The organism is Plantibacter sp. ME-Dv--P-122b, from assembly GCF_030209375.1.
Classification (GTDB): domain Bacteria; phylum Actinomycetota; class Actinomycetes; order Actinomycetales; family Microbacteriaceae; genus Plantibacter.
This window is the reverse complement of the sequence record NZ_JARVSC010000007.1, coordinates 1-57,671: the sequence shown is the minus strand read 5'-3', so window position 1 is coordinate 57,671 and position 57,671 is coordinate 1. Positions and strand designations below refer to the sequence as shown.

46 protein-coding genes (1 of these 46 running past the window's edge) are annotated in these 57,671 nt (G+C 69.2%); 21 read left to right on the top strand and 25 right to left on the bottom strand.

Going from position 1 to position 57,671, the window contains the following annotated elements:
• The 4 genes from QRN19_RS14865 to QRN19_RS14850 form a co-directional block, all read left to right on the top strand.
• Window positions 1–983, top strand: the 3' portion of a protein-coding gene (locus tag QRN19_RS14865) for a DUF3375 domain-containing protein (RefSeq protein ID WP_285027866.1). The gene continues 565 nt to the left of window position 1, outside the view; only the last 983 of its 1,548 coding nucleotides appear in the window; the start codon falls outside the window, past its left edge; the stop codon is at window positions 981–983.
• Between the two features lies 1 nt (window position 984).
• Window positions 985–1,830 carry a DUF4194 domain-containing protein gene (locus QRN19_RS14860; protein ID WP_285027864.1) on the top strand — a complete coding sequence of 282 codons (846 nt, stop codon included), beginning with the start codon at window positions 985–987 and terminating at the stop codon, window positions 1,828–1,830.
• On the top strand, window positions 1,827–5,207 hold the full coding sequence (locus QRN19_RS14855; RefSeq protein WP_285027862.1) for an ATP-binding protein: 3,381 nt from the start codon (window positions 1,827–1,829) through the stop codon (window positions 5,205–5,207). Before QRN19_RS14860 ends, QRN19_RS14855 begins: the two co-directional genes overlap by 4 nt.
• A 72-nt stretch (window positions 5,208–5,279) precedes the next feature.
• A complete protein-coding gene (locus tag QRN19_RS14850; protein WP_285027859.1) occupies window positions 5,280–5,603 on the top strand; it encodes a hypothetical protein in 324 nt (107 codons plus the stop codon).
• A 19-nt stretch (window positions 5,604–5,622) separates the two neighbouring features.
• Here QRN19_RS14850 and QRN19_RS14845 read toward each other — a convergent pair whose 3' ends face one another.
• The 3 genes from QRN19_RS14845 to zapE form a co-directional block, all read right to left on the bottom strand.
• Window positions 5,623–6,168, bottom strand: coding sequence for a type II toxin-antitoxin system PemK/MazF family toxin (locus QRN19_RS14845; protein ID WP_285027857.1), 546 nt, complete (start codon window positions 6,166–6,168; stop codon window positions 5,623–5,625).
• Window positions 6,169–6,274: 106 nt separating this feature from the next.
• Window positions 6,275–7,504, bottom strand: coding sequence for an ammonium transporter (locus tag QRN19_RS14840; protein ID WP_285027855.1), 1,230 nt, complete (start codon window positions 7,502–7,504; stop codon window positions 6,275–6,277).
• A gap of 198 nt (window positions 7,505–7,702) precedes the next feature.
• Window positions 7,703–8,764, bottom strand: coding sequence for a cell division protein ZapE (gene zapE, locus QRN19_RS14835; RefSeq protein WP_285027853.1), 1,062 nt, complete (start codon window positions 8,762–8,764; stop codon window positions 7,703–7,705).
• Between the two features lie 136 nt (window positions 8,765–8,900).
• Here zapE and QRN19_RS14830 point away from each other — a divergent pair, with 136 nt between their 5' ends.
• Entirely contained in the window at window positions 8,901–9,803 is a 903-nt protein-coding gene (locus tag QRN19_RS14830) for a sulfurtransferase (RefSeq protein ID WP_285027851.1), read from the top strand.
• Between the two features lie 83 nt (window positions 9,804–9,886).
• Window positions 9,887–10,321: a SufE family protein gene (locus QRN19_RS14825; protein WP_071260092.1), complete on the top strand. Its 435-nt coding sequence runs from the start codon at window positions 9,887–9,889 to the stop codon at window positions 10,319–10,321.
• A gap of 16 nt (window positions 10,322–10,337) precedes the next feature.
• Here the strand turns inward: QRN19_RS14825 and QRN19_RS14820 are convergent, their stop codons facing one another.
• Window positions 10,338–11,594 carry an alpha/beta hydrolase family protein gene (locus tag QRN19_RS14820; protein ID WP_285027848.1) on the bottom strand — a complete coding sequence of 419 codons (1,257 nt, stop codon included), beginning with the start codon at window positions 11,592–11,594 and terminating at the stop codon, window positions 10,338–10,340.
• 25 nt (window positions 11,595–11,619) lie between these two features.
• Between QRN19_RS14820 and QRN19_RS14815 the strand changes: the two genes are divergently transcribed.
• The 4 genes from QRN19_RS14815 (at window position 11,620) to QRN19_RS14800 (ending at window position 16,878) form a co-directional block, all read left to right on the top strand.
• The gene (locus tag QRN19_RS14815) at window positions 11,620–12,216 is read left to right on the top strand and encodes a DUF3000 domain-containing protein (RefSeq protein ID WP_079002473.1); all 597 of its coding nucleotides are present in this window, start codon (window positions 11,620–11,622) and stop codon (window positions 12,214–12,216) included.
• The gene (locus tag QRN19_RS14810) at window positions 12,209–13,456 is read left to right on the top strand and encodes an HRDC domain-containing protein (protein WP_350224039.1); all 1,248 of its coding nucleotides are present in this window, start codon (window positions 12,209–12,211) and stop codon (window positions 13,454–13,456) included. The genes QRN19_RS14815 and QRN19_RS14810 overlap by 8 nt, the downstream gene beginning before the upstream one ends.
• Before the next feature lie 74 nt (window positions 13,457–13,530).
• Complete coding sequence (locus QRN19_RS14805) at window positions 13,531–14,736, top strand: thiolase family protein (protein WP_064293790.1); 1,206 nt, start codon at window positions 13,531–13,533, stop codon at window positions 14,734–14,736.
• Window positions 14,737–16,878, top strand: a complete 2,142-nt coding sequence (locus tag QRN19_RS14800; RefSeq protein WP_285027845.1) for a 3-hydroxyacyl-CoA dehydrogenase NAD-binding domain-containing protein — start codon at window positions 14,737–14,739, stop codon at window positions 16,876–16,878. It begins immediately after the preceding gene.
• A gap of 104 nt (window positions 16,879–16,982) precedes the next feature.
• Here QRN19_RS14800 and QRN19_RS14795 read toward each other — a convergent pair whose 3' ends face one another.
• The 7 genes from QRN19_RS14795 to dut form a co-directional block, all read right to left on the bottom strand.
• On the bottom strand, window positions 16,983–17,960 hold the full coding sequence (locus QRN19_RS14795) for an aldo/keto reductase (protein WP_285027843.1): 978 nt from the start codon (window positions 17,958–17,960) through the stop codon (window positions 16,983–16,985).
• On the bottom strand, window positions 17,957–18,340 hold the full coding sequence (locus QRN19_RS14790) for a MerR family transcriptional regulator (RefSeq protein ID WP_285027841.1): 384 nt from the start codon (window positions 18,338–18,340) through the stop codon (window positions 17,957–17,959). Before QRN19_RS14790 ends, QRN19_RS14795 begins: the two co-directional genes overlap by 4 nt.
• 55 nt (window positions 18,341–18,395) lie before the next feature.
• On the bottom strand, window positions 18,396–20,360 hold the full coding sequence (dxs, locus tag QRN19_RS14785) for a 1-deoxy-D-xylulose-5-phosphate synthase (RefSeq protein ID WP_285027839.1): 1,965 nt from the start codon (window positions 20,358–20,360) through the stop codon (window positions 18,396–18,398).
• Window positions 20,361–20,503: 143 nt separating this feature from the next.
• The gene (locus QRN19_RS14780) at window positions 20,504–23,323 is read right to left on the bottom strand and encodes an aconitate hydratase (protein WP_285027836.1); all 2,820 of its coding nucleotides are present in this window, start codon (window positions 23,321–23,323) and stop codon (window positions 20,504–20,506) included.
• 246 nt (window positions 23,324–23,569) lie between these two features.
• Window positions 23,570–24,247 carry a DUF3159 domain-containing protein gene (locus tag QRN19_RS14775; protein WP_285027833.1) on the bottom strand — a complete coding sequence of 226 codons (678 nt, stop codon included), beginning with the start codon at window positions 24,245–24,247 and terminating at the stop codon, window positions 23,570–23,572.
• A gap of 117 nt (window positions 24,248–24,364) precedes the next feature.
• On the bottom strand, window positions 24,365–24,985 hold the full coding sequence (locus QRN19_RS14770; RefSeq protein ID WP_285027832.1) for a DUF3710 domain-containing protein: 621 nt from the start codon (window positions 24,983–24,985) through the stop codon (window positions 24,365–24,367).
• The gene (dut, locus tag QRN19_RS14765) at window positions 24,982–25,491 is read right to left on the bottom strand and encodes a dUTP diphosphatase (protein ID WP_285027829.1); all 510 of its coding nucleotides are present in this window, start codon (window positions 25,489–25,491) and stop codon (window positions 24,982–24,984) included. The genes QRN19_RS14770 and dut overlap by 4 nt, the downstream gene beginning before the upstream one ends.
• A 38-nt stretch (window positions 25,492–25,529) precedes the next feature.
• Between dut and QRN19_RS14760 the strand changes: the two genes are divergently transcribed.
• On the top strand, window positions 25,530–25,976 hold the full coding sequence (locus QRN19_RS14760) for a DUF3093 domain-containing protein (RefSeq protein ID WP_079705884.1): 447 nt from the start codon (window positions 25,530–25,532) through the stop codon (window positions 25,974–25,976).
• An 87-nt stretch (window positions 25,977–26,063) separates the two neighbouring features.
• Here QRN19_RS14760 and QRN19_RS14755 read toward each other — a convergent pair whose 3' ends face one another.
• Entirely contained in the window at window positions 26,064–26,357 is a 294-nt protein-coding gene (locus QRN19_RS14755) for a DUF4193 domain-containing protein (protein ID WP_056005937.1), read from the bottom strand.
• Window positions 26,358–26,556: 199 nt separating this feature from the next.
• Between QRN19_RS14755 and sepH the strand changes: the two genes are divergently transcribed.
• Entirely contained in the window at window positions 26,557–27,675 is a 1,119-nt protein-coding gene (sepH, locus tag QRN19_RS14750; protein WP_285027822.1) for a septation protein SepH, read from the top strand.
• 12 nt (window positions 27,676–27,687) lie between these two features.
• Here the strand turns inward: sepH and QRN19_RS14745 are convergent, their stop codons facing one another.
• A complete protein-coding gene (locus tag QRN19_RS14745) occupies window positions 27,688–28,830 on the bottom strand; it encodes an alkaline phosphatase family protein (protein ID WP_285027820.1) in 1,143 nt (380 codons plus the stop codon).
• Between the two features lie 87 nt (window positions 28,831–28,917).
• Here QRN19_RS14745 and QRN19_RS14740 point away from each other — a divergent pair, with 87 nt between their 5' ends.
• On the top strand, window positions 28,918–31,425 hold the full coding sequence (locus QRN19_RS14740; RefSeq protein ID WP_285027818.1) for a DNA gyrase/topoisomerase IV subunit A: 2,508 nt from the start codon (window positions 28,918–28,920) through the stop codon (window positions 31,423–31,425).
• A 92-nt stretch (window positions 31,426–31,517) separates the two neighbouring features.
• On the opposite strand, the gene QRN19_RS14735 is transcribed toward QRN19_RS14740, so the two are convergent.
• Window positions 31,518–33,596, bottom strand: a complete 2,079-nt coding sequence (locus tag QRN19_RS14735; protein WP_285027817.1) for a DNA gyrase/topoisomerase IV subunit B — start codon at window positions 33,594–33,596, stop codon at window positions 31,518–31,520.
• Window positions 33,597–33,827: 231 nt separating this feature from the next.
• Between QRN19_RS14735 and QRN19_RS14730 the strand changes: the two genes are divergently transcribed.
• Window positions 33,828–34,058, top strand: a complete 231-nt coding sequence (locus QRN19_RS14730) for a DUF7455 domain-containing protein (protein WP_079705880.1) — start codon at window positions 33,828–33,830, stop codon at window positions 34,056–34,058.
• A gap of 105 nt (window positions 34,059–34,163) precedes the next feature.
• On the opposite strand, the gene QRN19_RS14725 is transcribed toward QRN19_RS14730, so the two are convergent.
• The 5 genes from QRN19_RS14725 to QRN19_RS14705 form a co-directional block, all read right to left on the bottom strand.
• Window positions 34,164–34,913: a hypothetical protein gene (locus tag QRN19_RS14725; RefSeq protein ID WP_285027815.1), complete on the bottom strand. Its 750-nt coding sequence runs from the start codon at window positions 34,911–34,913 to the stop codon at window positions 34,164–34,166.
• The gene (locus QRN19_RS14720; RefSeq protein ID WP_285027813.1) at window positions 34,910–36,172 is read right to left on the bottom strand and encodes a MurT ligase domain-containing protein; all 1,263 of its coding nucleotides are present in this window, start codon (window positions 36,170–36,172) and stop codon (window positions 34,910–34,912) included. Before QRN19_RS14720 ends, QRN19_RS14725 begins: the two co-directional genes overlap by 4 nt.
• A gap of 4 nt (window positions 36,173–36,176) precedes the next feature.
• Window positions 36,177–37,499, bottom strand: a complete 1,323-nt coding sequence (locus QRN19_RS14715; protein ID WP_285027812.1) for an RNA polymerase sigma factor — start codon at window positions 37,497–37,499, stop codon at window positions 36,177–36,179.
• A 185-nt stretch (window positions 37,500–37,684) separates the two neighbouring features.
• Window positions 37,685–38,992 carry an MFS transporter gene (locus tag QRN19_RS14710; RefSeq protein ID WP_285027811.1) on the bottom strand — a complete coding sequence of 436 codons (1,308 nt, stop codon included), beginning with the start codon at window positions 38,990–38,992 and terminating at the stop codon, window positions 37,685–37,687.
• 9 nt (window positions 38,993–39,001) lie between these two features.
• Window positions 39,002–39,925: a proteasome assembly chaperone family protein gene (locus QRN19_RS14705; protein ID WP_285027809.1), complete on the bottom strand. Its 924-nt coding sequence runs from the start codon at window positions 39,923–39,925 to the stop codon at window positions 39,002–39,004.
• A gap of 120 nt (window positions 39,926–40,045) precedes the next feature.
• Here QRN19_RS14705 and QRN19_RS14700 point away from each other — a divergent pair, with 120 nt between their 5' ends.
• The 3 genes from QRN19_RS14700 (at window position 40,046) to QRN19_RS14690 (ending at window position 44,500) form a co-directional block, all read left to right on the top strand.
• Window positions 40,046–41,548 (top strand): leucyl aminopeptidase, encoded by a 1,503-nt coding sequence (locus QRN19_RS14700; protein ID WP_285027808.1) that lies wholly within the window; start codon window positions 40,046–40,048, stop codon window positions 41,546–41,548.
• 95 nt (window positions 41,549–41,643) lie between these two features.
• Window positions 41,644–43,017, top strand: coding sequence for a dihydrolipoyl dehydrogenase (lpdA, locus tag QRN19_RS14695; RefSeq protein WP_064293772.1), 1,374 nt, complete (start codon window positions 41,644–41,646; stop codon window positions 43,015–43,017).
• A gap of 61 nt (window positions 43,018–43,078) precedes the next feature.
• A complete protein-coding gene (locus QRN19_RS14690; RefSeq protein ID WP_285027805.1) occupies window positions 43,079–44,500 on the top strand; it encodes a 2-oxo acid dehydrogenase subunit E2 in 1,422 nt (473 codons plus the stop codon).
• 30 nt (window positions 44,501–44,530) lie between these two features.
• Here QRN19_RS14690 and QRN19_RS14685 read toward each other — a convergent pair whose 3' ends face one another.
• Complete coding sequence (locus tag QRN19_RS14685) at window positions 44,531–46,057, bottom strand: protein kinase domain-containing protein (protein WP_285027804.1); 1,527 nt, start codon at window positions 46,055–46,057, stop codon at window positions 44,531–44,533.
• A 131-nt stretch (window positions 46,058–46,188) separates the two neighbouring features.
• On the opposite strand from QRN19_RS14685, the gene QRN19_RS14680 reads away from it, so the two are divergent.
• A complete protein-coding gene (locus QRN19_RS14680; RefSeq protein WP_071260054.1) occupies window positions 46,189–46,893 on the top strand; it encodes a DUF4191 domain-containing protein in 705 nt (234 codons plus the stop codon).
• 81 nt (window positions 46,894–46,974) lie between these two features.
• Here QRN19_RS14680 and QRN19_RS14675 read toward each other — a convergent pair whose 3' ends face one another.
• Window positions 46,975–47,406 carry an RDD family protein gene (locus tag QRN19_RS14675; RefSeq protein WP_285027802.1) on the bottom strand — a complete coding sequence of 144 codons (432 nt, stop codon included), beginning with the start codon at window positions 47,404–47,406 and terminating at the stop codon, window positions 46,975–46,977.
• Between the two features lie 139 nt (window positions 47,407–47,545).
• Between QRN19_RS14675 and glnA the strand changes: the two genes are divergently transcribed.
• Window positions 47,546–48,970: a type I glutamate--ammonia ligase gene (glnA, locus tag QRN19_RS14670; protein WP_056005986.1), complete on the top strand. Its 1,425-nt coding sequence runs from the start codon at window positions 47,546–47,548 to the stop codon at window positions 48,968–48,970.
• 126 nt (window positions 48,971–49,096) lie between these two features.
• On the opposite strand, the gene QRN19_RS14665 is transcribed toward glnA, so the two are convergent.
• From QRN19_RS14665 to QRN19_RS14650, 4 genes are all read right to left on the bottom strand, one after another.
• Window positions 49,097–52,090 (bottom strand): bifunctional [glutamine synthetase] adenylyltransferase/[glutamine synthetase]-adenylyl-L-tyrosine phosphorylase, encoded by a 2,994-nt coding sequence (locus tag QRN19_RS14665; RefSeq protein ID WP_285027799.1) that lies wholly within the window; start codon window positions 52,088–52,090, stop codon window positions 49,097–49,099.
• A gap of 21 nt (window positions 52,091–52,111) precedes the next feature.
• Window positions 52,112–53,467 (bottom strand): glutamine synthetase family protein, encoded by a 1,356-nt coding sequence (locus QRN19_RS14660; protein ID WP_079705870.1) that lies wholly within the window; start codon window positions 53,465–53,467, stop codon window positions 52,112–52,114.
• Window positions 53,468–53,564: 97 nt separating this feature from the next.
• A complete protein-coding gene (locus QRN19_RS14655; RefSeq protein WP_285027794.1) occupies window positions 53,565–55,532 on the bottom strand; it encodes a hypothetical protein in 1,968 nt (655 codons plus the stop codon).
• A gap of 103 nt (window positions 55,533–55,635) precedes the next feature.
• Window positions 55,636–55,821 (bottom strand): hypothetical protein, encoded by a 186-nt coding sequence (locus QRN19_RS14650; protein ID WP_064293764.1) that lies wholly within the window; start codon window positions 55,819–55,821, stop codon window positions 55,636–55,638.
• A gap of 34 nt (window positions 55,822–55,855) precedes the next feature.
• On the opposite strand from QRN19_RS14650, the gene map reads away from it, so the two are divergent.
• Window positions 55,856–56,758: a type I methionyl aminopeptidase gene (map, locus tag QRN19_RS14645; protein WP_285027793.1), complete on the top strand. Its 903-nt coding sequence runs from the start codon at window positions 55,856–55,858 to the stop codon at window positions 56,756–56,758.
• 9 nt (window positions 56,759–56,767) lie between these two features.
• Complete coding sequence (gene ppgK / locus QRN19_RS14640) at window positions 56,768–57,544, top strand: polyphosphate--glucose phosphotransferase (protein ID WP_085510829.1); 777 nt, start codon at window positions 56,768–56,770, stop codon at window positions 57,542–57,544.
• Window positions 57,545–57,671: the final 127 nt, after the last annotated feature.

The window sequence follows — 57,671 nt, the reverse complement described above, 5'->3', positions numbered from 1 at the left end:
ACGCGAACATCGCGGACCTCATCCGTCAGCTCCCGAGCGACTTCCGCCGGGTCGAGGAGTCGGTCATCGCGATGCACCGGCGGATCGTCGAGGACTTCCGGAACGACACCCGTCCGATCGGCGAAATCCTCGACGACTACCTCCGGCGCACCGACGAGCTCATGACGGCGACGGCCGAGGGCCGCGCCTTCGAGGGCGCCTTCGAGCTCCTCCGCAACGACGATCTGCTGCAGGACCTCAAACGCGACCTCTCCACGATCCTCGACCACCCCTTCTCGGCCAGGCTCGGGCCCGCGGAGCTGCGGGGCTTCCGGGGTGCCGTCGGGATCATCCGACAGGGGATCGACGACGTCCTCGCGCAGCGTCGGCGGCTCACCGCGACGCTCCGCGACCACATCGTGCATCACGACGTCGTGCAGGACCGCGAGCTCGACACGACCCTGCGGGCACTGAACCAGCGCCTCGGCATCTGGATGCGGACCGCTGGGCCTCGCGCCACCGTCGACCTTCCGCTCCTCCCCGAGACCATCGACATCGAGCACCTGCGCGAGCGGTTCTACGATCCGGACGTCGAGGTCGCACCGCCGCCGATCACGACGACCGTCGAACGGACCGACGGCGCGGCGATGTCGCTCGACATCCTCCGCTCGCAGGGCGGTCCGCTCCTCGACGAGCTCCGGGCCGGACTCCTCGACGCGGTGACCTCCGGTGCCGAGGACGCCCATGCGGCGTTCTCCGGGCTCGATCCGGAACTCCGACGACCGGTGGAGCTCTTCGGCCTCGTCCACCTCATGACCCAGCTGGGCACGTACGACGAGCAGGCACCTCGCCGTCGCTACGAGACGGTCCGTCCGGACGGGACGACCACCGCGTTCGAACTCCCGGCGTTCCCGCTCGGTGAGGCCGGTGTCGCAGCGCTGACGCGGGCCACGACGACCACGACCACTGCTCCGGCCGACCAGGCCGGGCGCGGAACGGAATGACATGACCTCCGAGACGGATCCCACCGTGACGGCGACGACCGACCCGACGTCGGATGATCTGACGACGGACGGACTCGACGCCTTCGCACCCGCCGAGACGCCGGTCACCGGCCCGGATGACGACTCCTTCGCGCTCTTCGAAGGGGACGAAGGACGCCTCGACGCGGCTCAGCGTCGTGCGCTGGTCGCCCTGCTGAAACACCGCTACGTCAGCCCCGCGCTCCAGCCGGCCGAGTGGCGGACGGTCCTCGAGTCCGAGTCGCTGCTGCGGTCCCGCCTCAACGAGCTGTTCCTGGAGCTCGAGGTGGACCGCTCGGCCGAGGTCGCCTTCAAGCGCCAGGCGGGCTCGGAGAGCGGGCGGCGTCCCTTCCCAACCCTGCTGCACGACACCAGCTACAGCCGCGAGGAGACGATCCTGCTCGTCTACCTGCGGACGCGTCTCCGGACCGAACTGGCCAACGGCGCACGAGCCGCGATCGTCGAACACGACGAACTCCTCGGCTTCGTCGCGAGCTTCCGGCCCGAGCACGCCACCGACCGTGCCCGTGACGACGGACGCGTCGAGCGCGCGATCGACAAGCTGCTGACCGCCCGGGTCCTGCTGCGCACCAAGGACGCCCGTCGCCACCGCATCGCCTCGGTGGTGGAGACGCTCCTCCCCCTCGAGCGCCTCCAGGAACTCCTGGAGTGGTTGGAGACGCAGACCGCAGCGGTCGACCCTGCCTCCGAACAGCCGCGACCCGATGCTGACGCGGACTCGGACGCCGAGCCCGACGACACCGCAGCCGAGTCGCAGGACTCCCCCGACGACCCGACCCAGACACGAGCAGCAGAGGACGACCGATGAGCCGCGCCACGGACACCGACACCCTGCTCGACCTCGTCGAGCAGTGGCGCATCGAACGGATGCAGGTTATCAACTGGGGCGGGTTCGACGGGTACCGATCGGTCGACTTCGCCTCCCGCGCGACGCTCATCTCCGGCGCTTCCGGCACCGGGAAGAGCTCGCTCATGGACGCGTACCTCGCGGTCATGATGCCGTCGGACGTGCCGTTCAACGGCGCCTCCAACGACGCAGCGGTCGGACGGGCGCGGAACCCCGACCAGCGCAACCTGCTCACGTATCTCCGCGGCAAGGTCGACTCGGCGCGCGACCCGCAGACCGGGGCGATGCGCGACATCAACCTGCGCGGCACGGACCAGCTCACCTGGGGTGCCGTGGCGGTGACGTTCCTCAACGACGACGACCGTCGCTTCACCGTCGTGCGCGCCTACCTCGTCCCCCGACGTGCGCTGCGCACCGGTGACCTGTCGATGACGATGGCGACCGTCGACGGGCCGTTCGAGCTCACGGACCTCGAGGCGTTCGTGCCGAAGCGGTTCGACGCCGGTGAGCTCCAGGGTCGCATCCCCGGATTCGTCGTCCGCGACACCTACGCGGAGCTGTCCTACACGCTGCACACCCGTCTCGGCATCGGTGCCGGTGGCGACGGTGGTCGGGCGATGCGTCTGCTGGCCCGGATCCAGGCGGGCCAGCACCTGCCGACGGTCGACGGCCTGTACAAGTCGATGGTGCTGGAGCGTCCGAGCACGTACGACGCGGCCGACCGGGCGCTGTCGCACTTCGAGGCGCTCGACGAGGCGTACCTCGCGATGGAGACCGAGAGCCGCAAGGCTCGGGTGCTCGAGCGGCTGGGTGAGCTGCGTCGCGACTACGAGGACGGGCACCGCGCGGCGGCCGACCTGGAGCGCCTCGGCTTCACCGAGGACGGCACGACACCGTTCACCGTCTGGCGCAGTCGCGCGCACGAGGCACTGCTCGATGAAGCGGTCTCCAGGAACCGGCGGGAGAAGCTCGAGGCCGGGGCCACGCTGGAGGCGGCGCGGGCACGGGCCGCTGCGGCGGGTGTCCGCGTCCGTGAACTCGAGCGTCAGGTGTCGGAGCAGGGCGGGAGCGCGCTGCGGCGTGCTGAGGAACGCCGTGAGGCCGCGGAGGCGACGCACGCCGAGGTGGAGCGAGCCCGGTCCCTGTTCGACGAGCGCACGGAAGTCCTGGACGATCCGATCGAGGATGAAGCCTCGTTCCTGCGTGCGCTCGGCCGCAGCGAGGACTTCCTCGCCGACGACGACGCCGCGCTCGACGCCATCGAGACCGATCGCGCCCAGCTGCATCGGGAAGCGTTCCCACTCGAGGAGCGCAACACCGAGCTCCGCCGTGAGCTGCAGTCGCTGCGGGGCCGTGACGGCGCGGTGCCCGATCGACTCCACCGGGCGCGGCTCGCCCTCGCCGAGGCGGCCGGACTCGATCCCGAACAGCTGCCGTTCGTGGCCGAGCTCGTCGACGTCGCTCCCGCATACGCCGCCTGGCGTCCCGCGATCGAGGTCACGCTGCACGGTCTCGCGAGGACCGTCCTCGTCGACGAGGAACACCTCGACGCGTTCGGCCGCGCGATCGACGCGGTCCGGATCCCGATCCGCCTGCAGTTCGAGGGCGTCCCGCTGCACGAGCCGTCCTCCCCAGACGCGGGTGACCCCGCGTTCATCTCCGGCCGCGTCACGTACCGCACTTCCCCGTTCAGCGCGTGGATCGAGCAGCGCGTGAGCTCGGACCGGATCGACGCGCGGTGCGTGGAGTCGGCGTCTGACCTCTCGGGTGGCGGTCGCCGCGTGACCGTGAACGGCCAGCTGCGTGACGGCCGCCGCGGCTCCCATGGCGACACGGGCGGCGCGCCGATCCTCGGCTTCACCAACGAGGCGCGGATCGCGTCGATCGAGGCTGAGACGGCCGAGATCCGCGGGCGCCTGGAGGTCATCGCCGGTCGACAGGCCGGCATTCAGCAGCGGCTCTCGCGCCGTGAGGCCGAGCGGGCCGCCCACCGGTACCGACTCGACACCGAGTGGGCCAGGATCGACGTCGCCGGTGCTGCTGCGCATCGTGACGCCGCCACGGCCGAGCTGGAGCGTCTGCTCGACGCCAGTGACGTCCTGCAGGAGCTCCAGGGCTCGGTCACGGCCGCCCAGCGTGAACTCGACGCCGCGAACGCCGAGCGGTTCCCGGCCGAAGACCGAGTCCGACGCCTGGACGAGGAGCACGGGGTTCTCGTCGATCAGCAGGACGCCGCGACGACGGTCATCGACCGCTTCGAGCGCTCCGATGTGGAGGAGGTCTCCCCCGCCGACGTCGAGCGCATCGAGGCCGCCCTCGCGGCGGTGGGCGGCGTGCCGTCACTCGGTGGCTTCGGCGATGCGATGAAGCGGCTCCGCGCCCGGCTCGGTGACGAGCTGTCGTCGGCCGTCCGCAAGGCGGAGCAGGCCGCGCTCGCACAGGTGCACGTGTTCGAGCAGTACCAGTCGATCTGGCACGACCCCAACCTCGGCACCACGCTCGAGTCCTACGACGACTACCGGGCGATCCTCGACGGCATCCTCGGCACCGGTCTCCCCGAACGCCGTCAGGAGTGGCGTCGCCGGTTGTCGCAGTGGAGCGGCGAGGACCTCGTGCCCCTCAGCAGTGCGTTCGACAGCGCCGTCGAGGAGATCGAGGACCGTCTGGTCCCGGTCAACGACATTCTGCGCGACCTGCCGTTCGGACCGGCGCACGATCGTCTGAAGATCGTCCTCCGCCGGGTGCATCGCGAGGAGGCCTCAGCCTTCCGGCGCGAGCTGCGGGCCCTGTCGAGCGAGGTCACCGCGAACCTCGGCGACGACGAGTTGGAGGCCCGGTTCCAGCGGCTCCGCCGCTTCATGGAGTCGATGCGCGACACGGGTGCCGGTGCCCAGTCGACCCGCGACCAGGTGCTCGACGTGCGCCGTCACGTCGAGATCACCGCCGTGCGGTACGACACGTCGGGGCAGGACGTCAGCGTCTACTCGTCGCTCGGCGACAAGAGCGGCGGCGAGACCCAGGAGCTCGTGGCGTTCATCGTCGGTGCTGCCCTCCGCTACCAGCTCGGTGACGAGGACCGCCCGCGTCCGAGGTTCGCGCCGGTGCTGCTCGACGAAGGCTTCATCAAGGCGGACTCGGAGTTCGCCGGCCGCGCGGTGGTCGCCTGGCTGCGGCTCGGCTTCCAGCTCGTGATCGGCGCCCCGCTCGACAAGGTGACGGCGCTCGAGCCCTACATGGACCGGCTCCTGTCGATCCGGAAGGATCCGGAGACCAGACACGCCTGGGTCGCCGAGATCGAGCGGTCGGCTCCGGTCGAGCCGCTCGAACGCGTCGGATAGCGTCTGCTCCATCGGACCTGCTCGTTCCAGACGTGACTTGACAGCAGGTTGATTCGAACATATGTTCGAATCATGTCCGACCGGTCCGCTACCCCGCCGATCCGCATCGGTGAGGCCGAGTGGATCGTGATGCGGGAGGTGCCCGACCGGCCGGCCGGTCTCGTGAAGTACTTCGCGCCGAGCGGCGCACCGGCCTACTTCCGTTGCGTCACCTGGGCTCCGCGGTCAGAGGACCGCCGGTTGATCGGTCGGTTCGCGACGCTCGCCGAGGCGGAGCGTGCCGTGCCGGGTGGGCGCCGGCCCGCCGCACCGGCCACTCCCACCGCCACGGACGCCTGGGAGCACGGGCAGGTGCCGTGGGACGCAGCGCCGCGACGGAGCGACCGGTACGCCTGAGCGGCCGATCATAGGTCGGTCAGCGCCATCCGTATCTCGAACGGAGGCCAGCGGCGACGCGGGCGAAGCGATCACGAGGGACCTGAGCTGCCTCCCGTCGCATCCCGGCGGGGTGCACGCGGAAGACGCGGTCGAGGTTCGCCCAGCTCGGACGGCCGGCACTGTCCCATCCGCCGGTACCGAGCGGCACGAACTCGCCGTCATGCGAATGATCCTTGCTCGTCAGCTGCACCGCCAGCACCCAGCCTCCGGTCGAGCGCGCCACGATGAGCACCGGACGGTCCTTGCCACGTCCGTCGCGCTCCTCGTACGGCACCCAGGTCCAGACGATCTCGCCGGGATCGGGATCGCCGTCGACGGCCGGGGCGTAGTCGATGGACACGGCACCGACCGCCCGCGGATCGACCTCGACCGTCGCCGTCCGGCCTGAGCGTCCGGGCGAATCGGCGGTGGTGGTCGGCGGCGTCGCGAGGCCGGCGGTGCGCACCGCACTGGAGGCGGCGCGGGTGGAGGGGCCCAGGAGCGCGTTCGCGACGCGGCGGATGATCGAGGTGAAGGTTGACACGCCGTCACCCTATCGTCCGCGGCTCCCAGGCTCCCACCGCAAGGAACGCCGAACGGGCGCCGTCCTGGTGGACGACGCCCGTTCGTCGAAGCAGAGGCGGTCGAGGTCAGTCGACGAGGGCGTACCCCTCTTCGCCGTGTACGGAGGTGTCGACGCCGGCGATCTCGTCCTCGTTCTTGACGCGGAAGCCGATCGTCTTCTCGATCGCGAAGCCGATGACGAAGGCCACGATGAAGGAGTAGATGAGGACGGCGAAGGCGGCGATGGCCTGGACCGCGAGCTGCTCGATGCCGCCGCCGACGAAGAGGCCGGTCTCGGTCGCGAAGAAGCCGAGGTACAGGGTGCCGATGAGGCCACCGACGAGGTGGATGCCCACGACGTCGAGGGAGTCGTCGAAGCCGAGCTTGAACTTCAGCTCGACGGCGATGGCGCAGACGGCGCCGGCCACGATGCCGAGGAGCAGTGCCCAACCCGGAGTCAGGTTCGCGCACGCCGGGGTGATGGCGACGAGACCAGCGACGGCACCGGAGGCGGCGCCCACCGAGGTCGCCTTGCCGTCCTTGAACTTCTCGACGACGATCCAGCCGATGATGGCGGCAGCGGTGGCCCCGACGGTGTTGACGACGATGAGTCCGACGTTCGCGAGCTCGTTCAGCCACTCGGCGCCGGCGTTGAAGCCGAACCAGCCGAACCACAGGATGGCGGCACCGAGGAGGGTGAGCGGCACGTTGTGCGGCTTCGTGATGCCCTTCTGGAAGCCGATGCGCTTGCCGAGCACCAGCGCGAGGGCGAGGGCTGCGGCTCCGGCGTTGATGTGCACCGCGGTTCCACCCGCGTAGTCGATGACGCCGATGCCGGCATCCTCACCGAACAGCGTGGTACCGAGGTTCATGATCCAGCCGCCGCCCCAGACCCATGCGGCGATCGGGAAGTACGCGATCGTCGCGAAGAGGCCGGCGAAGATCATCCAGGAGCCGAACTTCGCGCGGTCGGCGATGGCGCCGGAGATGAGCGCGATCGTGATGATGGCGAAGGTGGCGCCGTAGGTCGCTCCCACGAGGTCGGTGTTCGCGGTCTCGCCGCTCGCGAGTGCGGTCATCCCGAAGTCGGAGAACGGGTTGCCCGCGAACTCCAGCGGGCCGCCGACAGCCGACATGTTGAAGCCGTAGAGGATCCACAGCACGCTGATGAGCCCCAGTGCGCCGAAGCTCATCATCATCATGCTGACGACGCTCTTCGCCTTCACGAGGCCGCCGTAGAAGAATGCGACACCGGGGGTCATGAACAGCACCAGAGCGGTTGCCGTGACTCCCCAAGCGATACTGCCTGTATCCATTGGATCTTCCTCACACATCGTGGTCTTGCAACGGGTGACCGAGATGGTGAGGGCTGGTCGAGCTCGGCCTCGCCGTCCGACTCGGTACAGCGACCAGTCTGGGGAACGGACGTTTCCGCACGACTGTCAGCGTGTTTCCGATGTGTTACGCGAGCGCCGCCCAGGTAAACAGCGTGTTTCGTGACCCGGCGGGACCGGTCAGTCCATCGAGGTGAGGGCGATCATGCGCGACATCGCGCGCAGGTACTTCTTGCGGTATCCACCGTTGAGCATGTCGCCGCCGAACACCTCGTCGAGGGCCATGCCGGTCGTGACCACGGGGATCTGTGCGTCGTACACCCGGTCGATGAACGCGACGAGCCGGAGCGCCTGGCCCTGGTCGGTCAACTCGTGGACGTCGCGGAGCGCGATCAGGTCGACGCCGTCGAGTAGTCCGATGAATCGCGAGGGGTGGACGGCGGCGAGGTGGGTGATGAGACCGTCGAAGGTGTCGACCGTGACGTGACGGTCGGCGGACGCGGCCTCCGCCGTGCGTGCGTCGAACCGCTCCTCGGAGCTCACCACGGCGTGACCCTCGATGCTGCGGCGGCGGTAGTCGGTGCCGTCGATGCGGAGGGTCTCGAAGTTGGCGCTCATGGCCTGGATCTCGCGAAGGAAGTCGGCTGCGGCGAAGCGGCCCTCCCCCAGGGCGTTCGGCGGGGTGTTGGAGGTCGCCGCGATCCTCGTCCCGGTCGCGACGAGTTCGCCGAGCAGTCGGGTCATGACCATCGTGTCGCCCGGGTCGTCGAGCTCGAACTCGTCGATGCAGATGAGCGTCGCGCCCGTCAGCTGCGCGACCGCCGCCGCGTAGCCGAGCGCACCGACGAGGGCCGTGTACTCGATGAAGGTGCCGAAGTACTTCTTCCGACCGGGCGCATCGTGCCAGAGCGCGGCGAGGAGGTGGGTCTTGCCGACGCCGAAGCCCCCGTCCAGGTAGATCCCCGGCTTGGCGGCCGGCGCCTTGGACTTCCGCCGTCCGAAGAAGCCGCCACCGCCACCGGCCTGGGGCGCGAAGAAGCCGCGGAGCTTCTCGACCGCGGCCGCCTGGCCTGGGAAGTCGGGATCCGGACGGTACGAGTCGAAGCTCGCCTGCTCGAACTGCCGGGGTGGCGTCAGGCTCGCGACGATCTCGGCGCCACTGACCGTGGGGACACGATCGGTGAGGCTGCGGAATCCGGTCGGGACGGAAGGCGTGGTCACGGCAAACCTCTGGCTCTGCATGGGTGCGGGGTTACGGCGTCTGACGCATCGGTGCGGTTCGGTGGTGTGGACGGCGTACTGTCGAAGGGACAGGCTTCCAGCCTAGATGCACGACACCCGAGCCCCACCGCAGCCAGCTGCACGACCGGAGGTACCCATGACCGTCGACGCCGATTCGACCTCGACCAAGTTCACCGCCTACGCCCACCCCGAGCGCCTCGTCACGGCGGAGTGGCTCGAAGCGCACCTGGGTGAACCCGGTCTCGTCGTCGTCGAGTCCGATGAGGACGTCCTCCTCTACGAGACCGGCCACATCCCCGGCTCGGTGAAGGTCGACTGGCACACCGACCTCAACGACCCGGTCGAGCGCGACTACATCGACGGAGCCGCCTTCGCCGCACTGCTCGGATCCAAGGGGATCTCGCGAGACGACACCGTCGTCATCTACGGCGACAAGAACAACTGGTGGGCCGCCTACGCCCTGTGGGTCTTCAGCCTCTTCGGACACGAGGACGTCCGGCTGCTCGACGGTGGACGCGACAAGTGGATCGCGGACGGCCGGGCGATCACCCGCGAAGCCACGGAGCGCGAAGCCGTCGAGTACCCCGTGGTGGAGCGCGACGACTCGGTCCTCCGCGCCTACAAGGACGACGTGCTCGCCCACCTCGGCAAGCCGCTCATCGACGTCCGCTCTCCCGAGGAGTACAGCGGTGAACGCACCACGGCTCCCGCCTACCCCGAAGAGGGTGCGCTTCGCGCCGGTCACATCCCGAGCGCGCAGAGCGTGCCGTGGGGCAAGGCGGTCGCCGAGGACGGCACCTTCCGGCCGGCCGAGGAGCTGGACGCGATCTACCGCGACGGCGCGGGCCTCGCCGAGGGCGACGAGGTGATCGCCTACTGCCGCATCGGCGAGCGGTCGAGTCACACGTGGTTCGTCCTCCAGCACCTGCTCGGGTTCGACAACGTCCGCAACTACGACGGGTCCTGGACGGAATGGGGCAGCGCCGTGCGCGTGCCGATCGTGCAGGGTGCCGAGCCGGGCGACGCGCCGACGCGCTGAGCTCGTCCACCCACCGCCCTTCCGCACGGCTTCGCTGCGCGGGAGGGCGGTCTGCTGTTCCCGGCTGCGATACTGGAGTGACCATGACCGATTCCCTTCTCGCCCCGAACCTCGCCGAGATCCGAGATGAGTTCCTCGCCGTCGAGGAACGCTCGCGGCTGCAGCTGCTCCTCGAATTCAGCGACGAGCTGCCGGACCTCCCGGAGCGCTACCGCGACCACCCCGATCTCATGGAGCGGGTGCTCGAGTGCCAGGCGCCCGTGTTCTTCTTCGTCGAGGTCGACGAGGACGGCATCGTGCACCTGTTCGCGACGGCTCCCGAAGAAGCGCCGACCACCCGCGGGTTCGCGAGCATCCTCGTCCAGGGGCTCGCCGGACTCACCGTCGACGAGGTCCTCGCCGTCCCCGACGACTTCCCGCAGATGATCGGACTCTCCCGGGCGGTGTCGCCACTGCGCCTGCGCGGGATGTCGGCGCTGCTCGGCCGGACGAAACGCCGCCTCCGCGAACTCGCCTGAGTCGTCGGCCCGTCGGTCAGTGTCCGGGCGGCAGCGGCACGAGCTCGTCGAGCCAGTCCGAGACCGCGGCGGTCCAACGCTCCGGGTCGTAGTTCCAGAGCTTCGTGTGACGGGCGACAGTGAACGGGACGAACGTCACGATGTCGGGTCGCGCGAGGGCGAGAGCCCGCGACGGCCCGGCCGGCACGTAGCCGTCGTCGTCACTGTGCATGAGGAGGATCGGCAAGGCGAGGTCTGCCGCGTTGGCGACGTAGTCGAGCCGACCGAGATCGATGCTCGTCGCCTGCCCGGTCAAGAGGCGTCCCCACCGGCGGCTGATGGCGAGCAGGGCGACCCGACCGACCACGCTCGGGATCCGGTTCTCGCGGGCCTGGTGCTGCAGGACGTCCACCCAGTCGATGACCGGCGAATCGAGCGCCACGGCGCGGAGGAGTTCGGGGTGCGTCGTCCGTCGTGAAGCTTGGAGCACGATCGCTCCGCCCATGGACCAGCCCATGAGCACGACGTCGGCGGCACCCTGTTCGCGCACCCAACCGATGGCGGCGTCCACATCGCGCCACTCCTCGTCGCCGAGCGCGTAGCGGAAGTCCAACGCGGGCGGAGCGTCGCCGTCGTTGCGGTAGGAGACGAGCAGGCACGAGTATCCGGCGTTGCGGAAGCTCGGCACCGCTCGGAGCGCTTCGGATCGCGTGGTCCCCCGGCCGTGCACCAGGACGGCCCAGCGGGTGGACGGTCCGTCCTCCGGGTGGATCGCCCACGCCGGTGCCGGCCCGAGCGGCGTCGGGACGAGCACGTCCTCGTGGGCGAGGCCCAGCTCCTCCGGACGGCGGAAGAACCACCCGCTGAACTCGGCCTCCTGGCCGACGCGGAGTGCGTCGACGTCGCCGCCGAGGAGCGTCCGGACCACGGTGTGCTGCCGCACCTCGAGGATGTCGCCCAGCTGCACGTAGGCCGCCCGTCTCGTCACCCAGCTGCCGTACCGGCCGGGGACGACGGTGTCCGGCGTCGCGACGAGTTCGACCGTCCCGCCGGCGCGGTCCAACCCGACGATGCGAGCCTCACTCGGGCGATCCCGAGCCGGCACCACCACCTTGCGGGCGATGGTCGCGACGACGGCGAGTCCGAGGGCGCCGACGGCGGCAGCGGCTCCACCGGCGATGACGATCGCATCCGTCGCCGAACCCCGCCGTCGGATGCCGGTGCTCGCCGCTCCTCGACCGCCTGCCTGCGACCCGGGTCCGCGTCTCCGCCCGGCGTGCCTCTGCCCATTCATCGGGATGTAACTCTAGTCTTCACTCGTGGTAGAGAGTCCGACGACGGCAAAGGTTCCCGAAGAGTTCGCCCGAGCGGTGGACGCTGTTCGCGCTGCTGCCGTCCGGCCCGATCTGAGAGTCACGGAGATCCCCGCGCCGAGCAATCTCGCGCCGTTCGCCATCGCCCTCGCGGCCGACGTCTCACCGAGTCGCCACGATGCCGACTCCGACCTCGGTACGGGGCGGTTCGTCCTCCTCTACGATCCGGACGGCTCCGACGCCTGGGGTGGACGCTTCCGCGTCGTCTGCTTCGCCCAGGCCCCCCTGGAGACCGAGATCGGACTCGACCCGTTCCTGGCCGAGGTCGCCTGGTCCTGGCTCGTGGACGCCCTCGACACCCGCGGTGCCTCCTACCAGGCGGCGTCCGGTACCGCGACGAAGATCATCTCGAGTGGTTTCGGGGAGCTCGCCCGGCAGGGCGACGGCGCACAGATCGAGCTCCGAGCGTCGTGGACACCGCTGGAGAGCGACGTCGCGGCGCACGTGGAAGGATGGGGAGAGCTGCTGTGCATGCTCGCCGGCCTGCCTCCGACCACCGAAGGGGTCTCCCTGTTGTCCGTCAAACGAGCTCACCGTGAGTGACGCGGCGCCCGAATCCGCACCGCTCCTCCCCCCGCCCGCGCCCACCGCACCACGGGTCGTCACCGACACCCGCGAGGCCTACCTCGCCTCCCTCGAGGTGCTCGCCGCGGGTCACGGACCGTTCGCGCTCGACGCCGAACGTGCGTCGGGCTACCGCTACTCCCAGCGGGCCTACCTGATCCAGGTCTACCGTCGCGGTGCCGGGGTCTTCCTCTACGACCCGCCCGCCATCGGCTCCATGGCCGAACTCGGCGCCCTGATCCAGGGTGAGCGGTCGATCCTGCACGCGGCGAGCCAGGACCTCGCCTGTCTGCGCGAAGTGGGCATCGACCCGAGCGAGCTCTTCGACACCGAGCTGGGGGCCCGTCTGCTCGGGCTGCCGCGTGTCGGGCTGGGTGCCGTGGTCGAGGAACTGTTGGGCATCCATCTGGCGAAGGAGCACTCCGCCGCCGACTGGTCGACCCGCCCGCTCCCCGCGTCCTGGCTCGAGTACGCGGCGCTCGACGTCGAACTGCTCGTCGACGCCGCAGAGGAACTGGCAGCCCGCATCGAGGATGCCGGGAAGAGCGACATCGCGCGGCAGGAGTTCCAGGCGACGCTCGCCCGGGAGGCCAAGGCACCCCGCGCCGAGCCCTGGCGCCGCCTCTCCGGACTCCACGCCGTGCGCGGGCAACGCAACCTCGCCGTCGCCCGCGAGCTGTGGCTCGCCCGCGACGAACTCGCGCAGCGCCGCGACACCGCGCCCGGGCGGCTCATCCCCGACGCCTCGATCACCGCGGCCGCGAAGGCCAACCCCAGCTCGAAGCGCGACCTCGCAGCGCTCTCGGACTTCCGAGGGCGTGCGAGCCGCACCGAGCTCGACCTCTGGTGGAACGCGATCCACACCGGCCAGACCACCGAGGACCTCCCCGGTGCCCGACCGGCGAGCGACACGCTGCCACCCCCGCGCAGCTGGTCGGACAAGAATCCGGACGCGCACGCCAGGTACACCGCGGCACGGACGAGGATCCTCGCGACCGCGGAGTTCCTGACGATGCCGGTCGAGAACCTGCTCACGCCGGAGACGCTGCGCCGACTGGCCTGGACGCCGCCCGAACCACTCACGGTCGAGACGGTCGCCGCAGCACTCGCCGAGCACGAGGCACGCCCCTGGCAGATCGACGCGACCGCCCGGGCGATCACCGACGCCTTTGTCGAGTCGGCCCAATCCCCGGTGGAGCCTGACCCGGACGCTTCGTAGGAAGCGTTGCACCCGGGTGTCCACCCGTGTCTGCCGCCTAGGATCGGGGCGTACCCCGAGAATGAGGAGGCAACGTGGCCGAACAAGCCGACGTCGTATTCGTTGATGGAGTCCGGACACCGTTCGGACGAGCAGGCGAAAAGGGCATGTACTGGAACACCCGGGCTGACGACCTGATCGTCAAGGCGATCATCGGACTGCTCGAACGTCATCCCGGGCTGCCGCTCGACCGCATCGACGAGGTCGCCATCGCGGCGACGACCCAGCAGGGCGACCAGGGGCTCACGCTCGGCCGCACCGCCGCGCTGCTCGCCGGCCTCCCGAAGTCCGTCCCCGGCTTCGCGATCGACCGCATGTGCGCCGGAGCGATGACCTCGGTCACGACGCTCGGCAGTGGCATCGCGTTCGGTGCCTACGACCTCGTCCTCGCCGGAGGCGTCGAGCACATGGGACGTCACCCCATGGGGCTGGACGCCGACCCGAACCCACGCTTCCTCGCCGAGCGCCTCGTCAGTGAGGACGCGCTGAACATGGGCAAGACGGCCGAGCGCATCCACGACCGGTTCCCGCAGCTCACGAAGGAACGCTCCGACCGCTTCGGCATGCGCAGCCAACAGAAGGTCGCGGCCGCCTACGAAGCCGGACGGATCCAGCCCGACCTCGTCCCGGTCGCGCTCCGGAGCGACAGCGGATGGGGACTCGCCACCGGTGACGAAGGCCTGCGTCCCGAGACCACGATGGAGGGGCTCGCCGGACTGAAGACGCCGTTCCGCCCCCACGGCCGGGTCACCGCAGGCAACGCCTCGCCGCTGACCGACGGCGCCACGGTGAGCCTGCTCGCCAGCGCCTCGACGGCGAAGGAACTCGGCCTCACGCCGAAGATGCGCCTCGTCAGCTTCGCGTTCGCGGGCGTCGAGCCCGAGATCATGGGCATCGGTCCCGTGCCGTCCACGGAGAAGGCCCTTCGGAAGGCGGGCCTGTCGATCGAAGACATCGGTCTGTTCGAACTGAACGAGGCCTTCGCCGTGCAGGTGCTCTCCTTCCTCGACCACTTCGGCATCGACGACGAGGACCCGCGGGTGAACCCGTGGGGTGGCGCGATCGCCGTCGGGCACCCGCTCGCGGCATCCGGCGTCAGACTCATGATCCAGCTCGCGGCGCAGTTCGCCGAGCACCCCGAGGTGCGCTACGGCCTCACGGCGATGTGCGTCGGCCTCGGCCAGGGCGGCACCGTGATCTGGGAGAACCCGTACTTCACCGGCAAGAAGGGACGCAAGTAGATGACCGACTACACGACCATCGACTTCTCGGAGCTCGTCGCGATCAGCGGCGACGACGAGGTCGTGACGCGCTCCTTCGTCAAGGACGTCACCACGGCGAGCGGCCGCACGATCGCGCTCATCACCCTCGACAACGGACGCGACCACACGAGGCCGAACACCCTCGGCCCGGTCACGCTGCTCGAGCTCGACGGCGTCCTCGATGCGCAACGGACCCGTGCCATGTCCGGCGAGATCGACGGTGTCGCCATCACGGGCAAGCCGTTCATCCTGGCGGCCGGCGCCGACCTGAGCAAGGTCGGCGACATCCCGTCCCGCGAGGTCGCGACCAAGCTCGCGCAGCTCGGCCACCACGTCTTCGGCAAGCTCGAGGACCTCGGCGTACCCACCTTCGTCTTCATCAACGGACTCGCGCTCGGTGGCGGACTCGAGATCGGCCTCAACGCGAACTACCGGACCGTCGACGCTTCGGCGCCCGCGATCGCGCTCCCCGAGGTCTTCCTCGGACTCATCCCGGGCTGGGGCGGGGCCTACCTGCTCCCGAACCTGATCGGCATCGAGAACGCACTCAACGTCGTCATCTCGAACCCGCTCAAGAACAACCGGATGCTCAAGGCGCAGGACGCGCTCGCCTACGGCATCGCGGACGTCATGTTCCCGTCCGCCAACTTCCTCGAGGACTCGTTGCGCTGGGCCGACGGGGTGCTCAGTGGCACGGTGACCGTGCAGCGCAAGAACGTGCCGGGCAAGGTGGAGCGGACGATCAAGTGGCCGCTCGCCATCAGCACCGCCCGCAAGATGCTCGAGAGCAAGATCGGCACGGTCGCGAAGTCGCCCTACGCGGCCCTCGACTTGCTCGAGGCCGCCCGCAGCGGCACGAAGGCACAGGGGTTCGAGCGAGAGGACCGGGCGCTGTCCGAGCTCATCGTCGGCGACCAGTTCCAGGCGAGCATGTACGCGTTCGACCTCGTGCAGAAGCGCGCCAAGCGTCCTGCAGGAGCGCCCGACAAGCAGCTCGCCCGACGGGTCACGAAGGTCGGCATCATCGGTGCCGGGCTCATGGCGAGCCAGTTCGCGCTGCTCTTCCTCCGGCGACTCCAGGTGCCGGTCGTCATCACCGATCTCGACCAGGGTCACGTCGACGCCGGCGTCGCCCGGATCCACGGCGAGATCGACACCCTCCGCGGGAAGGGGCGCATCTCCCCCGACGAGTCGAACCGCCTGAAGGCGCTCCTGTCCGGCACCACGGACAAGGCCGACTTCGCGGATTGCGACTGGGTCATCGAGGCCGTCTTCGAAGAGGTCGGCGTCAAGCAGAGCGTCTTCGCCGAGGTCGAGCAGTACGTCTCGGAGCAGGCTGTACTCGCGACGAACACCTCCTCGCTCTCCGTCGAGGAGATCGGGGCGAAGCTCGCGCACCCCGAGCGGCTCGTCGGCTTCCACTTCTTCAACCCGGTCGCCGTCATGCCGCTGCTCGAGGTCGTCCGCACACCCCAGACGGACGACGAGACGCTCGCGACGGCCTTCGCCACCGCGGCGAAGCTGAAGAAGAGCGCCATCCTCACCGCCGACGCTCCCGGCTTCATCGTCAACCGACTCCTGGCGAAGGTCATGGGTGAGGCGGCGCACGCCCTGGACGCCGGCACCCCGCTGCTGACGGTCGAACGTGCCTTCGCGCCCATCGGCCTGCCGATGACGCCCTTCCAGCTCATCGACCTCGTCGGTTGGAAGGTCGCCGCGCACGTGCAGGACACGATGGTCGGGAAGTTCCCCGACCGGTTCTTCGCGTCGGAGAACCTCCACCGGCTCGCCGGCCTGGACTCGGTGGTCGAGAAGGACAAGGGCGGCAAGGTGACCGGCTTCACGAAGCAGGCCCAGAAGGTGCTCGTCACGGGCGACAGCCCGCTGAGCGAGGACGAGATCCTGCGGCGGGTCGAGGACGGCCTCGCCTCGGAGATCAAGCTCATGCTGGACGAGGGCGTCGTCTCAGCCGCCCAGGACATCGACCTCGGGCTCATCCTCGGTGCGGGTTGGCCGTTCCAGGACGGCGGAGCGACGCCGTACCTGGACCGCGTCGGTGCCAGCGAGCGTGCCTTCGGCGACACCTTCCACCACCCGCCCATCCGGGGCGTCCAGGCGTAGCCCGCGGGGTATCGCGAGAGCGGGGTGTCATCCACCATCGGTGGACGGCACCCCGCTCTCGCGGTTGAGCCTCGGGGGACGCCAGCTCTCAGCGCCTGCGCAGCTCAGCGGTTGACGGTGCTCATGTCCGGATACCGGTCGCCGGCCGGGAGGCGGAGCGCGTCGAGTCGTGCGAGCGCGTCGGTCGACAGGGAGAGCTCGTCGGCGCCGAGGTTCTCCTCGAGGTACGGGATCCGCTTCGTGCCGGGGATCGGCGCGATGTCGTCACCCTGGGCCAGCAACCAGGCGAGCGCCACCTGGGCCGGTGTCGCGTCGAGCGACGCGGCGATCCGGTCGACCTCCTCGACGATCGCGATGTTCGCAGCGAGGTTGTCCCCCGCGAAGCGCGGGTTGGCGCGACGGAAGTCGGTTTCGTCGAGCACGTCGAGTGATCGGATCGTGCCGGTGAGGAACCCACGACCGAGCGGCGAGTAGGGGACGAAACCGATGCCCAAGTCGCGGACGGTCGGCAGGATCTCCGCCTCGGGGTCGCGGCTCCAGAGCGAGTACTCCGTCTGCAGCGCGGTGATCGGGTGCACCGCGTGTGCTCGCCGGATCGTGTCGGGAGCGGCCTCCGACAGACCGATGTACCGGATCTTGCCCTCGGTGACGAGCTCCGAGAGTGCACCCACCGTCTCCTCGATGGGCACGCCCGGATCCACACGGTGGAGGTAGTAGAGGTCCACGACGTCGGTCCCGAGCCGGCGCAGCGATCCCTCGATCGACAGGCGCACGTTCGCGGCGCTGCCATCGGCGCCGAACTGTCCGTCACTGGAATTGCGGATCGTCCCGAACTTGGTCGCCAGGGTCACCTCGTCCCGGCGTGAGCCGAGTGCAGCTCCGAGCAGTTCCTCGTTGAGGTAGGGACCGTACATCTCAGCGGTGTCGAAGAAGGTGACGCCGAGATCCAGAGCACGGTGGATCGTCGCGGTCGACGCCGCATCGTCGAGGGCGGCACCGGTGTAGAACGCGGACATCCCCATGCAGCCGAGGCCGATCCGGGCGATGTCTGGTCCGGCTGTGCCGAGTGTGATGTGCTTCATCGTGTTGCCACCTGTCCTGTATAGAGTTCGATCTTGCGATCGATGACCTCCAGCGACTGCTGCATCTCCTCGAGGCGGGCCAGGAACGAGATCCGATGCCGGAGCAGCAGCTCGAGCCTCGCCTCGGCGGTGTCGTCACCGCGCTGAGCCAACTCCGTGTACTCACGGAGCGTCGCGATCGGCATGCCCGTCGCTCGGAGCTTCGTCAGGAACACGACCCAGGACACGTCGCCCTCGCTGTAGCGGCGGTGCGTCGATGAGCTGCGACCGATCGGACGTGGCATGAGCCCTGCGCGCTCGTAGTACCGGAGCGTGTGGACGCTCAGTCCGGTCTGTTCGGCGACGTCGGAGATGGCGTAGCCCTCGTGGAGAGTGGTCATGTCGACACGATACGACTTCGAGCGCACTCGAAGTCAAGCGCGTCGCAGCCCGCGGTCAGGCGCCGTGCGGCCTCGTCGTGCTCCGCTCCGAAGACGTGTCCTGCTCGACGCGGTCGTCGGGCAGTGGGCGGGCGACCGGGATGCGACTCCCGAGGACTTGCGCGACGACATCCCGGGCGATCTGCTGAGCCGTGAGCCCCGCATCCTCGAGGATCTGCTCGCGGGACGCGTGGTCGATGAACTCGTCCGGCACACCGAGTTCGTCGACGGCCGTGTCGACACCGGCCTCGCGGAGGGTCTGCCTGATGCGGGTGCCGATGCCTCCGACGCGGATGCCGTCCTCGATGGTGATCACGAGCCGATGTGCCGCGGCGAGCTCGACGAGCGATTCGGCGACGGGGACCACCCAGCGGGGGTCGACGACGGTCGCGCCGATGCCCTGCTGGGCGAGCCGGTCCGCCACGTCGATCGCGATGGGCGCCATCGGGCCGACGGCGACGATGAGGACATCCGGCTGCTCGGTCGTCCGGAGGACGTCGACACCGTCGTGGAGACGCTCGACGGCCGCGAGCTCGGCGGGGGCGCTGCCCTTCGGGAACCGGATGACGGTCGGGGCGTCGTCGATCGACACGGCCTCACGCAGTTCCTCGCGCAGCCGCTCACCGTCACGCGGTGCCGCGATCCGGATACCCGGGACGACCTGCAGGATCGCGAGGTCCCAGATGCCGTGGTGGCTCGGTCCGTCGGGGCCGGTCACGCCGGCGCGGTCGAGGACGACCGTGACCCCCGCGCGGTGCAGCGCGACGTCCATGAGCAGTTGGTCGAAGGCGCGGTTCACGAACGTCGCGTACACGGCCACCACCGGGTGCAGTCCACCGAAGGCGAGCCCGGCCGCCGAGGTGAAGGCGTGCTGCTCGGCGATGCCGACGTCGTGCACCCGCTCGGGGAAGCGTTCGGCGAAGGCGTGGAGCCCGACCGGTCGCAGCATGGCGGCCGTGATGGCCACGACGCGGTCGTCGGCCTCGGCCACCGCGAGCATCTCCTCGCTGAACACGGCCGTCCAGGACGGGCGGGCCGCTACCCCGACGGGCTCCCCGGTCTCGGGATCGATCACCCCGACGGCATGGAACTGATCGGCGTCGTCGTCCCGTGCCGGCTGGAACCCACGACCCTTCTCGGTGATCGCGTGGACGATCACCGGTGCGCCGTAGTGCTTCGCCTGGGTCAGGGCCTCCTCCATCGCGTGGATGTCGTGTCCGTCGACCGGCCCGATGTACTTGATGTCGAGGTTGGAGTAGAGCGCCTCGTTGTTCGTGAGGCGCGACAGGAACCCGTGCGCGCCCCCGCGGACACCGCGATAGAGCGCGCGTCCCGGACCGCCGAGGAGGTTGAAGGCCCGCTGGCTGCGCTCGCGCAGGTCGCGATAGCTCCGACGGGTCCGCACGCCGCTCAGGAACCGCGCCATACCGCCGATGGTCGGCGCGTACGACCGACCGTTGTCGTTGACGATGATGACGAGCCGGCGGGTGTTGTCATCGCTGATGTTGTTGAGCGCCTCCCACGTCATGCCACCCGTCAGCGCACCGTCGCCGACGACCGCGACCACATGGCGCTCGTCCTGCCCGGTCATCTGGAAGGCGCGGGAGATGCCGTCCGCCCAGCTGAGCGAACTCGAAGCGTGCGAGCTCTCGACGATGTCGTGCTCGGACTCGGAACGCTGCGGGTAGCCGGCGAGACCGCCCCGGGTCCGGAGCCCGGAGAACTCCTGACGGCCGGTCAGGAGCTTGTGCACGTAGGACTGGTGACCGGTGTCGAACACCATCGGATCCGTCGGGGAGTCGAACACCCGGTGCATCGCGATCGTGAGCTCGACGACGCCGAGGTTCGGACCGAGGTGTCCGCCGGTCTTGGAGACGTTGGCGATGAGGAAGGCGCGGATGTCGCCGGCGAGTTCGACGAGTTCCGCCTCGGAGAGGCCGTCGAGGTCCCGGGGTCCGTTCACCTGATCGAGCACGGTCATGCTGTCGTCCCTCCACCGTGGGCCGACCGATCGCTCGGAGCCCGTCTTTCGAGTGTACGCGTCGTGGGCGGGGTGGGCGGCGAACGCCGCAGGCCGGCCCCGACGGTTGCTGTCGGGACCGGCCTGGTGGTAGAGCCTCGTCGTCAGACGAGGCTGCGGAGCACGTACTGCAGGATGCCGCCGTTGCGGTAGTAGTCGGCTTCACCGGGCGTGTCGATGCGGACGACCGCGTCGAACTCGACCGGTTCCTTGCCGGGAGCCGAGTGCTCGCTCGGGACGGCGCTCACGCGGACCGTCTTCGGCGTGGTGCCGTTGTTCAGCTCCTCGAGACCGGCGATCGACACGATCTCCGTGCCGTCGAGTCCGAGCGAGGCCCAGCTCTCGCCCTCCGGGAACTGCAGCGGGACGACGCCCATGCCGATGAGGTTCGAGCGGTGGATGCGCTCGAAGCTCTCGGTGATGACCGCCTTGACGCCGAGGAGGCTCGTGCCCTTCGCCGCCCAGTCGCGGGAGGAACCGGAGCCGTACTCCTTGCCACCGAAGATGACGAGGGGGGTTCCCTCGGCCTGGTAGTTCTGCGACGCGTCGTAGATGAAGGACTGCGGTGCGTCGGGCTGCGTGAAGTCACGGGTGTAGCCGCCCTCCACGCCGTCGAGCAGCTGGTTCTTCAGGCGGATGTTCGCGAACGTGCCGCGGATCATGACCTCGTGGTTGCCGCGGCGCGAGCCGTAGGAGTTGTAGTCCTTGCGACCGACGCCGTGCTCCTCGAGGTACCGGCCCGCAGGCGAGTCGGCCTTGATGTTGCCGGCCGGGCTGATGTGGTCGGTCGTGACCGAGTCGCCGAGCTTCGCGAGGACGCGGGCACCGACGATGTCGGAGACGGGGGTCGTCTCCATGGTCATGCCATCGAAGTACGGGGGCTTCCGCACGTACGTCGACTCCTCGTCCCACTCGAAGGTCGAGCCCTCGGGGGTCTGGAGCGAACGCCAGCGCTCGTCGCCGTCGAAGACGCCGCTGTACTCGTGGTCGAACATCTCCTTGTTGATGGAGGAGTCGATCGTGTCCTGGACCTCTGCCGCGTCGGGCCAGATGTCCTTCAGGAAGATGTCGTTGCCGTCCGCGTCGACACCCAGAGCATCGACCTCGAAGTCGAAGTTCATCGACCCTGCGAGGGCGTACGCGATGACGAGCGGCGGGCTCGCCAGGTAGTTCATCTTGACGTCCGGGTTGATCCGGCCCTCGAAGTTGCGGTTGCCCGAGAGGACGGCGGTGACGGCGAGGTCGTTGTCCTGGACGGCGGTCGAGATCTCGTCGAGCAGCGGACCGGAGTTACCGATGCAGGTCGTGCAGCCGTAGCCGACCGTGTAGAAGCCGAGGTCCTCGAGGTACTCGGTGAGACCGGCCTTCGCGTAGTAGTCGGTGACGACCTTGGAACCCGGAGCGAGCGTGGTCTTGACCCACGGCTTCGCCTTCAGGCCCTTCTTGCTGGCGTTGCGGGCCAGGAGGCCTGCGGCCAGCATGACCGAGGGGTTCGAGGTGTTCGTGCACGAGGTGATCGCGGCGATCGCGACGGCACCGTGGTCGAGGGTGAAGTCGACCCCGTTCTCCTCGAGGGTGACCTGGGTCGGCTTCGAGAGGGACGCCGGAGCGTGGCTGCGGTGCGTGTGGTGGTGGTGGTTGTTCTCGTCCTCGTCCTGCGGCGTGGTGCCGGCCGGGTCGGAGGCGGGGAAGGAGCCGGCGCCGACGAGGTCGACGATGTCGTGCTCGACCGTGGCGTAGTCGACGAGGTCGCGCTCGAACTGGGCCTTCGCGTCGGTCAGTTCGATGCGGTCCTGTGGCCGCTTCGGGCCGGCGATCGACGGGACGACGGTGGCGAGGTCGAGCTCGAGGTACTCGCTGAAGACCGGCTCCTGGTTGGCGTCGTGCCACAGCTTCTGGGTCTTGGCGTAGGCCTCGACCAGGGCGATCTGCTCGTCGCTGCGACCGGTGAGGCGCAGGTAGTCGAGCGTGACGTCGTCGATCGGGAACATGGCGGCCGTCGAGCCGAACTCGGGGCTCATGTTGCCGATGGTGGCGCGGTTCGCGAGCGGCACCTCGGCGACGCCTGCTCCGTAGAACTCGACGAACTTGCCGACGACGCCGTGCTTGCGGAGCATCTGGGTGATGGTGAGGACGACGTCCGTCGCCGTGACACCCGTCGGGATGGAGCCGTTCAGCTTGAAGCCGACGACCTTCGGGATGAGCATCGAGACGGGCTGGCCGAGCATGGCGGCCTCAGCCTCGATACCGCCGACGCCCCAGCCGAGCACGCCCAGGCCGTTGACCATGGTCGTGTGCGAGTCGGTGCCGACACAGGTGTCGGGGTAGGCGCGCAGGACGCCGCCGACCTCGCGCGTCATGGTGACGCGGGCGAGGTACTCGATGTTGACCTGGTGCACGATGCCGGTTCCGGGCGGGACGACCTTGAAGTCGTCGAACGCCGTCTGGCCCCAGCGGAGGAACTGGTACCGCTCGCCGTTGCGCTCGTACTCGAGCTCGACGTTGCGCTCGAGCGCGTTCTCGCTACCGAAGAGGTCGGCGATGACGGAGTGGTCGATGACCATCTCGGCCGGAGCGAGCGGGTTGATCTTGTCGGCGGAGCCGCCGAGCGCCTCGACCGCTTCGCGCATGGTGGCGAGGTCGACGATGCACGGGACTCCGGTGAAATCCTGCATGACGACGCGAGCCGGGGTGAACTGGATCTCGGTGTCGGGGTCCGCGGTCGGAACCCAGTCGCCGATCGCGCGGATGTGTGCCTCGGTGATGTTGGCACCGTCCTCGGTGCGCAGCAGGTTCTCGAGGAGCACCTTGAGGCTGAACGGCAGCTTCTCGTGACCCTCCACCGTGTCGATGCGATAGATCTCGTAGTCGGTCGTCCCGACAGTCAGGGTGTCTTTCGCCCCGAAGCTGTTCACGGTGGACATATCGTCTTCTCCTTCGTTGGCGGCGGCGAGTGCTCACTCACGTGCGTTCCGACCAATCTTGCTGCTGGCGGGTGCTCCGCGGCTAGCAAGGCTTGCCTAACTACAGGCTGGGGCGCGTCGTGTCATCTCGGCATCGCTCATCTATCTTGATGTCGAGACAATTCTAGCATCGAGGATCGGGTCCTCCCGACATGACGAGAGCCCGGCCCGAGACACGCTGACGCGTCGGGCCGGGCTCTCGGCGGATCACTCGGTGGATGCCTGCGGCGCCTTCGGGAACACGGCGCGGACGACGAGCCAGCTGAGGACGAGCAGTGGCGCGTAGAGCGGGATGCCCATGAGGAGCCGGAGCGTGCCGAGGAGTTCGACGTTCCCACTGAAGTAGAGGGGCAGCTGCACGAGGAGTCGTGCGGCGAACATGGCCACCCACACCAGCGTGAGCCACCGCATGGCGCGTCGTTGTCCGGGGTGGGAGCGCCAGCTCGTGCCGCTGCCCATGAGGTAGCCGGCCACGAGTCCGACGACGGGCCACCCGACGAGCACTGAGACGAGGAGGGCCACGGCGTAGGCGCCGTTGGTCCAGAACCCGACGACGTAGAAGTCCTCGGCGCGCCCGGACAGCAGCGCCAGGGCTGCTGAGAGTGCGATGCCGAGGAGGCCGCCGACGGCCTGCGTGACCGGCTGCCGCTGCACGAGGCGTGCCACGGAGAACAGGACCCCGAGTGCGACCGGAGCGATGATCGACGGGAGCAGGTCGAGGGTCAGCGTGTAGACGACGAGGAACAGGAGTCCGGGCAGGATCGCTTCGACGATGCCGCGCACGCCGCCCATGGCGAGCAGCAACGCCTTGCCGGTGGGGGCGTCGCCCTCGGCCATCACGCCCAGACCGGACTTGCGTGCGGCGGCACCGAACGCCGCGGACATCGATTCACCGAGCCGCTGCCGATCCGCATCACCCGTGGCATCAGGGGAACTCGACGCGTCACGGTGATCGACCGGGTCGACTCCGCGGGGCTGCGGTTCTCGTGCGTCCGTCATCGACTACGCGCTCGTGGCCGTCGGCATGCGCAGCGGGATGAGGTCGCGCGGCGGCATGGGAGAGTTGCCCCGGACGACGACGAGGCTGCGGAAGAGGTCGTCCACGAGCGCGGCGGCGTCCGGCTTCGACGCGCCCTCCCCCGCGACGACGCCACGGAGGAACCAGCGCGGACCGTCGACACCGATGAAGCGTGCCAGGTGGGTCGCCTCGGTGCCTGCCGCGCCACCGGTCGGCACCTCGGCGACGAGCTCCGGGCCGAACTCGCCTTCACGCTCGGTCACGGTGCCGCCCTGCTGGGCGATCTGTTCGGCGATCTGCGAGCGGGTCTCGTTCCACAGGCCGGTCGACCGCGGGGCGGCGAACGGCTGGACCTGCAGGGTGGAACCGGCGTAGTCGAGGCCGACCGCGACGACGCGCTTCGTCGCCTCCTCCACCTCGAGGCGGAGGTTCAATCCTTCGCGAGGCAGCACCTTGACGCCACCGAGGTCGATGTAGGGGCGGACGGGGTTCGCCTCGCTCTCGTCGAACGGGCCGGCGGTCTCGCGGTCCTCGGGTGCGGACTTCGCGTCGTCGGGCAGCTCCGCGCCGAGGTCGAGGTCTGGGAGGTCTTCGAGTTCGCTCATGCGAGGGTTCCTGTCTGCGCGGCACCGTCGGTGCTGATGGTCGGGTCGGTGGCGGCCGGTGCCGTGGCGAGCGAGCCGACGCCGGTCGAACCGAAGCCTCCGGATCCTCGAGCACTGCCTGGCAATCGCTCCACCGGGATGAAGTTGGCGCGGGACACCGGCATCACGATGAGCTGGGCGATGCGGTCGCCCGGCTCGACGATGAAGGAGGTGTGGCGGTCGGTGTTGAGGAGCGTGACCTTGATCTCGCCGCGATACCCGGCGTCGACCGTGCCCGGCGAGTTGACGACGGTGATGCCGTGCTTCGCCGCGAGCCCACTGCGTGGGACGACGAACGCCGCATGGCCGTCGGGCAGGGCGATCGAGACGCCGGTGCCGACGAGGGCGCGCTCACCAGGTTCGAGCACGACGTGCTCGGCGGACACGAGATCCGCACCCGCATCGCCGGGGTGTGCATAGCCGGGCAGATCCGGCGCGATAATGAGTACGTCAACGCTTTCGGTCACGAATCGAGGGTAGTGCAGTTCTCTGAGACAAGGCAGACATGCAGCCGTACCGTGAAACCCTCTGGCCCAGCCCCTGGGTCATCATCGCCCTCGCCCTCGTGGTGCCGGCGACCATGCTCGTCCTCGCACCCGTTTCACTCGCGGCGGGGATCGTCGGGGCGGTGGTGCTGTACGGCGGATGCCTCGCGCTGGCCTTCGGGACGGCGCCGAGGATCCAGGTCTCCGAGTCGAGTCTCTCGGTCGGGAAGGCGTCGATCCCGCTCGGGTTCATCGGAGAGGTCGTGGTGTACACCGGGACGGACGCGACCGCTCAGCTCCGCACCAAGCTCGATGCACGCGCCTGGCTCATGATCCGCGGGTGGGTGCACAGCCTCGTGAAGGTGGAGATCGTCGATCCCGCCGACCCGACGCCGTACTGGCTGCTGTCGTCCCGTCGGCCGCAGGCCCTGGCGGATGCGATCGCCGCCGCGCGCACGCACGCCTGAGGCGGTCACCGCTCGAAGCCGCAACGACAGAACCCCTCCGGATCGTGATCCGGAGGGGTTCTGTGTGCCGCTCGCGCGGCGGTGCTGTCAGGCTGCGCACTCCGCGCAGATCGGGCCGAACTTGCCCTCGTGGTCGAGCTGCGAGCGGTGCTTCACGAGGAAGCACTCCATGCAGGTGAACTCGTCCGCCTGGGGCGGGAGCACGACGACGTCGAGGTCGAGGTCGGAGAGGTCGGATCCACCCAGGTTGTAGTCACCCGGGTTGTCAGCGTCTTCGGAGTCGACGACTCCGGACAGCTTGTCTGGAACGCGCTCCTTCAGGGCCTCGATCGACTCGGAATCGTCGTCGGTCTTGCGGGGAGCGTCGTAATCAGTTGCCATGCCTATCCACTTCTCGATGCCGTCGGAACAAAATCGGCGGGCACAGTTTGCATCAGTTCCGCATGAATTGCAAACCGTGTTCGGGAGGGTGTGCGGAACCTTCCCGTGCAACTGACGGCACGCCCGGCGTATTCCCCGAATACGCCCGTGATCCGTGAGAACGTGGGTCAATCACGTGGCACGCTGAGAGGCATTCATCATGCAGGAATTGAAGGTAGTCGGAGCGGAGCTCGGCGCTCTGATCGTTGCAGATCGGAACGAGGAGGAATACCGCCTCATCGTCGACGATTCGTTCCACGTCCACCTGCGGCGGGCGAAGCCGGCCGGTGCGCCGATCGGTGGGAACACCAAGATCTCCCCGCGGGAAGTGCAGGCGCACATCCGCAGCGGGCTCTCCGCCGAGGACGTCGCAGCGGTCACCGGTGCCTCACTGGAGTACGTGCAGCGGTTCGAGGGTCCGGTGATGGCGGAGCGCGAGCACATCGTCGGCACCGCCCTCGGCGTCGCCGTCCTGCCGACGACCGACACGTCGGCCGACGACATCGAGGCCACCTTCGGGAACGTCATCCGGGCTCGACTCGAGAAGCTCGGCGCGACCGACGAACGGTGGACGAGCTGGAAGGAACCCGAGGGCGGCTGGATCGTCAAGCTGTCCTTCACGGCCGACCAGGTCGACCACGACGCCCGCTGGGCGTTCGAGCCGAAGAAGCTCGCCCTCACGCCCATCGGGAGTGAAGCCACGACCCTCTCGCGTCAGGGTGACCTGCCGGCCGCGCTGATCCCCCGGTTGCGGGCGGTCGACACCGACGACTCCCCCGACACCTCGCGCTTCGACAGCGGCGCGTTCTCCCTGGACCGCGTGTCGACGCCGCAGCAGACCGAGACCGACCGTCCAGCCGAGACGCGTCCGATCGAGCCGTTGCCGTTCGCCGCTGACACGGGCTTCGGCCGTGCACCCTCCTCGAAGGCTGCGACGCAGGCCGCGATCAACCGCGAGGCCTCGAGTCCCGAGCAGCACAACCAGACCGCCGACCTGCTCGAGGCGCTCCGCAAGCGCCGCGGCGAGCGGGAGGCCGCTCCCAGCGAACCCGAACCTGCCGAGCGCCCCAGTACGCCGCACGCCGTCCCGGATCAGCAGACGCCGCTGGCGGTGTTCGACACCGGTGAGTTCGAGGCGGCGCAGCAGCGACGCGCGGGCGATGCCGAGTCCTCCGATGGCGGCACGCCGTCCGGGGCCAAGGCGCGCCGCGGCCGAGCGTCGATGCCGTCCTGGGACGAGATCGTGTTCGGTGCGAAGTCCGACGACGACCCGGTCTGATCGGTCAGGGCTTCAGGGCTCGTAGCGACCGAGTCCGAGGAGCGGTATCCGACGTTCGTCGTCGGTGAGCGATCCGTGCTGTCCGACCATGCCCCTTGCGCTCTGATCGGCGGGACGTGAGTCGTAGTAGGCGATGCGCTTGCGGGCGGCGACGATGACGTCGCCGATCCGTGGCAGCACCTCAAGGTCGACCTGGCCGTACCAGCCGTGGTCGATCGCCTGCTCGCGTGTCGCGATCCAGGCGCGGCCTCCCTCCCCGGCTCGCCAGGCCTCAGCCAGGCGCTCCCGATCCGCTTGACCCGCGTCGGCGTCCAGATAGAGGTGGAGGCATCGCGGCTCGCCGCCGATGTGGCGGACACCGGCGACCAGCTCGGGGACCTGGTCGAAGAGCACGTGCTGGTGCTGTGCGACGTCGATCACCCCGTGGTCGGCGGTGATGAGCGCGCCGGTCGACGCGGGCAAACGTGACGACCACCGCTTGAGATCGCCGTCGAGCTCCTCGAGGAGCGCCGTCCAGCGGCCCGACTCCCACCCGTACTCGTGCGCCGCCTGATCGAGCTCGGGGACGTACACGTAGCTGAGTGTGGGGCCGGCGGTCGTGGACACGATCTCGCGGGCCGCGTCGAGGCGGTCCGCCATCGAGCGTCCGGCCCGGTAGTCCGCCCCTCGGAGCACGGCTCGGGTGAAGCCCGAATTGCGGTATCGCTCCTGACCGATCACCGTCGTGGTGACGCCCTCGGCTCTCGCTCGCTCGAACACGGTCGGAAGGCGCTGCCAGGTCTCGGGCACCATGCCGGCGTCCCAGCCGCTGAGTTGGTTCACGACCCGGTCCCCCGCCACGTCCCGTGCTCGGTAGCTGACGAGGCCGTGCCGGCCCGGCAACGAGCCGGTGGTCAGCGTCGCGATCCCGGCCGCGGTCGTCGACGGGAACGCCGACGTCGTGGTGGAGCGCGGACCGAGGCGCGGCGCGAGGAACCGAGCGTGGGCGGCTGCTCCACGGAGGTTCGCGGCGCCGAGGCCGTCGACGAGGACGACGACGGCATGGTCGGCTCGGGGCAGCGATCCACCGCCCACCGTCAGGGATGCGAGGCAATCCGGGAGGACACCGGCAAGGCTGCGTGACTCCGGATCGACCGTCGGTAGCATGGTGGTCATCGGGCTCAGTCTCGCACACCGCGCTGACGACCACGCCCCGCCATCCTCGCCGAGCACCGGCTCGACTCCCCTCAGCAGAGACACGGAATGACCCGCCAACAGCAGACCCCGCCGACGGAGACCAGTGGCGAGCGCATCGAGGACATCGATGTCTCGTCGGAGATGCAGACCTCCTTCCTGGAGTACGCCTATTCGGTCATCTACGCCCGCGCCCTCCCCGACGCGCGCGACGGCTTGAAGCCGGTGCAGCGCCGCATCCTCTATCAGATGACCGAGATGGGCCTGCGCCCCGATCGTGGCCATGTGAAGTCGGCCCGCGTCGTCGGCGAAGTGATGGGGAAGCTGCACCCGCACGGCGACACGGCGATCTACGATGCACTCGTCCGCCTCGCACAGCCCTTCACGCTCCGCGTCCCGCTCATCGACGGGCATGGGAACTTCGGCTCGCTCGACGACGGACCCGCCGCGCCGCGGTACACGGAGGCCCGGCTGGACGCCGCCGCGCTCGCCCTGACGGCTGACCTCGACGAGGACGTCGTCGACTTCGTCCCGAACTACGACAATCAGTTCATGCAGCCCGAGGTCCTCCCGGCCGCGTTCCCGAACCTCCTCGTGAACGGCGCCAGCGGCATCGCGGTCGGTATGGCGACGAACATGGCGCCGCACAACCTCGTCGAGGTGATCGGTGCAGCACGGCACCTCATCGCGCATCCCCAGGCCACCCTCGAGGACCTCATGGAGTTCGTCCCGGGTCCCGACCTCCCCTCGGGTGGCACGATCGTCGGTCTGGACGGCATCAAGGACGCCTACGCCACCGGTCGCGGCTCCTTCAAGACCCGCGCGAAGGTCTCCGTCGAGCCGGTCACCGCGCGGAAGACCGGTCTGGTCATCACCGAACTGCCCTACCTGGTCGGTCCGGAGAAGATCATCGAGAAGATCAAGGACGGTGTCGGCTCCAAGAAGCTCAACGGCATCTCCGACGTCACCGACCTGACGGACCGCATGCACGGGCTCCGCCTCGTGATCGGGATCAAGACCGGCTTCTCACCCGAGGCCGTCCTGGAACAGCTCTACCGCTACACGCCGCTCGAGGACTCCTTCAGCATCAACAACGTGGCACTCGTCGACGGCGGCCCGCAGACGCTCGGCCTCCGGGAACTGCTGCAGGTGTACGTCGACCACCGCATCAGCGTGGTCACGCGCCGGAGCCGGTTCCGGTTGGCGAGACGCAAGGAACGCCTCCACCTCGTGGAGGGTCTCCTCATCGCCATCCTCGACATCGACGAGGTCATCCAGGTCATCCGCGCGAGCGACGACTCCGAACAGGCCCGCGCCAGGCTCATCGAGGTCTTCGACCTCTCACAGCTGCAGGCCGAGTACATCCTCGAACTCCGTCTCCGACGACTCACCAAGTTCTCGAGGATCGAGCTCGAGGCCGAGCGCGACAAGCTGCTGGCGGAGATCGCCGAACTCGAGCGGTTGCTCGGGAGCCAACGACTCATCCGCGCCGCCGTCTCCGCAGAGCTCGCCGCTGCGGCCGAACAGTTCGGCACGCCGCGCCGGACCATGCTGACGAACGCGAAGCCGAGCGTCGCGACGACGGGCCGGGGCAAGAGCGCGCCGGTGCTCGAGCTCGCCGACACCCCGTGCCGCGTCTACCTGAGCGCGACCGGACGGGCGCTCCGCGTCGACCTCGAGCAGGACGCGCCCGCGCCGAGACCTGGCCGACGGAGCAAGCACGACGCCATCCTGAGCGTCGTCGAGACGACGAGTCGCACCGAGCTCGGCGCGGTCACGAGCCTCGGCCGTGTCATCCGGTTCACGCCCCTCGACCTCCCCGCGGTGCCGGCTGCCTCGATCCAGCTCGCGGCCGGGGTCCGGATGGGCGAGTACCTCTCGCTCCCGAACCGCGATGAGCGGGTGCTGGCGATCGTCTCCCTGACGTCGGATCAGCCGATCGTGCTCGGAACCGAGACGGGCGTGGTCAAGCGGGTCATCCCGGGCGATCTGCCGAACAAGCCGGACTTCGAGGTCATCACGCTCAAGCCGCGCGACCACGTCGTCGGGGCGACGCAGGTCGGCGACGACGCGGAACTCGTCTTCGTCGCCTCGGATGCGCAACTGCTCCGCTTCGCCGCGACGTCCGTCCGTCCGCAGGGGCGAGCCGCTGGTGGCATGGCCGGCATCAACCTGTCGGCCGGTGCGAAGGTCATCTCGTTCACGGCGGTCCTCCCCACCGACGACGTCGTCGTCGTGACGGTCGCGACCAACTCCCTGACCCTCGCCGGAACGGACACCGGGAGCGCCAAGGTGTCGGAGTTCTCCGAGTTCCCCGCCAAGGGTCGCGCGACCGGCGGTGTCCGGTCACAGCGCTTCCTGAAGGGCGAAGACCAGCTGGCCGTCGCGTGGGTCGGTGCCGCTCCAGCACACGCCGTCGGGACGGACGGGACACCACGGACGCTTCCGGAGGTCGGAGCCAAGCGCGATGCCTCAGGGGTGCCGCTCGACGCCCCCGTCGGGTTCATCGGCGGCGCGATCACCGCACCGGCAGCACCGGCGACGGACGAAGCGCCCGCGGGCGACGAATCGTCCTGACCGGAGCTGCACACTGACGAAGGCCCGGACTGAGCGCAGTGCTCGATCCGGGCCTTCGTCGTCGGTCCTGCGCCGCGGCGGACGACCACCGATCAGACGTCGATGCTCTCCCGCGACAGTCGGTCGGAGCTGTCGACGATGAATTCCTTGCGTGGGGCGACGTCGTTGCCCATGAGGAGTTCGAAGATCCGTCCGGCCGACTCCGCATCCTCGACGCGGACCCGGCGCAGCGTGCGGTGACGGCGGTCCATGGTGGTGGTGGCGAGCTGGTCGGCGTCCATCTCCCCCAGGCCCTTGTAGCGCTGGATCGGTTCCTGGTGCTTCTTGCCGGTGCGCTTGAGGTCGCTGAGCACCGCGTGCAGTTCGGCTTCGGAGTACGTGTAGATCGTCTCGTTCGGCTTGGAGCCGGGGTTGATGACGATGACGCGGTGGAGCGGCGGTACTGCGGCGAACACGCGACCTGCCTCGATGAGCGGCCGCATGTACCGGAAGAAGAGGGTGAGCAGGAGGGTCCGGATGTGGGCGCCGTCGACGTCGGCGTCGCTCATGAGGATGATCTTGCCGTAGCGGGCGGCGTCGAGATCGAACGATCGTCCGGATCCCGCGCCGATGACCTGGATGATCGACGCGCACTCGGCGTTCGACAGCATGTCGGAGACAGAGGCCTTCTGCACGTTGAGGATCTTGCCTCGGATCGGGAGCAGTGCCTGGTAGGAGCTGTCTCGAGCGAGCTTCGCCGTGCCAAGTGCCGAGTCGCCCTCGACGATGAAGAGTTCGCTCGACTCGAGGTTGCCCGAGCGGCAGTCGACCAGCTTGGCCGGGAGCGACGAGTTCTCGAGCGCGTTCTTGCGGCGTTGCGTCTCCTTGTGGGTCCGCGCGGAGATCCGGGATTTCATCTCCGACACGATCTTCTCGAGCACGAGCGCGGTCTGCGCCTTGTCGTCGCGCTTGGTCGAGGCGAACCGCTCCTTGAGCTCCTTCGTGACGACGTTGGCGACAATGGCTCGGACGGCCGGCGTGCCGAGGATCTCCTTCGTCTGGCCCTCGAACTGCGGCTCGGCGAGGCGCACCGTCAGCACCGCTGTGAGGCCCGCGAGGACGTCGTCCTTCTCGAGCTTGTCCGAGCCGACCTTGAGTCGACGGGCGTTCTGCTCGACTTGGGCGCGGAGGAACTTCAACAGGCCCTGGTCGAATCCGAGTTGGTGCGTGCCGCCCTTCGGCGTGGCGATGATGTTGACGAAGCTGCGCATGACCGTCTCGTACCCGGTCCCCCACCGCAGTGCGATGTCGACCTCTGCCTCGCGCTCCACCTCGGTGGCGACCATGGTGCCCGACGGTGACAGCACCGGGACGGTCTCCGTGAACGTGCCGCTGCCGGTGAGGCGCCAGGTGTCGGTGAGCGCGGTGTCGCCTGCGAGGTAATCGACGAACTCGGAGATACCGCCCTCGTACCGGAACATCGCCTCGGTCGGCTCCTCGACGGTCTCGTCGCGGATGTGGATTCCGAGCCCCTTGATGAGGAAGGCGGTCTGGCGCGCGCGGCCGAGCAGCTCGTCGGCTTGGAACTGCGCGCCCTTCGTGAAGATCTGGCGGTCGGCCCAGTAGCGGATCCGGGTGCCGGTCACGCCGCGCTTCGTCTTGCCGATGACGCGGAGCTCGCTCTGCTTCTCGAACGGTGTGAACGGTGCGTCCGGGGTCGGCTCCCCCGTGTCGGCGAAGATCCCCGGCTCGCCGCGGTGGAACGACATCGCGTAGGTCTTGCCGCCGCGATCGACCTCGACGTCGAGTCGCTCGGACAGGGCGTTGACGACCGAAGCGCCGACGCCGTGCAGCCCGCCGGACGCGGCGTACGAACCGCCGCCGAACTTCCCGCCGGCGTGGAGCTTGGTGAAGACGACCTCGACACCGGAGAGACCGGTCTTCGGCTCGATGTCCACCGGGATGCCACGTGCGTGGTCGCGCACCTCGACGCTCTGATCGGCGTGGAGGACGATCTCGATCTGATCGCCGTACCCGCCGAGGGCCTCGTCGACGGAGTTGTCGATGATCTCCCAGAGGCAGTGCATGAGGCCACGCGAGTCGGTGGAACCGATGTACATGCCCGGTCGCTTACGCACCGCCTCGAGGCCTTCGAGGACGGAGAGATGCCTGGCGGAGTAGTCGCTGCTCACGCTTCCCAGCGTAGTCGTCGGCGCCGACACGCCGAGGGAGACACTCGGCGCGAGATCGCCCGGACGCCCTCGATGGAGCGTTCTCGCGGGCCGTCGACCCATCCGGCTGCACGGTTGATCCGAATCATCTACGCGCACAGCGAAACGAACACGGAATGGGACCCCGTTGTGACAATCGCGTGCTTTCATGAGTACTACGAGTTTCGTAGCCGCCCGAGTCAGGAGGAGCACATGTCACAGACTGCTACCGAGAGCACGCCGAGTGACCTCGACGCCCAGCAACTGACTGCCGCCGATCGTTGCGATCTGTGCGGAGCACAGGCCTACATCCGCGTGCAGATGAACAGCGGCGAGCTGCTGTTCTGCGCGCACCACGGCAAGAAGTACCAGGAGAAGCTGACGCAGGTCGCGACCGACTGGCACGACGAGTCCGCGCGACTCTTCAACGAGCAGCGCGCCTAGTCCACCGGCATCATGACGAAGGGCCCCGGATCCGAGATCCGGGGCCCTTCGTCATGTCCTCGAGGAAGCGCGTGCTCGAGTCTGCGGACTCGAGCACGCGCTTCCTCACGCGAGCGCGGAGACGATCTGCGCTCTGGCGTTGGCAGCGATGTCGTCGAGGGCGTGGAGCTCCGGCGACCCGTCGAGCATCGAGGTGCCGCCGGCGACCGTGATCGCCAGACGGAGCAGCCGATCGGCCAGTTCCGGGTTCTTGGCGAGCACGGGACCGTGCAGGTGGGTCCCGACGAACGGGCCGACCAGCGCACCCTCCGTCCCGTCGCCGTTGCCTCGTCCGTGCTGCACGGCGCCGACCGACTCGACGCCCGTCCCGGCTCGGAAGTCCCGCCCGTGGTTCTCGTACCCGACGAGCACCGGGGCGTCGAGCTCGAGTCTGCCGCTGGGCACGACGACGAGGTCGTCACTCGCCCGCGTGCGCCGCAACGGGGCGTCGCCCTCGATGATGGCGAGGCCCTCGACCCAGTTCCCCGGTACCAGCTCGAGCCGGCGCGTGAGGAGCTTCCACCCGTTGGCGATCGCGAGGACGGGGACGCCGGCCTCCACCCAGGCGATGAACGCGTCGCGGAACGGCCGGAGCGCCTCGAGCACCTGTGGCGCCGACGGGTCGTCGCACGACCCGAGGACGACGGCGTGGACCGTGCTCGGGAGCTCGGCGACCGATTCCACCGGGACGAGCTCGACGGCGAGACCACGCGCGCGTGCTCGGCGAGCGAGGACCGCACCGTTCTCGGCGTCGCCGTTCACATTGCAGCTCGCGGGCAGGAGGACGGCGATGGTGATCGTCGGCTCGGTCGTCATGCGTCGTCCTGATCGTTCGAGGCGAGGCCGAGGTGCGCACGGGTGCGGCGCATCGAGTCGGCGGTGAAGATCACGGTCTTCCGACCGTGCTCGGGCGCCGGGAGGGCGAGGAACGCGTCCAACGCCGTGCCGAGGTCCGGTTCGATCCGGTCGATCTCGACCCCGTCATAGCCCAGCTGCAGCGCGGCTTCCCAGGCCTTGGAGCCCGACACGAGCGCCACACGGCCGAGCCTGGACGTGTCGACCGGCCAGAGGTACGACGGATCGCGGACGTCGCTCCCGACGGCCACCAGGATCTGCTCGGTGTCGGCCGCCAGGCTGTCGACGTTGAGCTGGAAGCTCGCGGGGTTCTGGACGAGGACGAACTCGACCTCCACCCCGCGGACGGTCGTCACCTCGCCGCGGCCGAACACCGGCGTGAGCGCGCGGAACGACTCCGCCGCGGTGGCGAGCCGGAACTCGGGGCCGAGGATCACGGCGGCGCCGGAGAGGGCTGCAGCCGCATCCACGGCGTAGTGCACGCCGCGGGCCGGCAGGCGGAACCGCACGGTCTCACCGCGGTGGGTGATCGACACCAGATCGCCGTCGAGGGCTTCGACGACGGTTCCGGAACCGGGGTCGACCCGATCGGACGAGGTCGTGCTGTAGCCGAGGCCGCGTGCGCTGGCGCCGAGCACGGCCGTCGAGACGCCGTACCGCCATCGCGTCGCGTCGCTGCCCGGAGCGACGGCGTCGACGAGTGCGTCATCGCCGTTCAGGACGAGCGACGTGCTCGATCGGGCGGCGATCGCGTCGAGCATGCGGGCCACCATGGCGGCGTCGTGGAAGCGGTCGATCTGGTCGACGGACACGTTGGTCAGGATGACGTGGGCGGGTGCGAGGCGCGGCGCGATGAGCGCGCCGTGTCCTTCGTCCATCTCGAGCACCCCGAGGTCGGCGTCGATGCGGCCGCGGAGATCGGCTCGTTCGAGGAGGGCTGAGGTGAGGCCCTGCGAGATGTTCGCCGTGGACGGGTTCGTGAAGACCGACACACCGTGGGCACGCAGGATGCCGACGAGCATCTTGGTCGTCGTCGACTTCCCGCTCGAGCCGCTCACGATCACGAGACCGCGCGGGAAGGCGTTCAGCGTGTCGGGGAGGAACCCGGGCGCGATGCGGTTGACCACGAGGCCGGGAACGGCCGATCCCCCGCCCGGCTTGCGCAGCCTGGCGAGGAATCGGACGGCACGACCGGCGAGGATGGCCGGGGCGTAGCGCATGCTCCTACTCGAGGTAGTCGCGAAGCGACTGGGATCGGCTCGGGTGACGCAGCTTCGCCATGGTCTTCGACTCGATCTGCCGGATGCGCTCACGGGTGACCCCGAAGGTGTCGCCGATCTGGTCGAGCGTCTTGGGCATGCCGTCGCCGAGGCCGAAGCGCATCCGGATGACGCCCGCTTCCCGCTCGGAGAGCGAGTCGAGGAGCGACTCCAGCTGCTTCTGCAGCATGGTGAAGCTGACGGCGTCGGCCGGCACGACCGCCTCGGTGTCCTCGATGAGGTCGCCGAACTCGCTGTCGCCGTCCTCGCCGAGGGGCGTGTGCAGCGAGATGGGCTCGCGGCCGTACTTCTGGACCTCGATGACCTTCTCGGGCGTCATGTCGAGTTCGCGGCTGAGTTCCTCGGGCGTGGGCTCGCGGCCCAGGTCCTGCAGCATCTGCCGCTGCACGCGGGCGAGCTTGTTGATGACCTCGACCATGTGCACCGGGATGCGGATGGTGCGCGCCTGGTCGGCCATGGCGCGCGTGATGGCCTGACGGATCCACCAGGTCGCGTAGGTGGAGAACTTGAAACCCTTGGTGTAGTCGAACTTCTCGACCGCACGGATGAGGCCCAGGTTGCCCTCCTGGATGAGGTCGAGGAACTGCATGCCGCGGCCCGTGTACCGCTTGGCGAGGCTCACGACGAGTCGGAGGTTCGCCCCGAGGAGGTGGCTCTTCGCGCGGGCGCCGTCCTTCGCGACCCACTGGAGCTCACGACCGACCCGCGAGCGCTTCTCGAGGTCGGAGAGCTGTGCGAGCTTGTCCTCGGCGAAGAGGCCCGCCTCGATACGCATCGCGAGCTCGACCTCTTCGGCCGCGTTGAGGAGCGCGACCTTACCGATCTGCTTGAGGTAGTCCTTGACCGGGTCGGCGGTGGCGCCGGTGATCGCGGCCGAGTACACCGGGATCTCGTCGTCGTCGCTGTTGGAGAGCACGAGTGCGTCGGTGGGGAGGGTGATCTCCGGCACGGACTTGTCGTCCTCCTCCTCGACCGCCTCGGTGGCGTCGCCTGCGGGCGCGTCGACCACGGCGTCGTCGGCGACGACCTCGACGACGACGTCCTCGTCGTCCGTGCCCTCGTCGGGCTCAGTGCTCGACTTCGTACCCGTCTTGGCGCGGGTGGCCTTCTTGGGAGCAGCCTTCGCTCGGGTCGTGGTGGCCTTGGTGGTCCGAGCCTTCGCTGCGGGAGCCTCCGTGGCCTCGTCTGCTGGCGCTGCTTCGTCTGCGCGAGCCGTCTTGGTGGCCATAGCTGCACCTTCCTGTTCGGACCCGGCATGGACAGTCATCGCCGGATCGTCCGTGATTTCGGACATTACGAGGACCCATGTCAAGTCTTGGTGCAGTGCAACCCGAAAAGGGCCGCCGACATTCCGAGAGGTGAACGGGTCCGTGTTCCATTATAGCGCGCGCCGGAAGACCCCAGAGCCACAGGCCGTTTGTCAAGGGTGGGATCGGTGGACGAAGCGAACGCTCAGCGACGGCGACCGAGCCTGGCACGGACGGCGATCCACAGTGGGCCGACGGCGATGCCCTCGTCCTCGGCGAAGCGTCTCCGCGTGCGGGACCGGGCGACGAGCAGCATCGCCACGCCGAACCCGACCACCAGGTACTGCACGGAGAAGGCGATCCGGAAGCTGTCCATGGAGTAGTCGGCACGGGATCCCCCGCTGACCGCGTCGATGATGAGACCGATGAGGAACATCATGACGAAGCTGGCGAGGAACCCGCCGACGTTCACGATGCCGTTCGCCCCGCCGAGCGCGCGGATGGGATTGAAGGTGCGGGCGAAGTCGAACCCGATGAGTGAACCGGGGCCCCCGATCCCGACCACGACGAACAGGACGATCACGAGCCACATCGGTGGGACGCCCGGCCAGAGGAGGAGTGCGGCCCAGGCGACGCCCATGACCGTGACGATCCCGAGCACGAGGTTGCTCCGCCGGTAGGGGAACCGTGCGGTGAGCACCCCGAGGATGGGGCCCGCGATCATGCCCGAGACCACGATGACGATGAGCAACGATGCGGCGAGGGGCTGCGGGTAGCCGAGGGCGTAGACCATGAACGGGAAGCCCCAGAGGAGCGTGAGGACAGTACCGGAGGACTGGGTGACGAAGTGCGACCAGAACCCGAGACGCGTCCCGGGCCGACGCAGACTGATGACGACCTCGCGGACGACGTGGCCCCACGTCTCGGGGCGCGGCGCCTCGTCGGAACCGGCAGGCCGGTCGCGGACGACGATCAACACCCCGACGAGCGCCAGGAGGACGAGCCCCGCCGCGCTGAGGAACGCCGGCGACCAGCCGAAGGCGTGGAGGACGAAGGAGAACGGCACCGCCGAGAGGATCTGGCCGATCTGCCCGATGTTGCCGACCCACTGGGACACGATCGGCACCCGGTGGGTGGGGAACCAGGAGTTCACGAGCCGGAGCACGGAGGTGAACACCGCGGCGTCGCCGAGGCCGACCAACATCCGGCCGACGATCGCGCCGCCGAGTTCGGTCGTGAGACCCAGCCAGACCTGGCCCGCCATGACGACGGTCAGCCCCGCGATGATCAGGACGCGGGGTCCGAGGCGGTCGATGAGCACCCCGACCGGGACCTGCATCGCGGCGTACACGATCAGCTGTGCGACCGCGAGCGTCGACAGCGCGGCGGCGTCGACCTGGAACCGCTCGGTGGCGTCCACCGCCGCCACGCCGAGCGTCGACCGCTGCATGACGGTGATGAGGTAGGCGAACACCCCGACGCCGTACACCCACCAGACGCGTCGAGATCCCACCGATCCAGCTTAGGTGGTCGAGCGGTCCTCGTCGCCGTGGCGCCGGCTCGCGAGGAACTTCTCGAGCTCCGCGGCGATCTCATCGGCCGTCGGGAGCGCTCCATCGATGTCGGTGAGCGGCGACTTCGGCGAGTTGTCCTCCATGTAGGCGTCGTACCGCTCCTCGAGCGTCGAGACCAGCTGGCCGAGCTCGTGGTTGGTCCCCACCTGCTCGTCGATCTTGGCGAGGAAGTCGCGGCTGTCCTCGCGGAGACGGTCCGTGGGGAAGATGAGCCCGGTCGCCGCGCTGAGGCTCTCGATCGCCGTGATCGCCGCGGCCGGGAACTCCGTGTCGGCGAGGTAGTGCGGCACGAGGAGCACGAAGGCCGCGATGCTGTCCCCGCGCTCGTAGAGGCGGTACTCGAGGAGGTGGAGCACGTTGGACGGCACCTGGGTGCGGGGGCGCCAGACCGAGAGCGACTCGATGAGGTCGAACCGGTTGCCGCTGACGGTGACCCCGATCGGCCTGGTGTGCGGGACCGGCATCGGGATGGCGTGCACCCACGTCGTGTCGCTGACCCGGAAGCGGTCGACGAGCTCGAGCACGGCCGCGACGAAGCGGTCCCAGAGGAAGTCGGGCTCGAAACCGGTGAGCAACAGGAACGGTGATCCGAGTTCGTCGTGGGCCAGCGACAGGGTCAGCCGAGGTGGCCGGTACTCAGTCAGGTGGTCCTGGTCGAACGAGATGATCGGCCGGCGGGCCCGGTAGTCGAGCAGGACGTCGGCGTCGAACTCGGCGATGACCGTCGTGTCGAGGACGTCGTCGAGGTAGGCGTTCAACTGCCCGACCGCGCCGCCGGCGTCGGAGAACCCGGTGAGCCCCGCGACGAGATGGAGGCCGGCGGGGATGTCGATCTCCGGGTGCACCTCGTAGAGGTCGTCAGGCGTAGGCATGGTCCAACTCTAAACGGGGGTGTCGCAGCGCCCTTCCCCTCCGGGCGTCGGCGGTACCGCCGAGAGCGAACACCGGGGGCCCCGCCTCGTTCCGGAACGGCACGTGCCTACGATGGAGGCATGACGATCCCTGTGCTCTCCGTGTTGTCCGCCGCCGTCGAGGGAGTCGAGGCCGAGCTGCTCGTCCTCGCGGTGAGGAAGGGCGACGACGGACCGGAGCTCCTGGCGCCCGAGGCCTACGCGCCGCTCGCGGGCGAGCTGCGCGCCTCCGGCGTCACGGGAGCCGAAGACCAGGTGCGACGCCTCCCGGACCGGTTCGGCGCGGCCTCCGGTCTCGTGGTGGTCGGCCTCGGTTCTGACGCGGACGACGCGTCCTTCCGACGTGCGGCCGGCGCGGTCACGAGGACGATCGACGGCCAGGCCTCGATCGCGTTCGCGTTGACGGAGGAGACGGCCGCCGCCGCCGAAGCCGTCCTCGAGGGGGCGGCCATCGGCGCCTACCGCTACACCGCGTCGCGTGGTGTCGGGTCCGCGCCGGCGCCGGCATCGCTCGAGCAGATCACCGTCGTCGTCCCGTCGACCGTGGATGCCCCGGATGCCGGGCTCGCGGAACACGCCACCGCGGTCGCCGAGGCCATCGCGCTCGTCAAGGACCTGGTCAACACGCCGCCGAACGAGCTCTACCCGGCGACCTTCGCCGACGCGGCCCGCGCTGCGGTCGACGGCCTCGACGTCGAGGTCGAGGAATGGGACGAGACCCGCCTGGCCGAGGACGGCTTCGGCGGCATCCTCGGCGTCGGGCAGGGGTCCTCTCGGCCTCCGCGACTCGTCAAGCTGAGCTACCACCCGGAGGCCGCCCGGACTCACCTGGCCCTCGTCGGGAAGGGCATCACCTTCGACAGCGGCGGGCTCTCCCTGAAGCCGCCGGTCTCGATGGTCGGGATGAAGTACGACATGACCGGTGCGGCGACCGTGCTCGCCGTCCTGGCAGCGGCCGCGCGGCTCGGGGTACCCACCAGGCTGACCGCGTGGCTCTGCCTCGCCGAAAACCTCCCGTCCGGCACGGCGATCCGGCCGAACGACGTCCTCACCATCCGAGGCGGACGCACGGTGGAGGTCACCAACACCGACGCCGAGGGCCGGCTGGTCCTCGCCGACGGACTCGTCGCAGCAGGCGAGGAGGGCCCGGACGCCATCATCGACGTCGCGACCCTCACGGGAGCCGCCGTGGTCGCGCTCGGCAACCGCTACACGGGCGTCATGGGCGATGCAGCGTTCGTCACGGACCTCATCGCGACCGGTTCCGGAGCGGACGAACTGTTCTGGCCGATGCCGTTCCCAGCGGAACTGCGCAAGGTCCTCGACTCCGACGTCGCCGACCTCGCCAACGCGAAGCCCGGGACCACCGCGGGCGGCATGCTCGTCGCCGGCACCTTCCTGCAGGAGTTCATCGCCGACCGTACCGACGAGGACGGCGGGACGACCCGCATCCCGTGGGCCCACTTGGACATCGCCGGGAGCGCGATGAACGGCGACGCCCCCTACGGCTTCACCGCGAAGGGCCCGACCGGAGTCGCGGTCCGCACCCTCCTCGCAATGGCCGAGGAGATTAGCCACCCGTAGTAAGGTCGGTGGGGGCGGTTCGACCCGCCTCGACGCCGCCGAACACACCACGACGGTTTCCGATCGACCACGAAGCACACACAAGGAGCAACGGAGTGTCCGAGCAGAATTTTGACCTGGTAGTCCTGGGAGGCGGAAGCGGCGGATACGCTGCGGCGTTGCGCGCTTCGCAGCTCGGCCTCACCGTCGGCATGATCGAGAAGGACAAGGTCGGCGGCACCTGCCTCCACCGCGGTTGCATCCCGACGAAGGCGCTGCTGCACTCCGCCGAGGTCGCGGACGCATCGCGCGAGTCGGAGAAGTACGGCGTCAAGTCCACCTTCGAAGGCATCGACATCGAGGGCGTCACGAAGTACCGCGAGGGCATCGTCGCGAAGAAGTACAAGGGACTCCAGGGCCTCGTCAAGGCCCGCGGCATCACCACCATCGAGGGTGAGGGCCGTCTGGTCTCCCCGACGAGCGTGCAGGTCGGCGACGACCTCATCACCGGCAAGAACGTGATCCTCGCGACGGGCTCGTACAGCCGCTCGCTCCCCGGTCTCGAGATCGGTGGCCGCGTCATCACGAGCGAGCAGGCGCTGCAGCTCGACTTCGTGCCGAAGAAGGTCGCCGTCCTCGGCGGCGGTGTGATCGGCGTCGAGTTCGCGAGCGTCTGGAAGTCGTTCGGGACCGAGGTCACGATCATCGAGGCGCTCCCCCACCTCGTCCCCAACGAGGACGAGTCGATCAGCAAGGCGCTCGAGCGCGCGTTCCGCAAGCGCGGCATCGAATACTCGCTCGGCGTGCGGTTCCAGGGCGTCACCCAGGACGACTCGGGCGTGCACATCACGCTCGAGGACGGCAAGACGATCGACGCCGAGCTGCTGCTCGTCGCCGTCGGCCGTGGCCCGTCGACCGCCGGACTCGGCTTCGAGGAGGTCGGTGTCACCATCGACCGCGGCTTCGTGATCACCAACGACCGTCTCGAGACGAACATCCCCGGCCTGTACGCCGTCGGCGACATCGTCCCCGGCCTGCAGCTCGCGCACCGCGGCTTCCAGCAGGGCATCTTCGTGGCCGAGGAGATCGCCGGTCTCAAGCCGGTCATCATCGAGGACGTCAACATCCCGAAGGTCACCTACAGCGACCCCGAGATCGCGTCCGTCGGTCTGAGCGAGGCCAAGGCGGCCGAGCAGTACGGCGCCGACAACATCACGAGCTACGACTTCAACCTCGCCGGCAACGGCAAGAGCGAGATCATCGGCACGAGCGGCAACGTCAAGGTCATCCGGGTCAACGACGGCCCCGTCATCGGTGTGCACATGATCGGCGCCCGCGTCGGTGAGCTCATCGCCGAAGGCCAGCTCGCGGTCAACTGGGAAGCCTACCCCGAGGACATCGCGCCGCTGATCCACGCGCACCCCACGCAGAACGAGGCGCTCGGCGAAGCATTCCTCGCGCTTGCAGGCAAGCCCCTGCACGCGCTGTGACGCATTCCGAACACCCCAATAAGCTAGTGAACACACAACAGGTTTCAAAGGAGACAAGGTCATGAGCGAATCCGTCAGCCTCCCGGCACTCGGCGAGAGTGTCACCGAGGGTACGGTCACCCGCTGGCTGAAGAATGTCGGCGACACCGTGGAGGTCGACGAGCCGCTGCTCGAAGTGTCGACCGACAAGGTCGACACCGAGATCCCTTCGCCCGTCGCGGGTGTCATCGAAGCGATCCTCGTCCAGGAGGACGAGACCGTCGAGGTCGGCACCGCTCTCGTGACCATCGGTGATGGTTCGGGTGCGGCTGCTGCCGAGGAGCCCGCGCCCGCCGCGGAACCGGCTGCTGCCGAACCCGCCCCGGCAGAGCCCGCTCCCGCGGCCGAGCCCGAGCCGGCACCTGCTGCCGCGCCGGCTCCCGCTGCTGCACCTGCTGCAGCGCCGGCTGCTGCTCCTGCTGCTGCTCCGGCACCAGCTGCTGCTCCGGCTCCCGCTGCTGCTCCGGCACCAGCTGCTGCTCCGGCTCCTGCTGCTGCGCCTGCTGCTCCGGCTCCGGCCGCCGCTTCGACGCCTGCCGCTGGCGGGGTCGTCAACTCCGGCTACGTCACGCCGCTGGTGCGTCGTCTCGCCAACCAGCACGGGGTCGACCTCAGCACGGTCACCGGCACCGGTGTCGGCGGACGGATCCGCAAGGAAGACGTCCTGCAGGCTCAGAGCGCCGGTGGCGCCACGGAGTCGCCCGCTGCTCCGACCGTCCAGGTCTCCGAGCTGCGTGGCACGAGTAAGGCCATGTCGCGTCTGCGCAAGGTCGTCGCCGAGCGCGCCGTCGCTTCGATGCAGGGCACCGCCCAGCTGACGAGCGTCGTCGAGGTCGACGTCACGAAGGTCGCGGCACTCCGTACGGCCGTCAAGGACGAGTTCCTCGCCAAGACCGGCAACAAGCTGTCGTTCCTGCCGTTCTTCGCCCTTGCTGCCAGCGAGGCACTCCAGACGTACCCGATCATCAACGCCACCGTCGACGGCGACCAGATCGTGTACCCGGAGACGGAGAACCTCGCGATCGCCGTGGACACCGAGCGTGGCCTGCTGACGCCGGTCATCCGCAACTCGGGTTCCAAGTCGATCGCCGAGCTCGGCGCCGAGATCGCCGATCTCGCGCAGCGCACTCGCGACAACAAGCTGCAGCCGGACGAGCTGTCGGGCGGCACGTTCACGCTGACCAACACCGGTTCGCGCGGCGCCCTGTTCGACACCCCGATCGTGTTCCTGCCGCAGTCGGCGATCCTCGGTACGGGTATCGTCACGAAGAAGCCGGTCGTCGTCACGGTCGACGGTGCAGACGCCATCGCGATCCGTTCGACGGTCTACCTCGCGCTGAGCTACGACCACCGCATCATCGACGGCGCGGACGCTGCACGCTTCCTCGTCCAGGTGAAGAACCGCCTCGAAGCAGGCGACTTCCGCGGCTCGCTCGGGATCTGATCCCGAACCGACCGCGCCGTGTCCACCGCCTCATCCGGCGGTGAACACCTCCCGCAGACGCCAGCCCGTCTCGCCCCTCACCACGAGGAGCGTGACGGGCTGTCGTCGTCCTGCGGCGGCCTCGTCCGTCTCGGGCGGCTCGGCCGTGCCTCGGAGGATCGCCGCGTCGCCCTGACGGTCGACGAGGTCGAGGCTCGCCGCATCGATCGATCCGATCCCGACACCGAAGTGCTCGTCGTCGTCGAACGGGGACCCGCGTTCGACGGAGTCCCAGAGGCACCCCTCCTCCCCCGTCGTGCGGCACTGATCCCGTCGACGGACGAGCTCGCGGGCCGCGGCCTCGGGATCGTCACCGGTGACGACGTCGACGGCGTCGGATTCGTCGGCCGTCTGCATCGGCGTCGCCGCCGGCGGCGCGACAGTCGTGATCGGCGCGGGCACCGGGCCGTCCAAACCGGCCGAACCGGCCGGCGTTGGTGCGATCGCGGTGCTCGGGTCCTCGGACGGCAGGAACACCATCGCCGCCGACACCAGTGCCGCTGCCGCGCCAGCCGCTCCGATCACGAGTCGGCGGCGTCTCGGGCCGCCGTCGACGAGCGGCGTCGAGCGGGCGGCGGCCGCTACCCGTGTGCCTCGACCGGATCGCCAGGCCAGATGACGACGCAGCGTCGACGCGGAAGGTCGTGACCGACGCCTCGACTCGAGCGCGGCCCGTCGGCTCGCTGGGAGCGGAGCGGTCCGCTGGGCGCGATCGGCGGAAGCACGGATGGCATCGGCAGGTGATGCGGACGGCGGGTCGACGCGGTCGAGCAGGACCGGGAGCGGTCGTGCCAGGGCGTGGATCCGCTGTTGCAGTCGGTTGGCGATCTCGTGGTCGGCGAGCTCAGGCACGACCTCGGCCCAGGCCACGGTCGAGGGGGCCTCGTCGAGGTCGGTCGCCTGCAGGACGCCGTCCATGAGCCCCGCGAACGCCGTCCAATCGGCAGCGAACGCCGGTGCGGTGCGGCCGAGCCCACTATCGATCGTCTGGTGGTCGACGGGAGCTGCGCCCGACCAGCCGGAGAGGACCGGTCGGCCGTCGTCAGCGAAGCGCACGGCTGAAGCGCTGATCGACCCGTGACTGATCCCGGAGAGGTGCGCCGCGCGGATGGCGTCGACCAGCGGTGCCAGGATCGTGACGGCCTCACCGGGAGCGATCGACTCCCGGCGGCGCAGCAGTTCTCCCAACGTGCCGCCGGCGAGCCGCTCGACCAGCAGGCACGGGAGGCCGGCGGGATCCTCGGCGACGTCGACGAGTCTCACGATGTGCGGGTGGTCGAGTCGGGACAGGATGGCCGCGCGACGCCAGAGGTCGCGCTCGGCGGCGTCCGCCCTCGCTCGGAGCAGCACGGCGTCGCCCGCCGGGGCGGCCTGGTCGGTACGCCCGCCGTGCGCGGATCCGGCCTGGGCGAGCACCGTCGAGTAGGCCGTCCACTCCCGGCCCTCACCCAAGCGGCGGACGAGACGACGGCCGGCAACTCGGGTTGTGGTGGCGGACGGGTCTGGCAGTCTTTCCATAGCTCGATCCTCCGACGCAGAGCCCCGTCCGACGGCGTCGGCGCACCGGGCTGTGGACAAGGTCCACCCGCCGCCGGCCTGTGGAGCGGAACGCAGCATCAGGACCCTCCGTCACCGGCTATCCTGGGAGCATGGCTCAGAAGGACGCGCCCCCGGCGGCGCAGAAGGAACCAGGGCGGATCAAGCAGCTCTGGCAGGTGTTCCAGCTCACCCGTCGCCACGACAAGGCGGCGCAGTGGTTGATGCTCGGCGGCTTCATCCTGCCGGTGCTCATCGGTGTCGCGGTCGCGCTGCTGTTCTCGGCGGGCAACATCTTCGCGCTCGTCATGTGGATCATCGCGGGTGTGCTCGCCGGTATCCTCGCAGCTCTGTTCATCCTCACCCGGCGTGCCGACAAGGTCGTCTACACGCAGATCGAGGGTCGGCCGGGCGCGGTGGGCCAGGTGCTCCGGGCTGCTCCGCGCTCATGGCAGACGAGCGAGATGCCCGTCGCCGTGAACCCGAAGACCCAGGATGCGATCTACCGGGCCGTGGGCCGTGGTGGCGTCGCACTGATCGCCGAAGGACCCCGATCGCGGACCTCACGCCTGCTCGAGGACGAGAAGCGCAAGGTCACCCGCATCCTCCCGAACGTGCCCATCACGGTCTTCCACGTCGGCCCAGACGCCGACTCGGTGCAGCTCCGTCAGCTCTCCGGTGCCCTCCGGAAGGTCAAGAAGTCCCTGACGAACCCCGAGGTGCTCGCGGTCAGCAACCGTCTGTCCTCGTTCGGCACCCAGCTCCCCATCCCGAAGGGCGTCGACCCGATGCGGGTCCGCCCGCAGCGCGCGCGCTGACCCTCCGACCCGGGAACACCCCGGGTGAAACGAACGGCCGCCCTCCATCAGGAGGGCGGCCGTTCGCGTTTCCGGCTGCGTTCAGCGCACCCGCAGGAGCACGGTGCCGGCGACCTTGTCATGGAAACCACGCTGGTCCGAGTCCCAGACGAGCGCTGGAACGAGCACGCAGAGGAGCACGGTCCGCACGGCCGGCCGCCAGAGCCCGACCCAACCGCCGGTCAACGGCATGAGACGCATGCCGCAGAGGCGATGGCCGAGACTGCCGCCGATGGTCGGGATGAACACGAACTGCATGACGGCGAAGATCACGAGCGTCGCGGTGGCGTCGTAGGCGAAGAACGCGATGGAGAGGACGACCGCCAGAGCCCAGTCGATGACGAGGGCGGTGATCCGCCGACCGACCCGCGCGATCGACCGGACGCCGCTCTCCGGGAGTCCCAGGCGTTCACCGGGGAAGGCGCTGGGAGGAAGCTCTCCGAAGGTCCGTGGATTCTGCGGGGTGTTGGGCACTGTGCCATTCTATTCGGGCGGGGATTCTCGTAACATCCACGAAACATGGGTGTCATGGCGGGGTAACCCCCTCCCCGTAGTCTCACAGTTGGCTGCGCTGTGCAGCCTCTCTGTACCAACCCCATTTGGAGCCATTCACATGTTCAGTGATTCTTCCGAAGTGCTCAAGTTCATCAAGGACACCGATGTCAAGTTCCTCGACATCCGCTTCACGGACCTTCCCGGCGTGCAGCAGCACTTCAACATCCCGGCCAGCACCGTCGACGAGGAGTTCTTCACCGTCGGCCAGCTCTTCGATGGTTCGTCCATCCGTGGCTTCGCCAACATCCACGAGTCGGACATGCAGCTCATCCCGGATGTCTCCACCGCTTACATCGACGCCTTCCGTGCCGAGCGCACGCTCATCATGGTGTTCGACATCTACAACCCCCGCAACGGCGAGATCTACTCCAAGGACCCGCGTCAGGTCGCCAAGAAGGCTGAGAAGTACCTCGCCTCGACCGGCATCGCCGACACCGCGTTCTTCGCCCCCGAGGCCGAGTTCTACATCTTCGACGACGTCCGGTACGAGGTGAACCAGCACTCGAGCTTCTACTCGGTGGACTCCGAAGAAGGAGCCTGGAACACCGGCCGCGCCGAAGAGGGCGGCAACCTCGGCAACAAGACGCCGTACAAGGGTGGCTACTTCCCCGTCAGCCCCGTCGACAAGCAGGCCGACCTCCGCGACGACATCAGCCTCAAGCTGATCGACGCCGGCCTCATCCTCGAGCGTGCGCACCACGAGGTGGGCACCGGCGGCCAGGCCGAGATCAACTACCGCTTCGACACCATGGTCGCCGCGGCGGACGACATCCTCAAGTTCAAGTACATCGTGAAGAACACGGCCGAGCTGTGGGGCAAGACCGCGACCTTCATGCCGAAGCCGCTCTTCGGCGACAACGGCTCGGGCATGCACACGCACCAGTCGCTGTGGAGCGACGGCAAGCCGCTCTTCTACGACGAGAACGGCTACGGCGGCCTCTCCGACCTCGCCCGCTGGTACATCGGTGGTCTGCTGAAGCACGCCCCCGCCGTCCTGGCGTTCACGAACCCGACGGTGAACTCGTACCACCGCCTGGTCCCCGGCTTCGAGGCTCCCGTCAACCTGGTCTACTCGGCCGGTAACCGCTCGGCGTCGATCCGTATCCCGATCACGGGCACGAACCCGAAGGCCAAGCGCATCGAGTTCCGCGCGCCCGACGCCTCCGGCAACCCGTACCTCGCGTTCGCCGCCCAGCTGATGGCCGGCCTCGACGGCATCAAGAACCGCATCGAGCCGCACGAGCCCGTCGACAAGGACCTCTACGAGCTTCCCCCCGAGGAGGCCAAGAACATCCCGCAGGTGCCCGCATCGCTCGGCGCTGCGCTCGAGGCACTCGAGGCGGACCACGAGTTCCTCCTCGCCGGCAACGTCTTCACGCCGGAGCTCATCGAGACCTGGATCCAGTACAAGCGCGAGAACGAGATCAAGCCGCTGGCCCAGCGCCCGCACCCGTTCGAGTTCGAGCTGTACTACGGCGTCTGACGACACCTGCCGAACCACGAACCGCCCGTCATCCTCTCGGATGGCGGGCGGTTCGCGTTGCGCGGCCTGAGTTGCGGCAGATCGTCGCTCCGGGCCCGGGTGAGCGACGATTCGCCGCATCTCGGCTCAGATGCCGTAGAAGCCGTGCTCGAAGACCGTCCGGGCGCGCCGGGTGGCCGCGAGGTAGTCCTGTTCCAGGAGACTCGCCGATCCGGTCGGGTACTCCAGGAGTCGCGCCACACCCTCCAACTGTTGTCGGTCGCTCGGCAGCACGTCCTGCGTCTTGTTCAACCACAGCGTCATGGCCGAGCGGATCCGCGAGGCGAGGATCCAGGCCTCACGGAGTCGTTCTGCGGACTCCCGATCGACGAGATCCGCTTCCACCGCCGCGTCGAGCGCTCGGAGCGTCGAGGTGGTCCGCAACGACGGCACCGCCGCGCCGTGCTCGAGCTGGAGGAGCTGCACGAACCACTCGACGTCGCTGAGCGAGCCGCGCCCGAGCTTCAGGTGTCGCGTCGGGTCAGCGCCTTGCGGGAGCCGCTCGTTCTCGACACGTGCCTTGATCCGTTTGACCTCGCGCACCGACTGTTCGCTGATCGCGGCCGGGTAGCGGACCGTGTCCGCCACCTCCGTGAACGCCTCGATGAGCTCGGTGTCGCCCACGACTCCGGCGGCGCGGAGCAGCGCCTGCGCCTCCCAGGTGAGGGACCAGCGCGCGTAGTAGTTCCGGTAGGAGTCGAGGGACCGCACGAGCGGGCCGTTCTTCCCCTCGGGACGGAGGTCGAGGTCGAGGTCGAGCGGGAGCCGGGCGTCCTCGCTCAGACGCTTGAGCTCTGCGGCGATCGCTCCGGCCTGCCGCTGTGCATCCTGGGTGTCGACCCCGTCCTTCGGCCGGAACACGTAGAGGACGTCGAGGTCCGAACCGAGTCCGAGCTCTGCACCGCCGTAGCGGCCCATGGCGATGATGGCGAACTCGATGTCGGCTCCGAGTCCCCCGATGCGTCTGACGGCGCCGAGGAGCCCTGCGAGCGTCGCCGTCGACACGTCCGTGAGCCCGGCGGCGAGGCCCTGCACGTCCAGCATGCCGACGGTCGACGACATCGCCAGCCGGAGTACTTCACGTCGCCGTACTGCGCGGATGGCGGCGGCTGCGGTATCGGGTGAATCGTGTCGTCTGAGGATGGCGGCGATCTCCTCGCCGAGCGCGGCCGAGGAGCGCGGGAGGAGGTCTTCGTCGCCCGCGAGCCAAGCTGCCGACTCGGGGATGCGGTCCATGAGCTCGCCGATGAACCGGGACCCCGAGAGGACCCGTGTGAGCCGCTCGGCCGCGCCCGAGGAGTCGCGGAGCATCCGCAGGAACCAGTGGGACTCGCCGAGGGACTCGCTGAGCCGACGGAACGCGAGCAGTCCGTAGTCGGGATCGGCGCCGTCCGCGAACCAGCCGAGCATGACGGGGAGCAGATGCCGCTGGATGTTCGCGCGCCGTGACACGCCTGCGGTGAGCGCCCCGATGTGAGCGAGCGCGCCGCGGGGATCGACGAAGCCGATCGCCGCGAGTCGCGCCTCCGCCTGACCGCTCGTCAGACTGAGACCGCTCTCGGGCAAGGCCGCGACGGCCGAGAGCAGCGGCCGGTAGAACAACCGCTCATGCAGCTGCCGGACACCGTGCTTCGTGGTCTCCCATCGCGTGACGAGGGCCTGTGCGGTCGTCGCGAGCGTGCTCGATCGGGCCAGGGATCGGAGGGACGGCTCGTCGCGCGGCATCATGTGCGTGCGCTGCAGTCGCGTCAGCTGCAGGCGGTGTTCGAGCACGCGCAGCAGGCGGTAGTCGTGAGCGAACTCCTGCGCCTCGGCGCGACCGATGTACCCGGCGGTCGCGAGGCCGTCGAGGGCGGCGAGGGTGCCGCGTTGATGCACGGAGTCGTCGAGCTGTCCGTGGACGAGCTGGAGGAGTTGCACCGTGAACTCGATGTCGCGGAGCCCGCCTGGGCCGAGCTTGAGTTGATAGTGGACGTCCTCCGCGGGGATGTGTTCGGTGACCCGTTCGCGCATCCGCTGGACCGATTCGACGAACCCCTCGCGGGACGCACTCCCCCACACCTTCGGCTGCACCGCCTCGATGTAGCGGGCACCGAGCTCGGGATCGCCGGCGAGGGCCCGTGCCTTGAGGAGCGCCTGGAACTCCCAGCTCTTCGCCCAGCGGTCGTAGTACACGAGATGCGACTCGAGCGTGCGGACGAGGGCGCCGGCCTTCCCCTCCGGGCGAAGGTTCGGATCAACCTCCCACAGGCTCGGCTCGAGACCCGCCTGTCCGAGACCGCGCATGGTGAGGACCGCGAGCCGGGTGGCGATCTCGACGGCACGCCCGTTGTCGAGCGCCTCCTCGCCGTCACCCGACCCCTCACCGACGAAGATGACGTCGACGTCGGAGACGTAGTTCAGTTCCCGAGCGCCGGCCTTGCCCATGCCGATGATCGCGAAGCGGGTGGCGGCGACCTCCTCGCGCGGGTATACACCGGGACCTCTCGGGCCACTCGTCTGCGTCCGGGCGACGGCGATGGAGGCCTCCAACGCACCTGCTGCGAGGTCGGAGAGGGCACTGGCGACCCGGTCGAGCACGACGATCGGATCCGGGGCGCAGAGGTCGAAGAGGGCGACCTCGGCGAGCAGCCGTCGGTAGACGACGCGGATCGCGTCCCAGGCCGGCTCCTCGACGATCGCGGCGAAGCCGTCCTCGGCACCGACGCTCGCGAGCAGTTCGTCGCGCGCCTCCTGGAGCGTCGGGACGCGGGTCACCGGCAACTCGAACACCGACAGCTGGTCGGGGTGGCGGAGGAAGAAGTCGATGAACCCCTGCGAGGCGCCGAACAGTCGGAACAGTCGCTCCGCCGAGGCCTGGTCCGCCAGGAGCGCTGACAGCTCGGCGGGTGACTTCCGACCGACCATCAGCACACCGACCAGAGCGGCGTCGGGGTCGGCCGCGACGGCGAAGGACGGCGACAGCAACGCCGGATCGAGCTGGACGAGCTCGGCGAGCTCGTCCAGCCGGTCACGGGCCTCACCCAGACCGGTGAACCCGAGTCGGGCGAGCGTGCTCAGGGAGATGTTCTCGCGGACCATGCGACCGACCGGTCCCCTCGTTTAGAGCATCTCCAGGTTGCTGGCCAGCTCGAAGGGGGTCACCTGAGCCCGGTACTCGTGCCACTCCTGTCGCTTGTTGAGCAGGACGTAGTTGAACACCTGCTCCCCGAGCGTCTCCGCCACGAGTTCGGAGCCCTCCATGAGGCTGACGGCGCGATCCAGGCTGGCGGGCAGCGCGTTGTATCCCAGCGCACGGCGCTCGGTGTCGGAGAGGGTCCAGACGTTGTCCTCGGCCTCCGGTGGGAGCTCGTAGCCCTCCTCGATGCCCTTCAGCCCAGCGGCGAGCATGAGCGAGAAGGCGAGGTACGGGTTGGCGGCGGAGTCGATGGCACGGTACTCGACCCGAGCGCTCTGGCCCTTGTTGGGCTTGTAGAGCGGCACGCGCACGAGTGCCGAGCGGTTGTTGTGGCCCCAGCAGACGAAGCTCGGAGCCTCGGACAGCTTGTTCGGGCCGACGCCGCCCCAGAGTCGCTTGTAGGAGTTCACGAACTGGTTCGTCACCGCGGTGATCTCAGGAGCGTGCGTCAGCAGTCCTGCGATGAACTGCCGGCCCGTCTTCGAGAGCTGGTACTGCGCACCCGCCTCGTAGAAGGCGTTCGAGTCACCCTCGAACAACGACATGTGCGTGTGCATGCCACTGCCGGGCTGGTGGACGAGCGGCTTCGGCATGAACGTCGCGTAGACGCCCTGCTCGATCGCCACCTCCTTCACGACGGTGCGAAAGGTCATGATGTTGTCGGCCGTCGTCAGGGCGTCGGCGTACCGCAGGTCGATCTCGTTCTGGCCCGGGCCCGCCTCGTGGTGGCTGAACTCGACGGAGATCCCGAGGTCTTCGAGCATCCGGACGGAACGTCGACGGAAGTCGTGCGCGGTGCCACCGGGCACGTTGTCGAAGTAGCCCGCCGAGTCGACCGGCTCCGGTCCGTCGACGCCGTACTGCGACGACTTCAGCAGGTAGAACTCGATCTCGGGGTGCGTGTAGAACGTGAACCCCATGTCGGCGGCCTTCGCCAGGGTGCGCTTCAGGACGTTCCGAGGGTCGGCGACGGCGGGCTGGCCGTCCGGCGTCGTGATGTCGCAGAACATGCGCGCAGTCGGGTCGATCTCACCGCGCCACGGCAGGATCTGGAAGGTCGTCGGATCGGGGTGGGCCAGGAGGTCGGACTCGTAGGAGCGGCTGAGTCCCTCGATCGCCGAACCGTCGAAGCCGAGGCCCTCGGAGAACGCGCCTTCCACTTCGGCGGGGGCGATCGCGACGGACTTGAGGGTCCCGACGACATCGGTGAACCACAGCCGGACGAACTTGACGCCCCGCTCCTCGATCGTGCGGAGAACGAAGTCGCGCTGCTTATCCATCTGCCCCTCTTCCTTCGGCCGGCGGCCCGTGTCTAGGCTACTGGCTCCGTCCCCGTTCCCGCTCATCAGCGCGCGCCGGGCGTGGGCGATCCACGGCTCACCACCAGGCGAGGACGAAGAGTGCGGTCCAGCCGGCCGTCGCCGCCCAGAGCACTGAGAGGGCGGCGATCCGCAGCCGCAATCCACGGTGGGCACCCTGCCAGACGGGCACCAGCCCGAGACAACTCACGAGCAGGGCGATGGAGAGCCACGGCAAGGCCGCGGGCACTCCGACGAGAGCGATCGCCGGGTTCGACACAGCCGCACGGACGAGCACGACGGCTCCCCCGATCGCCCACGTCGCTCCGAAGACCGGAGCGATCCCCAGCAGCAGACCGTCCTGCACCGGCTGGCGCCGAAGCGCCTGGGTGATCAACCGGTAGCCCCACGCCACGGACCATCCGATGGCCACGAGCCCGAACAGGATGGGCAGCACCAGCAGGAGCCACCTGCCGCCGGCGTCCGACGACTGCAGCTCGGCCCATCTCGGGCTCGCCGCGACATCGGCTCGGTCGACGACGACGACGGCCGCGTCGTCGGTGTCGCAGAGCGCCGCCCGATAGCTCGCCGGATCGCTGAGCCACGCGCGCACCGCGATCCGGGCGCATGCACTACTGGCCGAGGGGACGGCACCCGACCCCGGGAAGGCCGCCACGAGGACCGCTGCGGCGCCATCTGCCACAGGCGAGGCGAGGGCGGCAGCCTGTTCCGGGGCTTCGAGCACGAGCACCGACGTCCCGATCGCTGCGGGTGCCGGCGTCGCCGCCACAGCGAAGGACGAGCAGGCAGCGGCCGCGACGTCCTCGAGCAGGCTCGTCGTGGTCGCCTCCGCATCCGAGCGCTCGATCGAACCGGGCCAGCCCGTCGTCGAACAGCCGAGCACGCGGTCGACGATGTCGCCTGGGTCGGTCAGCTCGGCGATGGCAGCGTCCGTCACGGGGTCCAGTACCGTCCTGTCGCCGTCCGCGACCGAGCTCAGGATCACCGGGAGTGCCGACTGGGCGGTGGGTTCGGACAACGCGTGTGAGGCGATCGCCAGGAGTGCGTCACCGCCGAGGGTGATCGTATGCGCGCCGGAGGTGCGGTGAGGTTCGGCGACGAGCGCGTCGGTGGCGGCGGTGAGTATCCCGGCGGAACGTGTCGGCTCGCTCGGCGCGGTGTCCGGGTTCCTCGACTCCGGTTCCTCAGCGGCGGCGGCCTGTGGTGACGCCGGCGGGGACGGAGCGGGACCCTGCGGCTCGACGCCGCGCGTGTGGACCACGGCGAGGGCGGCCGCCACACCGCCCGCGGAGACGATCCCGGGTGCACCCAGGTCGGGGCCGTCGAGGACGACACCGTCGACACCACTCGGATCGACGTCGGACGCCGCGAGGGCCACGCCGGCCGACGAGCCCACGGCCAGGATGGTCCACCGGTCGTAACCGAGCTGCTGCCGGAGGTCGCGGAGGTCGGCCGCCGCGGGCGCGACGCCGAAGTCGGTCGGCACGACGCCGTCCTCCTGCCAGGCCGCGGTGCAGGAGGCGAAGGCGGCGCCGACCGCGGCGACGCGGGTTGCACGGTCCCCATCAGCGCCGAGCGACGCGCGGATGGCGGCGGTCGCCGGAGCACAGTCGAGCGACGGCGTGGCGTCACGACCGCCCCGGCGTTCGACGAACACCACGTCGCGGTCGGCGGCAAGCCCGCCCTCGACCGCGAGCTGCTGGATGTCGAGCGTCGAGAGAGCCGACCCGCCGGCGAGATAGACGAGCGGCGGTCGCCCGGTCTCGAGGGCGGCCGGCACGAGCACGTACGGCAGGGTCGCTTCCGCCGAGTCCGGCACCGCGCGCGACAGGGGCACCGTCAACACGCCGCAGCGGGAACCACCGGGGACCGCGGTGACGCATTCGGCCGCGCTGACCTCCGCGGCGACCATCGGCGCTGCACCGGCGGGCGACGCCGACATGAGGAGGAGTCCGAGGGCAACGGCCGCGACGGCACCTCGTCCGATGGCGATCGGTCGCCTCCATGGACGGTCGATCGTGTGCATGTTCCCCCCGCTCGAGCTTCATCGCTCGGCCCATCCTGGCGGATCACACCACGCCTGCGGAAGAGGGCTGACCCGCTATCCGCTGGTGACGCGACTGGGTGGCTCAGTCCTCGGCAGCCTCGTCGGCGTCCCACTTCGCGCTGTTGGCGCGCAGGCGCTCCAGGGCATGCGAGGCCTCTGCAGCCGTCTCGAAGGGACCGACGCGGTCCACGACACTCGACTCGAAGCCGAACTCGACCTGACCGGTCTTCGTGTTGTACCAGTACTGCTCGGATGGTTCCTTCGCCACGGCGCGTCTCCCCTGCTCGGTTAGGCTTGATCCTATGCCTTTCGACACCGCAGGTCACCTGATCCCCGGTCGCGTCGGCCGCCCGCGATCGGTGCCTGACACCATCGTGCGCCCCGAGTACGTCGGTCGCGCCGCACCGGCCACCGACACCCGGGGTGACCTGTACTCGGCTGAGGAGATCGAACGCATCCGGGTCGCCGGGACCATCGCCGCCGACGCGATCCAGGCGGTCGGCGCGGCGGTGCGTCCCGGGGTGACCACCGACGAGCTGGACGCCATCGGACACGCGTTCGTCATCGGCAAGGGCGCCTATCCGTCGACCCTCGGATACCGCGGCTACCCCAAGTCGATCTGCAGTTCGGTCAACGAGGTCGTCTGTCACGGCATCCCCGACGACACCGCCTTGCGCGACGGCGACCTCGTGAACATCGACATCACGGCCTACCTCGACGGGGTGCACGGCGACAGCAACGTGACCTTCCTCGTCGGCGACGTCGCCGACGACACACGCCTCCTCGTCGAGCGCACCAGGGAAGCCCTCAACCGAGGGATCAAGGCCGTCGCCCCCGGCCGACAGATCAACGTCATCGGTCGTGCGATCGAGTCCTACGCGAAGCGGTTCGGGTACGGGGTCGTCCGCGACTTCACGGGGCACGGCGTCGGCCGGTCCTTCCACTCGGGCTTGATCGTCCCCCACTACGACGCGGCGCCCCTGTACGACACGGTGATGGAGCCCGGCATGGTGTTCACGATCGAGCCGATGCTCACGATCGGCTCCCAGGACTGGGAGCAGTGGGACGACGACTGGACGGTCACGACCCGAGACCGGTCGTTGACCGCGCAGTTCGAGCACACCCTCGTCGTCACCGAACGCGGCGCCGAGATCCTGACGCTTCCGAGCCCGATCGACACCGACGCAGCGCCCGCGGCGCTCTAGGCTGGACGCATGACGAACGCAGCTCCCCGGTCCGCCGTCGGCATCGATATCGGAGGGACCGGCATCAAAGGTGCGGTCGTCGATCTCACGACTGGTGCCCTCCTCACCGATCGGGTGAAGATCCCCACGCCGAAGGGTGGCGAGCCGAAGGACATCGTCGTCACGGTGCGCGAGGTGCTCGAGCAGCTGTCCCCGGCCTCGGACGGACTCCCGCTCGGTGTCTGCTTCCCCGCGATCGTCCGCAACGGCCGGACGATGTCCGCGGCGAACGTCTCCGACGCCTGGATCGGCCTCGAAGCCGAGCAGCTGTTCGAGCAGGGCCTCGGGCGTGAGATCACCTTCGTGAACGACGCCGACGCGGCCGGATACGCCGAGACCGAGTTCGGGGCGGCCAAGGGTGCCAGCGGTCTCACGATCCTGACGACCCTCGGCACCGGCATCGGCACGGCGCTCATCTACAACCGCACGCTGATCCCGAACGCCGAACTCGGGCACCTGGAGATCGACGGCAAGGACGCTGAGACACGGGCGTCCTACGCGGTCAAGGAGCGCGAGGACCTGAGCTGGGAGAAGTGGGCCAAGCGCCTCCAGAAGTACTACGAGCGCCTCGAGTTCCTCTTCTCGCCCGATCAGTTCGTGGTGGGCGGCGGCGTGTCCAAGCACGCGGACCACTTCCTGCCGCTGCTGAAGCTCGACACCCCGATCATCCCCGCCGTGCACCGCAACAACGCGGGCATCCTCGGCGCAGCCGCGCTCGCCGCGGGCCCTGCCGAACGCATCGCCTGAGTGCTGCGGGGCGCTGCCCGCGACGGTCGTCTCAGCGCGACCGCCGCGGCGCCTTGGGTGTGAACGGGTCGGCCGGTACGCCGGGTTCTGTCCCACGCTTGCGCGGATGTCGCAGTACGGCTCGACG

Coding starts and splice junctions, on each gene's coding strand:
- QRN19_RS14730 (WP_079705880.1), top strand. CDS start 33,828: ATGTCACAGACTGCTACCGAGAGCACGCCGAGTGACCTCGACGCCCAG.
- QRN19_RS14780 (WP_285027836.1), bottom strand. CDS start 23,323: ATGTCCACCGTGAACAGCTTCGGGGCGAAAGACACCCTGACTGTCGGG.
- QRN19_RS14720 (WP_285027813.1), bottom strand. CDS start 36,172: ATGCGCTACGCCCCGGCCATCCTCGCCGGTCGTGCCGTCCGATTCCTC.
- QRN19_RS14700 (WP_285027808.1), top strand. CDS start 40,046: ATGACGATCCCTGTGCTCTCCGTGTTGTCCGCCGCCGTCGAGGGAGTC.
- glnA (WP_056005986.1), top strand. CDS start 47,546: ATGTTCAGTGATTCTTCCGAAGTGCTCAAGTTCATCAAGGACACCGAT.
- QRN19_RS14705 (WP_285027809.1), bottom strand. CDS start 39,925: ATGCCTACGCCTGACGACCTCTACGAGGTGCACCCGGAGATCGACATC.
- QRN19_RS14820 (WP_285027848.1), bottom strand. CDS start 11,594: ATGAATGGGCAGAGGCACGCCGGGCGGAGACGCGGACCCGGGTCGCAG.
- QRN19_RS14770 (WP_285027832.1), bottom strand. CDS start 24,985: ATGAGCGAACTCGAAGACCTCCCAGACCTCGACCTCGGCGCGGAGCTG.
- sepH (WP_285027822.1), top strand. CDS start 26,557: ATGCAGGAATTGAAGGTAGTCGGAGCGGAGCTCGGCGCTCTGATCGTT.
- QRN19_RS14800 (WP_285027845.1), top strand. CDS start 14,737: ATGACCGACTACACGACCATCGACTTCTCGGAGCTCGTCGCGATCAGC.
- QRN19_RS14795 (WP_285027843.1), bottom strand. CDS start 17,960: ATGAAGCACATCACACTCGGCACAGCCGGACCAGACATCGCCCGGATC.
- QRN19_RS14740 (WP_285027818.1), top strand. CDS start 28,918: ATGACCCGCCAACAGCAGACCCCGCCGACGGAGACCAGTGGCGAGCGC.
- QRN19_RS14755 (WP_056005937.1), bottom strand. CDS start 26,357: ATGGCAACTGATTACGACGCTCCCCGCAAGACCGACGACGATTCCGAG.
- map (WP_285027793.1), top strand. CDS start 55,856: ATGCCTTTCGACACCGCAGGTCACCTGATCCCCGGTCGCGTCGGCCGC.
- QRN19_RS14655 (WP_285027794.1), bottom strand. CDS start 55,532: ATGCACACGATCGACCGTCCATGGAGGCGACCGATCGCCATCGGACGA.
- QRN19_RS14660 (WP_079705870.1), bottom strand. CDS start 53,467: ATGGATAAGCAGCGCGACTTCGTTCTCCGCACGATCGAGGAGCGGGGC.
- QRN19_RS14840 (WP_285027855.1), bottom strand. CDS start 7,504: ATGGATACAGGCAGTATCGCTTGGGGAGTCACGGCAACCGCTCTGGTG.
- QRN19_RS14690 (WP_285027805.1), top strand. CDS start 43,079: ATGAGCGAATCCGTCAGCCTCCCGGCACTCGGCGAGAGTGTCACCGAG.
- dxs (WP_285027839.1), bottom strand. CDS start 20,360: ATGACCGTGCTCGATCAGGTGAACGGACCCCGGGACCTCGACGGCCTC.
- QRN19_RS14855 (WP_285027862.1), top strand. CDS start 1,827: ATGAGCCGCGCCACGGACACCGACACCCTGCTCGACCTCGTCGAGCAG.
- QRN19_RS14860 (WP_285027864.1), top strand. CDS start 985: ATGACCTCCGAGACGGATCCCACCGTGACGGCGACGACCGACCCGACG.
- QRN19_RS14825 (WP_071260092.1), top strand. CDS start 9,887: ATGACCGATTCCCTTCTCGCCCCGAACCTCGCCGAGATCCGAGATGAG.
- QRN19_RS14760 (WP_079705884.1), top strand. CDS start 25,530: ATGCAGCCGTACCGTGAAACCCTCTGGCCCAGCCCCTGGGTCATCATC.
- zapE (WP_285027853.1), bottom strand. CDS start 8,764: ATGCAGAGCCAGAGGTTTGCCGTGACCACGCCTTCCGTCCCGACCGGA.
- QRN19_RS14665 (WP_285027799.1), bottom strand. CDS start 52,090: ATGGTCCGCGAGAACATCTCCCTGAGCACGCTCGCCCGACTCGGGTTC.
- ppgK (WP_085510829.1), top strand. CDS start 56,768: ATGACGAACGCAGCTCCCCGGTCCGCCGTCGGCATCGATATCGGAGGG.
- QRN19_RS14725 (WP_285027815.1), bottom strand. CDS start 34,913: ATGACGACCGAGCCGACGATCACCATCGCCGTCCTCCTGCCCGCGAGC.
- QRN19_RS14775 (WP_285027833.1), bottom strand. CDS start 24,247: ATGTCCGCGGCGTTCGGTGCCGCCGCACGCAAGTCCGGTCTGGGCGTG.
- QRN19_RS14830 (WP_285027851.1), top strand. CDS start 8,901: ATGACCGTCGACGCCGATTCGACCTCGACCAAGTTCACCGCCTACGCC.
- QRN19_RS14790 (WP_285027841.1), bottom strand. CDS start 18,340: ATGACCACTCTCCACGAGGGCTACGCCATCTCCGACGTCGCCGAACAG.
- QRN19_RS14680 (WP_071260054.1), top strand. CDS start 46,189: ATGGCTCAGAAGGACGCGCCCCCGGCGGCGCAGAAGGAACCAGGGCGG.
- QRN19_RS14850 (WP_285027859.1), top strand. CDS start 5,280: ATGTCCGACCGGTCCGCTACCCCGCCGATCCGCATCGGTGAGGCCGAG.
- QRN19_RS14685 (WP_285027804.1), bottom strand. CDS start 46,057: ATGGAAAGACTGCCAGACCCGTCCGCCACCACAACCCGAGTTGCCGGC.
- QRN19_RS14745 (WP_285027820.1), bottom strand. CDS start 28,830: ATGACCACCATGCTACCGACGGTCGATCCGGAGTCACGCAGCCTTGCC.
- QRN19_RS14715 (WP_285027812.1), bottom strand. CDS start 37,499: ATGACTGTCCATGCCGGGTCCGAACAGGAAGGTGCAGCTATGGCCACC.